Raw genomic sequence first — 57,671 nt, forward strand, 5'->3', positions numbered from 1 at the left:
AAAATCAAAAAGCCCCGCCAATGGCGGGTCTGAATTCGTTCGGAAGATTAACCTGAGGTTTCGAGCTCACTCGTCGCGATAGACTTTTTCACGGCGCTCGTGCCGTTCCTGTGCCTCGATCGACAGCGTCGCAATCGGGCGGGCATCCAGACGCTTCAGACCGATCGGCTCACCGGTCTCTTCGCAGTAGCCGTAAGTCCCGTCATCAATCCGCTGCAGTGCCGCGTCGATCTTGGAAATCAGCTTGCGCTGCCGATCACGGGCTCGCAGTTCGATGGCTCTGTCGGTTTCCGAGGAAGCCCGGTCTGCAAGATCAGGATGATTGGCGCTCTCTTCAGCCAGATGGTCGAGCGTCTCACGCGCTTCGCGCAGGATGTCGTTTTTCCAGGCGATCAGCTTTGCCCTGAAATAGGCCCGCTGATTGGCGTTCATGAACTCTTCGTCCTCCGAGAGCACATAATTGCTAAGATTGATCTTCTCACTCAACGCGATTCTCCTGAAGAACATCTCAATGGGCGGGTGTATATCCTTTCAAGGCAACCGGTTCAAGCCTTCTGACTGTTTCAAAGCCATTTTTAAATCTGTTACATTTTTCATCTAAACTTCTATTTTTTAAGCATAAATTGCTTGCATCCAGACGGCCGATACATACCCTTCCACCGCGATAGGCTGATACTGGGTTCAATGCGGCATGGTTGACGGCGAGGCACAAGAACCGGTAGGTCAATTCTCAAGCTCCATCGCATGTGGATACCTCAAGGATGACGCCCTCCATTCAGCTTCCCCAGCGCATCTATCTGCTGCGTCACGCGAAATCCGGCTGGGCCGAGCCCGGCGGTCGCGATTTCGACCGCAGCCTTTCGGATGCCGGCTTCGCCGAAGCGGAGATCCTGGCAGAAACAGCAGCCGACAGGGGCTATCGCCCAGATCTGGTGATGTGTTCGACCGCCAAGCGTTGCCGACAGACGGCAGAGGCGATCAACCGCGTCTTCTCCGGCCTCGTCGAGTTTCGCCATGTCGACGCGCTCTACAATGCACCCGCCGAGGCCTATCTCGAAATCGTCAGCTCGATTCGTGGCGTCGAGGCCCTGATGCTCGTCGGCCACAACCCGGCCATTGAGGAAGTCTTTGCACGTCTGTGCGGAAACGACGTCATGGCCCGCACCGTGCCAGAGGGCTATCCGACCTCTGGCCTCGCGGTAATCGACGCCATCAGCGAGGAAGCCTATGCGCTTCGGGACTTTCTCGTCGGCTGACCAGATCAGCCGCGACGCGTAGGTCGCCTCTTTTTTGCGCTACACGCCCCGCCTATATGTAGTGAAATGGCGTTGACGGCCGCGTGCCGCCGACAAGCCATACCCGCCACAGTCTCTGCAGGACGATGCCTTGCCCCCTTCCCTCACCAGCCTGACCGACGAAGCCGCGATCGCATTCGACAATCTCGCCGACCGCGCTGCCCACCTGGTCAATCCGACCATCCGGCTCGGCGTGACCGGACTGTCGCGGGCGGGCAAGACGGTCTTCATCTCGTCGCTGGTTCACAATCTCCTGCATGGCGGTCGCTTGCCGTTGTTCGAGCCGCTCCGTTCCGGGCGCATGATCGGTGCTGCACTTCAGGAGCAACCCGATGACGCTGTGCCGCGCTTCCAATACGAGGATCACATCCGCGCACTGGTGGAGGAGCGGGTGTGGCCGGACTCGACCCGTGCGATCTCGGAATTGCGCCTGACGATCGAATACAAGAGCGCCAGCACCTGGAACCGGATGCTGTCTTCGGGAAAGCTGTCGATCGACATCGTCGACTATCCCGGTGAATGGCTTCTCGACCTGCCCTTGCTGGGGCAGGACTACAGGACATTTTCCGAAAACACGGTCAACCTCGCCGCCTCCGGCGTTCGCGCGGAACTGGCGCAGGAATGGCTGGCGCTCGCAGCTGCGGTGGATCCCGATGGGCCGGCCGACGAAATGGTGGCAAAACGGCTGGCCGAAGCCTTCACCACCTATCTGCGGCTCTGCAAGTCGGATGAGCGCTCCCTTTCGACGCTTCCGCCGGGGCGCTTCCTGATGCCGGGCGACCTCGACGGCTCGCCGGCCCTGACCTTTGCCCCGCTCCCCGTTTTGCCGGAAGGCCGAGCGCCGAAGGGTTCGCTGCGGGCGATGATGGAACGCCGCTTTGAAGCCTACAAGTCCGTCGTGGTTAAACCCTTTTTCCGCGAACACTTTGCCCGCCTCGACCGCCAGATCGTGCTGGTCGATGCCCTCCAGGCGATCAACCGCGGCCCGGAAGCGGTCCAGGATCTCGAACGTGCGCTCGGCGACGTGCTCGCCTGCTTCCGCGCAGGATCGAACAATATGTTGACAGCCCTCGTACGCCGCCGGATCGACCGGGTGCTGGTTGCCGCCACCAAGGCGGACCATCTGCACCATGAAAGCCATGACCGTCTCGAGGTTCTGACGAGACGCCTTGTCAACCGCGCCATCAAGACGATCGGCATGAGCGGCGCCGGCATCGAGGTCATGGCGCTGGCCTCCGTGCGAGCGACCCGTGAAGCGAATGTGAAGCAGGACGGCCACGACCTCCCTGTTGTCGTGGGCACCCCCATGGCCGGCGAGCGCATCGGCGACGAACTCTTCGACGGCAAACGCAAGACGGCAGTGTTTCCCGGCGATCTGCCGCGTGATCCGGAAGCCTACTTCCGCTCGGTCGATGAAAACGACGCCTCCGCCGCCCTGCCCGATCTCAGCATCGTGCGTTTCAGGCCGCCCGAACTCGATGAGAAGCAGGGTATCACCTTGTCCGTGCCGCATATCCGCCTCGACCGGGCGCTGCAATTCCTGCTCGGAGACCGTCTCGCATGAAGAAACCGACCGTACCTCCGACCGGCCCGTCTTCGTCATCCCACTCTGCCCCCCAGAGGCGGCCGGCGTCCTTCACCGTCGAGCCCGAGGCACCACGCACCCGCACGGCCGAAAATCGTACGCCGCGCAGCTTTGCCGGCGACGTTGTCATCGTGCCTGACGACCAGGACCCCTTCATCGCCGCAACCGAGACCCTGCCCGAAGTGCCCGTCGCTGCACCGCGCCGCAAACGTTTCTCCTTCGCCAAGCTTGCGACCGGAGCCTTCGGGCTCCTCCTGTCGCTCGCCTTCGGCCTTTGGGTTGACCGCCTGATCTCGGATCTCTTCGCCCGGGCAGACTGGCTCGGCTACCTCGCGATAGGCGCACTGGCCATCGGGCTTCTGGCCTTGATTGTCGCCGTCGGACGCGAGTTGGTTGGGCTCTGGCGCCTCGATACTGTGCAAGACCTCAAGGTTGAGGCGGAAGCAGCAGCCGAGAGCGGCAAGCGCAAGCAGGCAGCCACGGTGGTGAAGAAATTGACCGCACTCGTCGCACATCGCGCCGAGACCGCACGCGGTCAGAAGACGCTCGCCGCCGTCGAGGACGACATCATCGACGCACCGCAGCTGATCGAACTTGCCGAACGAGAATTGCTGTCACCCCTCGATGTCAAGGCGCGGGCTCTCATCCTGAATTCGGCTAAGCGGGTTTCGGTCGTCACGGCCGTCAGCCCTCGCGCGGTGGTCGACCTCGCCTATGTTCTCTTCGAAGTGGTGCGCCTCGTCCGCAGCATGGCGGATCTCTATGGCGGACGCCCCGGCTCGCTGGGCATGCTGCGGCTGCTCCGCGACGTCTTTGCCCACCTCGCGGTCACCGGCTCCATCGCTATCGGCGATGGCCTCGCCCAGCAGGTGCTGGGCCATGGCCTCGCGGCGCGGCTGTCGACCCGCCTCGGTGAAGGGGTTATCAACGGCCTGATGACGGCAAGGATCGGCATCGCCGCCATGGATCTCTGCCGGCCCTTGCCGTTTCGCGCAGCCAAGCGCCCCGGCATCGGCGACTTCATCGGTGACCTGACGCCGTCGATGACAGGCAAGGATGAAACCAGGGCCGGGTGAGGCAGACGGGCCACACCCGAGAAACCAGTGTGTTTTGCCGATTGTCGAGCACCCGATTTGAGGGTATTGGCAAGAATGCATTAACCATTTTTCCGCTAGGGTCTTCGCGGGGTTTCTGGTTTCTCGTACCAAGGCAAATCGATGTTCTCTCGCTCCTCGACATTCGGCCGTTGCGCCGCGATCCTTGCCGTTGCCGCACTCGTGCCGGTCACGGTCGCTGATGCTGCTTCGCGCGACAAGCGCTTCTTCGAATCCGTCGCCGGATCCTGGAAGGGCCCGGGCGAGATCGTTGCCGGCAAATACAAGGGCACCAAGTTCACCTGCAATCTCATCGGCCTGCCGGCCGAGGGCAAGGAAACCGGGCTGAAGCTGGACGGCACCTGCCGCGTCGGCATGTTCAGCCAGCCGATGTCGGCCGTCATTTCTCAGGCCGGCGGCAGCTACAAGGGCCAGTTCCTGGACGGCGCAGACGGCAAGGGCCTCGACATCGTATCGGGCCAGGTCACCGGCAACCGCGCTGTCATGGGCATCAATCGCGCCAAGCTGAACGGTGCCATGGTCGCGCGCCTGGAAGAGGGCGATGCAATGAACATCACCATTTCAGTGAAGGTCGAAGACCGGATGATCCCGGTCATTGGCCTCAAGCTAAACCGCCAGGCAACCGCCATGGCCGAGAACGACTGATCTGCCTGTTAACCTTCGGCTAGAAGTTCAACCGCGCCACCAGGCGCGGTTTTCGTTTGCAACGGCAATACCCGTCCGATCGACATCCGCGAGCCAGTCAGCGACCACCCGATCCTTGACAGGAAGCTGCGGATCGATGTCGGCGAGCGGCATCAGCACGAAAGCGCGCTCTGTCATGCGCGGATGCGGGATCTTCAGATGCTCGGCATCGATCATGCGCCCAGCAAAGGTCAGAATGTCGATATCGATGGTCCGCGGCCCCCAGCGCTCGACGCGCACGCGTTTCATTGTCCGCTCGATCTCAAGACAGGCGGCGAGCAGTTCCTGCGGCTCGAGAAGCGTCTCGACCGCTGCACAGGCATTGTAGAAATCGGCCTGGTCCGTCTTGCCCCAGGGAGGCGTGCGATAGAGCCTCGACACGGAGGTCACGCGGCAATCGGACCGCTGGTCGAGCCGGCGCAGCGCTTCGGCCATCGCCGTGACGGGATCGCCGACATTGCCACCGAGACCCAGTGTGGCGGCCTGCCAGCGCTTAACTTCTGACTTGTTCAACGCTCACCTGCACATGGTCAAGGATGCCGGCGATCGGCGCGCTCGGCTTGCGCACCGTGATCCGGCAGCGCAGCATTTCGGGGAAACGGTCGAGCAGTCCGCGCGCAATGGCCAGCGCCAGCGCCTCGATCAACTGCCGGCGGCTGCCGGTGACGATGTCGCGGATCACCTCGAAGGCAATGCCGTAATGCACCGTCCCATCGAGCGTATCGGTCTCTGCAGCAGCAATCGCGTCCACGTCGAACTCCGCATCGACGAAGAAACGCTGTCCAAGCACCCCCTCCTCCGGGAAAACGCCGTGATGGGCGAAGAAAGCGCAATTCTTCAGGGTGATGGTGAAAACACCGCTCATGCAGTCTTATCCTTCCTCGCAGCAATCCGCCGCTCGGTTGCGAGCATAGCATCGGCCATGATCAGGGCATCCCGGTTGATCGCGACATTGTGCACCCGGAAAACGGAGGCGCCCTTCAAGCGCAGCGCAACAGTCGTCGCCGCAGTTGCCACATCCCGGTCGGCGGCTTCCCGGCCGGTCAGCGCACCGAGAAAGCGTTTGCGCGACGTCCCCGCCAACAGCGGCAGACCGAAGTCGTGCAGTTCCTCGAAGCGGGCGATGAGCTCCATGTTCTCCTCCGGGCTTTCCTTGGCAAAACCAAAACCCGGATCGAGCACGATTGTTTCCAACGCAACACCGGCATGCGCGGCAATCGCAAGCGAGTGCTCGAGAAAGTGCCGCTGATCGGCAATCGCATCGGCCAGTTTCTCGCGGCCGCGGCCGGTATGCATGATGCAAAGCCCGGAGCCATGTTCTGCCGCGACCTTCGCAATCTCGGCTTCCCGCTGCAGGCCATGCACGTCGTTGATGATATGCGCGCCGGCCTCGACGGCCGCTTTTGCGGTGGCCGCTCGATAGGTATCGATGGAAATGAGCGCGTCGGTCTGATCGCGGAGCGCTGCGATCACCGGAACGACCCGGGCGATCTCCTCTTCGACGCTGACTTCGGCCGCACCCGGGCGCGTCGATTCACCTCCGATGTCGAGGATCACGGCACCTTGATCGACACACGCCAGCGCGTGCCGCACGGCCGCATTGACGGTATTGTGCAAACCGCCGTCGGAAAAGGAATCCGGCGTCACATTGACGATGGCCATGAGTGCGCCACGCTCGGCAAGGTCGAGCGTGCGACCCTGCCCTACACGCCAAATTGTATGCTCAACTATGGCCACCCGACCTTCGAACCCCTCGACGGAAAAGCATGAAGCTGCGATAGTGCAGACCGGGTTGGCTATGCCCCAAGGGCGCGGCGAATACAACATTGCGGAAAAAAGAATGAAGCACTCCCGCCGTCTTCGGGCTGCCGTGATCATGGCGGTCCTGACCGGCATATCCCTGCCGCTTTCGGCCAGCGCGGACGTCGTCGTCCAGAAGTCCATTACCTACTTTCAGATCGGCGGCCGCACGGCAGCCGAACTCGATGCGGAACTGTCGCGCAAAGGGCCCTTCACCCAGGCGAGCGGAAGTCGCCACCCCGGCGCCACCCAGATACGCTTCGGCGGCGACCTCACCTACACACGACGCGGAACCCGTTGCGCAATCGATGATGTGCGCGTCACTGTCGAAACAAAGCTCATCCTGCCGCGCTGGAAGAACCGCAAACGCGCATCCACCGAGATGGCGCTGTTGTGGGACGCACTGTCGGCCGACATCAAGCGGCACGAGGAGCGTCATGCAGAAATCGCGCGCCAGCATGCAAAGCTGCTCGAACAGAGGCTGATGAAGCTGCGACCGGAACGCAATTGCGAGATCCTGCAGGATCGGGTCGCTGTCGTCACCGACGACGTGACTGCATCCCATGACGCGGCACAGATGCGATTCGATCGTGTTGAAGCGAAGAATTTCCAGGATCGCATGCTGCGGATCCTGCGCTACCGTCGCGAAAGCCAGGAAAATCAGTAGAAATCACCCCTGACTTCCAAGGGGAAGTGTTGCTGCAAGGCTTCGGCTTGCACGAAGCTTGCGACATGGCCTGTGAATAACCGGCTATTTCTCGGCGTGGCCCTTGATACAAATCTGAAATATAAGTGTCATCGAATACGTTGCATGAGCGTAACCGATTTCCCCGTTCTCCCGGCGCGTCCTGGTGCCACAGGTGCTTCCTCCCTCGCCTGGTTGGCGATGCGCCCCCTTGCCCCGCTTTCGTGAAAACGAAAGCGGGGCTTTTTTGGGCGGGTAGCGCTGACAGAAGTGCTCAGCCCTGGCGCTCGGGCACGTGAACGACGAGCCCCTCCAGGGCCGCCGTCACCTTGATCTGACAGGAAAGTCGCGAAGTTGGGCGCACGTCGACGGCGAAATCCAGCATGTCCTCTTCCATGGCCGACGGCTGGCCGACCTTTTCTGACCAGGAATCATCGACATAGACATGACAGGTGGCACAGGCGCAGGCACCGCCACATTCGGCATCGATCCCGGGGACCGAGTTGCGGACGGCGTTTTCCATGACCGTGGAGCCGTCGGCTGCCGCGATGTCAAAACGTGTGCCGTCAAATGCGATGATGCTGATGTTTGCCATGAGTTCCTGTCCAGACTTCGCCTTGTGAAAACCGGCGAAGTCATCTCCCAAATCGGAAAGTCAGTCAACTCACGGCGAAGCGATGGTGTGCGGCTCAGCGGGCCAGCTTCAGGATGAAGTGCTCGGCTTCGAGCACGGCAGCCGCAACGGACGCAAGCGCATCCGCATCGGCACCCCTGGTTTCGATCAGATCTGCAGCCGTCGCGACCCGCAGGGCGCCAACGGCCATCGCGGCATTGCGAAGGCGATTGGCGGCCGCCTTGACCTCGACCTTGCTGCGACCACTGGAGAGCGCCACCAGGCAACCGCGGGCCTGACGTGCGAAGATCTGCAGGATCTCGCTCTCGACGGCTTTGTCGCCCTTCGTCTGCGTCGCCAGATGCACGAGGTCGATCGGACGCTGTTGCGCAGGGGTGAGGCCATGCAGGTTGTCCGGAGCCTCGAATGCGATATTGACTGCTGCTGCCATGCCCTTGATCCTGATTTCTTGTTATTTGCTGCCGCCAGTTTGCGGCCACCACATGGGCATGCCGTTAAAAATGCCGGGGATGGCGGCAAAAAGCTTGAGGTATGGTTAATGCAAATTAAACCCCGACGCAGACTGGCTTTTCAGCCGCAACCTTGATTGAAATACTGTTAACAAGAGCTGCGGGACCAGGCACCGCGAAAGCGCATTAATTGTAACGGATGACCAAATGTGTCAGTACGATACGGTTGATTGGGCAAAGGTGCGTGAACTTTGCCTGCAAGCCAGTCGGTGCTAGAACTTCCGGCGGGAACGCCGGCTGTCAGCGGCCGCACTGTGAAAAGAAGGGATTTCGTCTGGCGTGGCGGCAGGCGGGGTTTCAGGTAAACGGTGAGGTCCGGATACGGCATGGCGATGAGCGGCATCGCCGCTTCAGTCCGTCCTCCCGAGAGTAAGCGGTAACGAGGCGTAACCCTATGGCGAACAAGAAGACCGACTCGATTGACGAGAACGCGTTCCAGGCACTCGAGGCGGCCCTGAGCATCGATTTCGACGGTGAGGAAGCCGCCGCGCCACCCAAGGCACGGTCTCAAGCACGCGCCCCGGAGGCAAATGTGTCCGATAGTATCCCGCGTTCCGCCGCGAAGAAGACGATCGAGCGGCGCTCCGCCCGCGCCGGTGAACTCAATCCCGAACCTGCCCCCAAGGCGCCAGCCTTCGCTCCAGCCAATGACGGCTCTCGGCGCACACCCTCCGCCATACTGAAGTCCCTGGACGGCGCGTCGCTGACCTCTGCACTGCGCAATGCTGCTGTCGTTTCGGCACTCTGGGTCCTCGGCGCCCTCGGCCTGACCCAACTGCTCTACGGTGGCTCGATCTGGCAGGCTGGATCGATTGCCGACATCGTCGCCATGCCGGGCGTGGTCGCCATCGTCGTCGGCACCTTCCTGCCGATCATGCTGTTCTTCGCCTTCGCCATCATGATGGCCCGCGCCCATGACCTGCGCAACGCCGCCCGCTCGATGGCGGAAGTGGCGCTTCGTCTGGCCGAACCCGAAACGATCGCCTCCGAACGCATCATGACCGTCGGTCAGGCGGTGCGCCGCGAAGTCTCGGCGATGAACGAAGGCATCGAACGCACCATTGCGCGCGCAACGGAGCTGGAAACCCTCGTTCATTCCGAGGTAACGGCGCTCGAACGCAGCTACACCGATAACGAACTGCGCGTCCGCGGCCTGGTCCACGAACTCGGCGCCGAGCGCGACGCGATCGTCAACCACGCCGAGCGCATCCGTTCCTCTATCGTCGGCGCCCATGAGCAGCTCAAGGAAGAGCTGTCGCTGGCGACCGAAGAGATTTCCGTCCGCCTGCAGACGTCGGGCGAGGCCTTCGCCTCGATGATCGACATGCGCGCGGCAACGATCATGGAAAAGTCCGATGCGGCCGTAACCGCACTCGGCTCCCTGCTCGCGCACAAGACAGAAAACATGGTCCAGACGCTGGCCGCGTCCGGCATGTCTCTGTCCAGCGAGTTCGACACCCAGCTCAAGTCGCTGACGTCAACGCTCAGCGAACGCGGTCGCGAACTTCTCGGTGAATTCGCGACCCGAGCTTCAACGCTTGACGCCAACACGGAGAAGCTGAACGCGGCCCTCAACGAGCGTGCCCGCCAGCTGAACGAAACGCTTGTCGAGCGTACCCGTGACATCGCCGAGACACTGAAGGGCAGCGAAAGCGCGATCACCTCATCGCTCGACGACGTGCTGGGACGCCTCAACAGCTCGCTCGACGAGCGTGGCCGCAGCTTCCGCCAGAGCCTTCAGGCCAGCGCCGACGATGCCATCGTCGATCTCGACCTGCGTTCGGGCCTGTTCGAGGATCGCTTCCAGACCACAATCGGCCAGATCAACGCAACATTCGACCAGCGGGTCGCCGAGTTCGCCAGCGCCTTCGACCAGCGCTCGGGCTCGCTCGATTCCAAGCTGATGGAAAGCCTCGCCCGCATCAACGAAACGGTGAACAGCGGAACGGATTCCATCACTGGCATTCTGAGTTCAAGCATCGAGCGTCTCGGCGGAACGCTGACCGATCAGTCGCTTGCGCTTGCAATGACCCTGAGCACCAGCCAGGAAATGCTTGATAGCTCCATGTCCGACCGCGCCCAGGAAATTGCGGAAGCGATGTCGGCACGCGCGGCGGCACTCACCGAAAGCCTGGAAAACGCCCAGAAGCGGATCGACCAGGTGATGGAAGAGCGCAGTGGCTCGCTCTACAACGCGCTGACCGACAACCAGTCGCGCTTCGAGCAGACGCTCTCGACCCGAGCCGAGCACATCGTCAACGCGCTTGAAACCAACCAGGACCGTTTCGCCGAAACCCTCGACACCAAGGCGCGCGGCATCGCGAGCCTGGTCGAAGGTCAGAGCGAGCAGTTGATCGATGCTCTCAACACCAAGAGCCTCGAACTCGACCTGACGCTGACCGCCCGCACCCAGGATCTCTCCGAGACACTCAACGACAGCCAGCGCCGGATCGACGAGACACTGACCCAGCGCGCCTCCGCGATCATCGAGACGGTCGCCGATGCCGACCGTCGCATCGACGCAGCCTTCAGCGAAAAGGCAGAGACTATCCGCAATGCCTATGGCGAAAACCAGGAGCGGTTGGAACTTTCGCTTGCCAGCCATACCTCCTACCTCACCTCTACGCTGGAAGACGCCACCGGCGACATCGAGCGTAGCCTTGGCCAAGCCTCGGGCCAGATCGCGGAAACCGTCACCAACGGCATCTCCGAGCTCGAAACCCGACTGGGTGCGAGCCAGCAGCAGCTGGATACCCTGCTCACGACCGCCTCGAGCACGATTTCGAATACCGTTGCCGACAATGCGAGCCAGATCGCCGAAACGCTGAAGTCCGGCGTCAACGACATCGACGGCCGCATTGCCGAGACCGGCGCCTATCTGCGCTCCAGCCTCGATGCCGCGACCGGCGCGCTGGCCACCACGCTCGGCGAGAACACCGACCGGATCGCGCAGACGATCGACCAGGGCGTTAACGCGATCGACGACCGTCTCGTCAACACGCATGACCGGATCCGCGCCACGCTCGACGACCGGACACAGGCGATCACGGCGGCGATCGGCGACGCGCGCGATGCGCTGGATTTGAGCCTCGGCGAACATGCGACCTCGATCGGCGCCTCCATTGCAGCAAGCGCTGGCATGCTCGAAATGAGCCTTGAGGATCACGAGGAAAGCCTGCGCAAGGCGATCGACGAATCAAGCCGTGCGCTGGACGAGCGCCTGCGTGGCACGGCCGGCGCCTTGACCGAGCAGATCCGCGACGCCGCAGATGATATCACCCGCTCGGCGCAGGGCTTCTCGGGCACGGTCGAACAATCCGTATCCGGCATGACCAGCCGCCTTGACGAAACCAGCACCCGCATCGAGCAGAGCCTCGGGACGCTGGAAGACCGTCTGCGCAATGGCCTCGATGGCGTCGACGCCCGCGTCAACGATGCCGGCGAAAAGTTCGCTTCACGCCTCGACGACAAGGTCGCGACGATCGAACGTGTCGGCGCAGAAGCCAGCATGCGCGTCGCCCAGGTCCTCGATGAAGGCACCACCCGCGTCGCCGAAACCTTCGACACCCGCACGCCGGTCATCGAAGAGCGTCTGGCGACCATGGACCGTGCCCTCAATATCGGCCTCGAAAACGTCAATCGCACCATCGAAGGCAAGGCAGCCGGTCTCGCAACCGCACTGCGCAGCGCCGTCACCGACGCTGCCCGCGACCTCGATGCCGAGGCTCAGCGCTCGGTCGATCGCCTCGCAACCACCACCTCGCAGTTTGCCGAGCAGATTGGCGAACGCAGCGCCGAACTCAACCGCACGGTCGAGGAGCGCTCGGAGGACCTCGCGCGGCGCATCACCGACACACAGAACCGCCTCGCCGGACAGGCCGCGACGATCGCCGAAACCTTCTCGCAGGCCGGCGATGTCATTAGCAACAAGGTGAACCAGGCAGAAGCCCTGGTCAGCGCCCAGGTTGCCAACCTTTCGGGCACTCTCGGCGAAGTGAGCACCACGCTGGAACAGCGCGCCGCCGCAATCCGAGACGCGATCTCCGGCAACACTCAGGAACTCGCTGCTGCCATGAATGCGGCAGAGCAGGCACTTGAGGCTCGCGGCAACTCCATCCGCGACGCGATCTCCGGCAACACGCAGGAATTCGCCACCACCATGAATGCGGTGGAAAAGGCACTGGAAGCCCGCGGCAATTCGATCCGCTCGGTGCTCGACGACCGGACCCGCGAGCTGAACTCCATGCTTTCGACGCGCTCGGCCGAACTGTCGCGCCTCATCGACGAGAAGGCAGCCCCCGTGGTCGCCTCCTATGCCGAGACCGGCCGTGCAGCCGCCGAGCAGATTGCCGCCGCAGCAGAACAGAGCGCAGAGCGCCTGCGCGCCGAAAACGCAGCCCTCGTCGACGCGATCAGCCAGCGCACCGACCGCGCTGTTGCAACCCTCGGCACCGCCGAGCAGAACCTGGTTGCCAGTGCCTCGCAGCTCATCGAGCGCCTCGGCGATAGCAATGTCGGCCTGTCCACGATGATCGATCAGGCGGTGCAGAGCATCGGCTCGCTCGACAGCCGCCTCGGCGCAACGGCAAACCGTTTCAGCGAAACGGCGAACCAGGCAACCGACATGCTGTCGACCTCGAACCGCCTGCTCGACGACAAGCTCGGCCGCCTCACCGCCGTCTCCGGCGAGACGCTACAGCAGGTATCGTCGATCGTCAGCCGCTTCGGCGACCACACCCAGGTGCTGGGCAAGGCCTCCGAGCTTCTGTCGGCCGCCCAGTCCAACCTCGTGGGCACGCTTGAGGAACGCCAGCAGGCTCTCCGCGATCTCTCGATCGGCCTCGTCAAGCGCTCGGAAGAGATCGAAACGACGATGCAGACCCTCGGCAAGATGGTCGAGACCGCCTTCGATCGCGCCGAGCAGCGCTCCGGCCAGATGGCCGGCAACCTGCGCCAGAGCGTGCAGGCCTCCTTCTCCGATATCGGCCAGATCCTCGGCGAGACCGAAAAGCGCGCCCAGTCGACGGCTGCCTCCATGCGTGACAGCGTCCAGGCCTCGTTCTCCGATGTCGGACAGATGCTCGGCGAGACCGAGAAAAGGGCGCAGATCACCGCCGCCAACATGCGCAATGCCCTCCTGTCAGCCGAACAGGAAGCACAGGTTTCCATCGACAAGACGCTGACCGAGGCCGAGAAGCGTTCAGGCGAACTGGCAAACCGCCTGCGCGGCGGACTGGCAGTCTCGCTCAACGACATCGACCACCTGCTTGGCGAAGCCGGCCGCAAGTCGGAAGGGGCAGCCGCTGCCCTGCGACAGGCCATGCAGGAAGCCGTCAGCGAGGCTGTTGCCCGCTTCACCGGCGCCACCGACGAGATCCGCCGCTCGGCAGTCGATATCCGCAAGGAACTCGACCTGACCCGCAACGAGCTGAAGCGTGGTGCCTTCGACCTGCCCGAGGAAGCCAAGGAAAGCGCCGCCCAGATGCGCCGCGCCGTCTCCGAGCAGATCAAAGCCCTGCAGGACATCTCGCAGCTCGTCGGCCGAACCAGCCAGACGCTGGAAATCTCCGAGCCGGTTGCACGCCGCCTGGCCGAAGCCCAGCCTGAACCGGTACGCCGCCAGCCGGCCGCCGCACCGCAGCCACAGCCGCCGGCGCGCCAGACCGAAACCCTCGGGCTTCGCGGCAGCCTCGGCGCAACCGAAGCCTACGGCCAGCAGAGCACGGCCACGACGCGCGCCGAAGGCGGTGGCTGGATCAGCGATCTGCTGCGAGGCGCCTCGCGCGAGGAGCCGCAGGAAACGGCTCCGACCCGCCCAGCCCCGGCCCCTGCACCGCAGCGCCCGGTGGCCGAAGGCCAGCCGGCCCGCCAGGGTGACACCCGCAATCCGCGTCACATGGTCGAATCGCTGAACTCGCTCTCTGTCGATATCGCCCGCGCCATCGACCACGACGCCTCGGTCGACCTATGGCGCCGCTACCAGCGCGGCGAGCGCGACATCTTCACCCGTCGCCTCTACACGCTCAAGGGCCAGCAGACCTTTGACGAGATCAAGCGCAAGTATGACCGCGAGCCGGAATTCCGCGTTGCGGTGGATCGCTACATCGCCGATTTCGAGAAACTGCTTTCGGACGTTGCCCGCACCGACCGCGACAAGTCGATCACCCAGTCCTACCTGACCTCGGACACGGGCAAGGTCTACACAATGCTCGCCCATGCGGCAGGCCGTTTCAGCTGATAGCTAACCAATAGAGGAGCCGGTCATCCGGCACTTCACAGACGGAGAAACCCCGGATCAAATTGCTTGATCCGGGGTTTTCTTTTGCTCGACGGAATGGGAATTGTCGTCGGTCAGATCGATTGCAGCGTCCACGCGACGATGTCAGCCGTGACGCGGGCGAAAGCACGGTCGAGTGCCGCAACGTAAGCTGCGTTGTCCGAGCCGGAGGACGGCACTTCGGCGCGGAAGACCCGCTGCGCCTTGACGGTGCCATTGCGATCGTTGAGCAGCTTGGCCGATATCTCGACGACCCCGCGATCTGTTCCCTCGGCTGAAATTTCGAAGGCGCGCACATCTGTGATCAGCTGGAAGTCAATCGCCAGTCCCTGCCCCGGCCGTCCAACGCCACCGAGGCGCCCGGAATTTTCGAAGGCGACCACGAGTTTCGACTGAACGACCCGCGTGAGCCGATCGCTCCACTGCGACTGTGACAGATAGCGGATTTCGGCACCGGATACGCGCACCAGGATCTGCTCGCTGTCGAGCGCCTTGAGCGCCGAAGGATCGGCCACCAGAAGCTGGCGGTTGCGGGCGCTGGAAGATGTCGCCACCTCGCTCACGGAAGCGGTCAGATCGAATGTGTCGTTGTTCGCTTTAGAGCCACAGGCCGCAAGGCCAAGGCCGAGGCCAGGCACGAGCACCGAGGCCAGAAGAAGCCGCCGGAACCGAGCCATGCCAGCCAACCCCTTCACGCCGATCCCGTCCATGCTGTTGTCCTTTTCGGTGCTGCTCGTCATCGGCGTGTCCGTCCGTCGAATTCCTTGACCGTGTCGCCGCCGAAGAGCAGGCGCTGCGGATCCTGGTCGAAATTGGTGATCGCGTCGTTCAGGCCGCGAACGGTGTTGCGGGTATCGTTCACCAGCGTCTGGATATCGCGCAGACCCGTCGCCGAGAAGCGCTGCAGGTTGGCGGCAATCGGTCCAATCTGGGCGTTGAGGTTCTCGGCCGTCATGCGGATGGCCTCGAGCGTCTTGCGGGCTTCCACGCTGAGCGAATTTGCATCACCTGAGCCAAGGAACGCATCAACCTTCCTAAGGATCCCGTCGACCTGCTGGGACGAGGTGTTCAGACGGTTCGCAAGCTGCGTGAAGTCATCGATCGCCCGGTCGATATCGTCCTTGCGGCCGGTAATGCTGTTCGACAGATCCCGGAAGCCGGCAATGGCCTGACGCGCATCGGCAGTCGCGACAGAGACGTCGTCGACCACGCGGCCAATCTTCTGGCTGTCCACTGCATCGATCAGCCTGGAGACCTTCTCAAGCGTCTGATCGGCATTGTTGCCAAAGCGCTGGAAGGTGGTGGCCGTCTCGCGGAAGCTGTCGATCGCAGGCCCGATGCTCTTAGAGGCCTGCGCGAAGCTTGCCGTCGCCTCCTCGGTATTGGTCAGGATCTGATCGATTTTGTCGGAGTTGAGTGCTCTGAACAGATCTTCGGCGGCGGACAATGTCGAGTCGAGGCGGCCGGACAGGCCCGAGACGGAATCGGAAAGGGCGCTGACGCTCTTCAGGAATTCATCGATGCCCTGGGCATTGTCTGCGAGCGATTTCGAAAAGGTTTCCGCGTTGCGCACCGTGTTGGTCAGCGGTCCCCGTGCATCCTCGATGAACCCCTGCAGCTCGGCAACAGCGCCGTCAGCGCGCTGCAAGATGCGGTCTGCCGTCGAAAGCAGATTGGTCACGCTCGACTGGTCGGCGATCAGAATGGCCGGCTCCCCGGTATCGAGTGCCCGCTTCAGGATCGCGTCACCGGAACCTGGACCTCCGCCGGAAAGCTCGACATAAGCCGCACCGGTCAGACCCTGAATTTCCAGAACAGCCTTCGTGCCCGACGTCACGGGTGCATCAGCCCGCACCTCCGTGAAGGCGACAGAGAAGTTCGGGTCCTCGTTGTCGATGTAGAGGTTGCGGACCGAACCTACGGAGATGCCGTTGAAGCGCACGGGCGAGCCGATGCTCAGACCGTTGGCCGAGCCCGGGATGCGGATCGCAAGCGGCGCCATCTCTCCGCCCCGTCCATATTCCGCCATCCAATAGACAAACCCGAAGGCGGCCCCGATGACCAGCATCGTGAAAAAACCGACGATCGCGTAATTGGCTTTGGTTTCCATGGCTCACTCTACCGGATGTCCGGCGGATTGCTCCGGCCGGGGAATGGAACGGGCACGCTTGCCCCGGAAATAGGATTGCACCCACGCATCATCGAAGGCGAGCATATCGTCCAGCGTCCCCTCGACCAGAACCTTCTTCTGCCCGAGGACCGCAATACGGTCGCAGACGGAGAACAGGCTGTCGAGATCGTGGGTCACCATATAGACGGTCAATCCAAGGGTGTCGCGCAGCTGCCCGATCAATTCATCGAATTCGGCAGCCCCGATCGGATCGAGACCGGAGGTTGGTTCGTCGAGGAAGACGAGATCCGGATCGAGCGCCAGTGCACGCGCAAGTGCCGCACGCTTGATCATGCCGCCCGAGAGTTCGGATGGGTATTTGTCCGCAGCATCGGGGTGGAGGCCGACCAGCTCGATCTTGAGATAGGCAAGCTCATCCATCAGCCATTGCGGCAGATCCAGATATTCACGCATAGGCAACTGGATGTTTTCCTTCACAGTCAGTGAGGAAAATAGGGCGCCGTGCTGGAAAAGAACCCCCAGGCGTGTGTCGAGCGTCATGCGCTGCAGGTCGTCGACCGCATCGTAATCCGCGCCGAGGATCTCGATCTTGCCGGAACGACGCGGCAGGAGGCGCAACACAGTGCGCATCAGAACGGACTTGCCCGCGCCGGATGCTCCGACGAAGCCGAGGATCTCGCCGCGGTAGATGTCGAGGTTCAGCTTGTCGAGAACGATCTTCTCGCCGAAGCCGACCGTCAGATCTTTCACCGACAGGATGACCTCGCGGTCCTGGGAGGGTCTGGTGTTCATCTGGCCCTCCTCAAAAATCGATCGCGGCGTAGAACATGGCAAACAGCCCGTCCACGAGAATAACAACGAAGATCGATTTGACCACGGATGCTGTCACATGGCGTCCGAGAGATTCGGCGCTGCCGCCCACCTTCATGCCTTCGACAGCCGCGATGATGCCGATGATCAGCGCCATGAACGGTGCCTTGATCATGCCGGTCGCAAGCGTCGAATAATCGACCGCCTCGTGAAGGCGGGTGATGAAGACATCGAATGTGATGCCGGAATAGGCCCAGACCACGACCGCTGCGCCGTAGAGCGCCGAGAAGTTGGCGACGATCGTCAGCAGGGGCAGTGCAATCGTCAGCGCAACAAGTCGCGGAAAGACCAGCACCCCGATCGGATTGAGGCCGATGACCTTCAGGGCATCGATTTCCTCACGCATCTTCATCGAACCAATTTCAGCCGTGATGGCGCTGCCGGAACGACCCGCGATCATGATCGCGGTGAGCAGCACCCCGATTTCGCGCAGCTGCAGGATGCCGACGAGATCGACGACGAAAACTTCCGCTCCGAAATAGCGCAACTGGAATGCGCCCTGCTGAGCGATGATCGCGCCGATCAGGAAGGACATGAGGACGATGATCGGCACCGCCCTCACCCCCATGTGGTCAAGCTGGTTGACCACGGAGGCCGGAGACACCCCGGAACCACGCCCAGCCTTGGTTTGCGCGCCGCGGACGGCAGATCCGAGCACGAACATCATGGCGATCAGATCGCCCCAAAGGCTGAGTGTGACTTTCCCGACAGGTTCGAAGATGCGCTCGAAACGGGTGCGGTGATCGACGGGCTTTTCCGGAGCAGTGACGTGCTCAGGAAGGGCTTCGATCAACTCGCGCATGCCGGGGGATCCGCCGACGATCTCGATCGAACCGCCGCGCTCGCGCCGTTCGGTGATGAAGCGGCGAACCAGCCATGCGCCGGCCGTGTCCATGTCGCTTACGGCACTGAGGTCGATCGTCTCTCGCTGCACGACCGGAGAATCGACCAGCGGGCCGGCGGATTTGATCATCGCGCTGAGGCTGTTGTTCTTCCAGCGACCGGCAAGCCGGATCAGCCGGGCGTTTCCGTCCGGCTGCTCATCGATCTCAATACGGGCGTCTTCTTGCTCAACCGAACTCAAGGTGGCGACAACTTCCAAATTCGCGCCGGGGGATCCGGGTTCGCAAATCACGTGACAGATGGCTGCACACTATAACCATCGCCGCCTGCGAAGAAATCCTTTGCAAACCGTTAATTGCGTTTTCCAACCGGATTGCGGGGCGTCATGACCGCTTTGCAACAGAGAGGTGGTTCAGGCCGCGCGTATCCCGTCGTCCTGGGCCGACTTGGCAATCGGTTTTGGCAGCAGGATGGGGACGAGTTTGCTCGCACGCTTGCTAGTCGCTGGCGCTTCGCTGATCTTGTGCCCCCAGGAAATCAGCTCCAGACGGCCATCCGGGTGCTCGGCGATCGCCGTGCAGCTTTCGACCCAGTCGCCGGTGTTGACGTAGTGGATTCCGTCGATGTCTTCCATGACGGCATGATGGATGTGGCCGCAGATGACACCGTCGACCTCGGCGCGACGAGCCTCGTCGGCCACCACCCGCTGGAATTCGCCGATGAAGTTCACCGCATGTTTGACCTGCAACTTGGCCCAGGCGGAGAAAGACCAGTAGGGCATGCCGAGACGACGGCGGACGGCCGCCAGCATGACATTTATGGCGATCGCTGTGTCATAGGCCCAGTCGCCGAGATAGGCGAGCAGGCGGGCGTTGCGAACCACAACGTCGAATTCGTCGCCATGCAGAACCAGATATTTCTTGCCGTCGGCCATCTCGTGCACGATGCGCTGCGCAACTTCGATGCCACCGAAATGGATGCCCGGGAAGTCGCGCATGAACTCATCGTGATTGCCGGGAATATAAACGATGCGCGTGCCTTTGCGGGCCTTGCGCAGCAGTTTCTGCACGACGTCATTGCAGGACTGCGGCCAGTACCAGCTGCGCTTCAGACGCCAGCCGTCGACGATATCACCGACCAGGATGATGGTGTCGGCCTCGTGCGTGCGCAGAAAATCCAGGAGAAAGTCGGTCTTGGCGGCTTTCGATCCGAGGTGAACGTCCGAGATGAACAGGGTCCTGAAATGGCGTGTTTCGCTGGCGTCTTCCACGGCACGGTCCTCTTCGCTGTCTGATGAGCGCTAAATCAGACTCGTGTTTCAGGAAGATGACATCGGGAGATCCGCGGCGGATCGCCGGTTCGGGCACGCATTCCGCGCAGACAGGGGATCGCGGAACTAAAGTCTACCACTCGCAGCCAATTCGTGTATGACGACAAGGAGTAAGTGAAGACAGGAATTGCCGGTGAACCGATGACTTCTCAGGACAAGAACAAGCCGCAAGTTGCAAACCCGACCGCTGATCTCGACGAACAGGCGCTTTTCTATCACCGCTATCCCCGTCCCGGGAAACTGGAGATCCAGGCCACCAAGCCGCTTGGCAACCAGCGCGACCTGGCGCTTGCCTATTCGCCCGGCGTCGCCGCCCCCTGTCTCGCCATCAAGGACGATCCGGCAGCCGCCGATGACTACACGGCACGCTCCAACCTGGTTGCCGTCATCTCCAACGGCACCGCCGTCCTCGGCCTCGGCAATATCGGACCGCTCGCCTCCAAGCCTGTCATGGAAGGCAAGGCCGTCCTCTTCAAGAAGTTCGCCGGCATCGACGTTTTCGACATCGAAATCGATGCACCCGGTGTCGACGACATGGTCTCGACCATTTCGGCTCTTGAGCCGACCTTTGGCGGTATCAACCTCGAAGACATCAAGGCACCGGAATGTTTCCAGGTCGAAGACCAGCTCCGCGCCAAGATGAACATCCCGGTCTTTCACGACGACCAGCACGGAACCGCGATCATCGTTGCGGCCGCTATCCTGAACGGTCTGGAACTGGCCGGCAAGACCATTGCGGACGTCAAGATCGTCGCCTCGGGTGCCGGTGCAGCCGCCCTTGCCTGCCTCAACCTCCTGGTGATCCTCGGTGCCAAGCGCGAGAATATCTGGGTGCACGACATCGAGGGTCTCGTCTATAAGGGCCGCAACGAGCTGATGGATCCCTGGAAGGAAGTCTACGCCCAGGAAACCGAAAAGCGCGCGCTTTCCGAAAGCATCGACGAGGCCGACGTCTTCCTCGGCCTCTCGGCAGCCGGCGTCCTGAAGCCGGAACTGCTGGCCCGCATGGCACCGAAGCCCCTGATCATGGCCCTGGCCAACCCGAAGCCCGAGATCATGCCGGAAGAGGCGCGCGCCGCCCGTCCGGACGCGATGATCTGCACCGGCCGCTCGGATTTCCCGAACCAGGTCAACAACGTCCTGTGCTTCCCCTATATCTTCCGCGGCGCGCTCGACTGTGGCGCAACCACCATCAACGAAGAAATGAAGATGGCGGCGGTGCGTGCGATTGCAGCGCTCGCCCGCGAAGAAGTCTCGGAAGTCGCGGCCAAGGCCTATACCGGGGAAACGCCGACCTTTGGTCCGGATTATCTCATCCCCTCGCCGTTTGATCCGCGTCTCATCCTGCGCATCGCACCTGCTGTCGCCAAGGCCGCGGCAGACAGCGGCGTCGCTCGCCGCCCGATTGCCGATTTCGACACCTATCTCGACCAGTTGAACCGTTTCGTCTTCCGCTCCGGCTTCGTGATGAAGCCGATCTTCGCGGCAGCGAAGACTGCGTCCAAAAAGCGTGTGATCTTCTCCGAAGGTGAAGACGAGCGCGTGCTGCGTGCCGCCCAGGTGCTGCTCGAAGACGGCATCGGCGAACCGATTCTGATCGGCCGCCCGCAGATCATCGAGACCCGCCTGAAGCGCTATGGCCTGCGCATCCGCCCGGGCACCGATTTCCAACTGGTCAACCCGGAAGACGATCCGCGCTACCGCGACTATGTCGACGACTACTTCGCCCTCGTCGGCCGCGCCGGCATCAACCCGGAAGCGGCTCGCACGATCGTGCGCACCAACACCACCGTGATTGGTGCCCTGGCTGTGAAACGCGGTGACGCCGATGCGTTGATCTGCGGCGTAGAAGGCCGTTTCGACCGCCACGTGCGCGACGTTCGCCAGATTATCGGAAAGCGCGCCGGTGTACGCGACTATTCGGGCTTGAGCCTTCTGATCTCGCAGCGCGGTGCAATCTTCTTCACCGACACCTTCGTCACCGACGATCCGAGTGCGGAAGAGATCGCCGAAATGACGATGCTGGCGGCCCAGGAGATCCGTCGCTTCGGCATTGCACCCAAGGCAGCCCTCCTGTCGCATTCGAACTTCGGTTCGCGGCCGTCCGCCAGCGCCTCGAAGATGCGCCGGGCGCTGGAAATCATCCGCGCTGGCGCCCCTGATCTGGAGGTCGACGGCGAAATGCAGGGCGGTTCGGCGCTGTCGGAAGTTCTGCGCAAGCGCGCCATGCCGGACAGCACGCTGACCGGCGAAGCAAACCTGCTCGTCTTCCCGAACCTCGATGCCGCGAATATCTCGCTCGGCATCGTCCGCATGATGATGGACGCGCTGCATGTAGGCCCGATCCTCCTCGGTGCCGCCCTGCCCGCCCACGTGCTGTCCACCTCGGTCACCTCGCGCGGCGTCGTCAACATGGCGGCGCTTGCCGTCGTCGAGGCTTCACAGCCGGCGGTCTGAAAAAGCTTTTGCGAGCGGCGATCAGGTTTGCCGCTCGCTTTCACGAAATTTGCCATCTGGACAAGCCAAAGCTGTAGCCCCGACACTGCGCCCCTTGAAATCTCGGGTATTGTTGATGGGGCTCTCAGGCACGTATTTCGATCTCTTGGAGTTGCTGGAGCGCCAGGAGACGCTTGATCCCGGAGACTTCCTGTCAAGGCTTCAGAGCGCTTACCGGACGGGCCGCATCACCTATCTCGGTGGATTGATCGCTAGCGCACGCCTGCGCCCCCACAACATTCACGACAGCCATCAACGAAATTCCCTTCACCTCGCCCGCTCACTCAACCGCAAAGCGGCTTTTGAACAGATCGCCAGCCTCTTGCCAGGGCTTCAACCTGTCGAGCTCAAGGCATGGCAGCGAAGCGTAAATCGCGACCACCGGATCGTCGGCTACCCCCTGCCGGGACGGCAAAGCTGTCTGCTGGTCGAGTTGAACGCCACTGCGGAGGGCCTGGCGGCCTGGCGCCGCGCCCATGACCGCGACATGCTGAGCCTCGGCACCTTGTTGAACGCGCGCCTCGCCAGAGCATCGACCGATGCACAGCTGGAAGCGGCCCGCGCCCGTCCTCTCACACGTCGAGAACGCGAAACACTGGCATGGATCGCAGCCGGCAAGAGCTATTGGGAAACAGCCGTCATCCTTGGCATCTCCGAACGAACCATCCGGCATTTCATGGCCAATGCGCGGCAGAAGCTCGACGTCGTCAACAATGCCCAGGCCGTCGCGGAAGCAGTCTGGCGCGGCCTGATCCCGCGGCTCGTCGAGCCAGAATCCCCATGACAAGGAGAAATCCCTTCACGATATCATAGATTGCATTTCCGAAAGCTGGCGCCACCGCCAGTTTTAGAATTTTCCTGGGAAACGCATGCTGCCTGTTCCGTTCTGCAAGAAGGAGCAAAGCATGATCAGGATCATCAACGGCACCCGTCGCAATCAGTTTCCCGCCGATATCGACGCCATGCACAGGTTGAGAAAGCGGGTCTTCCATGACCTGTTGGGTTGGGACGTCCAGGTGCGCGACGCCTGGGAAATCGACGACTATGATCGCGCCAATCCTCTCTATGTCCTCTCCTATGGCGACGAGGGAAAACTGCGCGGGTCATTGCGCCTGCTGCCGACGCTCGGCCCCAACATGCTCGACGACACCTTTCCCGTCCTCCTCGGTGATGGACCGCAGATCCGCAGCGCAGCAGTCTGGGAATCGAGCCGCTTCTGCATCGATCCGGAGATTTCTCAAGACCGGGCAAGCAACCAGGTGACGATCGCGGCGGCCGAACTGATGTGCGGGGTGGGCGAGCTGGGCCTTGCATCCGGTCTCAGCCATATCGTTACCGTCACCGATGTTTTCCTGGAACGCATGTTCAAACGTATGGGCTGCCCGGGCATTCGGATCGGTGAACCTCAGCGGATTGGTGTGGTCCAGGCGGTCGCAGTCTCCTGGGAGGTGTCGCAGGATCTGCTCGATCGAATGAAGGCGGTGGCAGCAATCGACGGCAGCGTGCTCGAAGCGCCGATGACCCTGACGGCAGCGCAGGCCGCCTGACGCGAGACGTGGCGGATGGCCGCTCGCGCCTCCGCCACGTCATCCGTCATTTTCATTTGGCCGGCACTCGGCTATCCTGATGTCACTAGGGTCGTCCTCCGCCCTGCAAACGACAACTGGGATCCGGATGTGCCGAGCAGGATAGTCAGTTCCATTGCTTTGCTGATCGCCCTCGGCAGCGCGCTGCCGAACGAGGCTGAGGCCTCGGCGCTCTGCGAGCGGCTGCGCGACAGGCTGGTTCTGGTCGAACAGGGCGGACAGTCGCCTGAAATCAACAGCTATGCCAGCGCCATAGCCCAGCAGAACCTCGAACTGCGCAAGGCGCGCCAGGATCAGCGGCGGCTGCGCTGCCTGACCTCGTCCATCGTCCAGATCCGTCCCGATGGCGGCAATGACTGCAGCGATCTGGCATCGGCAATCTCCCGCATGGAGGCCAATCGCGACATCCTGGCAGCAAGACTTTCGGATCTGCGCGAAAGCCGCGTAGAAGATGCGCGCGCCGCCCTCGTCACAGCACTTGAGGCGAATGGCTGTGGACCGGATCAAGCGGCTTATCCGGAAGAAGCAGAGCGTATCCCCTACCTCGACACGCTGGCGGAACCCTATCGTCCGGACCGGGCAGCCGAAGCCGCCTACTCAGCGCCGCCCCCGCCGATGAGCATGATGCCCAGCGGCAATGTCCGCACGCTGTGTGTGCGCACCTGCGATGGCGGTTTCTTCCCGATCTCGTCACAGACCTCGGCGATGAACTTCGGCCGCGATGCGGCGCAATGCCAGCAGATGTGTCCGGGCACGGAAACGGAGCTGTTTTTCCACGCGCCGGAGCGCAGCGAGACCGTGGACATGATCTCGGCAGTCAGCGGCCGCCCCTATCGCGATCTGCCCAATGCCTTCCTCTACCGCAACCGGCGCAGCGACGCAGAACCCGCCTGCGCCTGCAACCTGCAGCAATACTACCAGCGCATGACGCCGCGTCCGGCCGTGCCGGACTACCAGTCATCCGTCATCGAAGTTGCACCGGGAAAACGAGAGGCTGCGTCAGCGACGGTGCCCGCCACGGCGCGCGTGCTGGATGAGGCCAGCCTCAACGTACGCCGCGTCGGCCCGGCCTTTCTCCCCTCCGACAAGGGCACGATCGACCTCAGGAACCCGGCGACGTCAGGTCCACAGCCGCTGCAGGAGTGATCGGCCGTTCCGCGATCTGCCCCCAGCTCTCCTCGAAGATCAAATCGTCGAGCGGCAATCGCTTGCGCCATCCCTTCACCTCGAGCTCCGGCGTCGCATAGAGTTCGTCGACATAGCCGAGGCAAAGATAACCGATGATCTGGACACGGTCCGGGATGCCGAGAAGCGACTTCAGTTCGGCCTCGTGAAAAATGCTGACCCAGCCTAGCCCGACCCCTTCCGCACGGGCGGCGAGCCAGAGGTTCTGGATGGCGCAGACCGTGGAGAAGGCGTCCATCCTGACATCATGGGTGCGTCCGAGGACCACCGGACCTGCGCGATCGGGATCACAGGTAACGCAGATATTGAGCGGCGCCTTGCGGATGCCTTCGAGTTTGAGGGATCGATAGGCGTCGCGACGGTCGGCCGGAAACATCGCCTCGGCCTCCTCGTTCGCCCGCAGAAACGCCTGCCAGATGGCCTCGCGCTTTCGAGCAGAGCGGATCAGCAGGAAACTCCAGGGCTGCATGAAGCCGACGGAGGGTGCAGCATGCGCCGCCTCAAGCAGCCGTCGTACCAGGTCGTCCGGCAGCGGATCGGGAAGGAACTGGTCGCGGACGTCGCGACGCGTGTGAATGGCCCGGTAGACGGCCTGTTTGTCCTGATCGGCAAAGGGCGCCGTCCGGACGAGGAACTCGTTCGGTCTGTCGTGCATCGTAATCCCCACAATGCGCAACCACCCGCCGTCCACGCGGGAAAGGTCTATCTCGCCAGGCCGGTCTTCTGACTGGGCATCATCCAGGATGCGCGCCTTCCCGGATTGCTCCAGTGGCCGGGTTTCCCCTCGCGCATCATGTCCGCCTTACAGCGTTGGGCACGTGCCGGAATCTCGCCAGCTTCCCGATTCTCTCACCTAACGGTAAGCACCTGACGCCGGATCAATACCGCAAGAACCAGCCGCAGGACAGAGTGGAATGCGACAGGCTCAAGCCTCGACCGGGAAGTAGCGGACAAAGGCGAAAGCCGATCCGTCCGGCGCCCAGTTCGGGACATTGATCGAACCCTGACCGCCGAAAAACTCGATGAGTGTTTCGACATTGCCGCCATCGACGTCCATCAGTCGAAGCCGAACCTGCTTGTCGCGCGGATGACCTTCGACATCGGCATCGTAGGAGAGGAAGAGTATCTTCTTCCCATCCGGCGAAGGATGCGGGAACCAGTCACCATAACCGTCTGAGGTCAGCTGCTGCAGGTCGCTGCCATCGCTGCGCATGCGCCAGATCTGCATGGTGCCGGAACGGCTGGAGTTGAAATAGATCCACTGTCCATCAGGCGTGTAATCAGGGCCATCATTGTGCCCTTTGCCGTTCGTCAGCCGCCGCTCGGACCCGCCCTTGGTCGATATGGTATAGATATCGAAGGCGCCGTTGCGCTCGCCGCAATAGGCAAGCTCCTTACCGTCCGGCGACCAGCCGTGCCAGTAGGACGGCATTTTGTCGGTGACCTGACGCGGCTCGTCATCACCATCACCCAGCAGGTAGATGCAGGACTTGCCGAAAAGCGTATGATCGGAAAACGCGATCGAGGCGCCATCGGGCGAGATCCCATGATCGTTGTTGAGCCGCACGGCAAAACCCGTGTCGATCAGTTCCGGCTCGGGATCGTCTTCGTCGAGCGGCAACGCATAAAGAAGACCATCGCCGTTGATGACGAGAAACTCGCCATCGCGCGACCAGTTGGGCGCCTCGACGAGGTCATCCGTCTGCCAGACGACCTCGCATTCACGGGTCGTCATATCGTAGATCTCGACCGAACTGCGCATCATGGTCTCCTTGGAAAAGTCAGTCTGCGGTCGAGCGATTTTCCATCGCCTGGCGCAGTTTGGCGAAGATCGCCCGGCCCGTCTGCTCAACATGAGCACTGCGCCATTCGGTGTAGAAACCCCAGATCAGGCTGACGTTCAGCGTGAGGAACCCGATGCCGAGCATCTTGAAGCTCCCGTCCCACAGGCCGTAGCAGCCAATCGCGATCGAGGGCAGGAAATAGGCGGCGCCCGAGAGCGTCCGGTACAGCCCGCTATCCTGATTGTCATGCGCTCCGACAGCAAAGATATAGCTGCGCTCCTCCGCCGTGAAATCAGGCAAAGCAGCCAAGGCATCGATATCCTCTATCGACACGCTCAGCGATCCCGGAACCGGTTCGTGATCGGATAGCGGCGATCACGTCCGAAGTTCTTCTTGGTGATCTTCACGCCCGGCGCCGACTGGCGACGCTTGTATTCGGCGAGATAGAGCAGATGCTCGACCCGGTGAACGGTCGCAATGTCATGGCCGCGCGCGACGATCTCGTCGACACCCATCTCTTTTTCGACGAGGCATTCGAGAATGTCGTCAAGCACCGGATAGGGCGGCAGGGAATCCTGGTCGGTCTGGTTCGGGCGAAGTTCCGCAGACGGCGCCTTCGACAGGATATTCGCAGGGATCACCTCGCCGGACGGACCAAGCGCACCGGGCGGCACGTTTTCGTTGCGCCAGGCCGAGAGCGCATAGACCTGCATCTTGTAGAGGTCCTTGATCGGATTGAAGCCGCCATTCATGTCGCCGTAGAGCGTGGCATAACCCACCGACATCTCGGACTTGTTGCCGGTCGTCACCACCATTGAGCCGAACTTGTTGGAGATCGCCATCAGGATCGTGCCGCGCGTCCGGCTCTGCAGGTTCTCTTCGGTAATGCCGCTCTCGGTCCCCTCGAACATGTCGGAAAGCGACGAGAGGAAACCTTCGACCGGTTCCTGGATCGGCACGATGTCGTAGTGGCAGCCCAGCGCCTTGGCGCAGGCCTCGGCATCGGAGAAGCTCTCCTGCGAGGTATAGCGGTAAGGCAGCATGATCGTGCGCACCCGCTCCTCGCCGAGCGCATCCACGGCGATCGCCGCACAGATGGCGGAATCGATGCCACCCGAAAGCCCGAGCACGACGCTCTTGAAGCCGTTCTTGTTAACATAATCGCGAAAGCCGAGCACGCACGCGCGGTAGTCGGCCTCTTCCTTTTCCGGAATGCGCGACATCGGCCCCTGATCGCAACGCCAGCCATCCGCGGTCCGCTTCCAGGTCGTGACAGACAGCGTCTCCTCGAACTGGCTCATCTGGAAGGCGAGCGACTTGTCACCGTTGAAGGCGAAGCTTGCACCATCGAAGACCAGTTCGTCCTGACCACCGAGCTGGTTGGCGAAGATCAGCGGCAGGCCGGTCTCGATCACCTGGCGGAGCGCCACCTGATGACGGATATCCACCTTGCCACGATAATAGGGCGAGCCGTTCGGCACGAGCAGGATTTCGGCCCCCGTCTCGGCCAGCGTCTCGCAGACGCCGAGATCGTTCCAGATCTCTTCGCAGATCGGCACGCCGATCCGCACACCGCGGAAATTGACCGGTCCCGGCATCTCGCCTTCGGTAAACACCCGCTTCTCGTCGAATTCGCCATAGTTCGGAAGATCGATCTTGTCGCGGAAGGCGAGGATCTTGCCGCCATCGAGGATAACGACGGAATTGTGCCGTCCCTTCTCACCCTGACGCGGAAAGCCGACAATGACGCCCGGTCCGCCATCGGCGGTATCAGCCGCGAGCGTTTCGACAGCCTGCAGGCAGGCTTTCAGGAAGGACGGTTTCAGGACGAGATCTTCGGGCGGGTAGCCGGAAATGAAGAGCTCCGTCAGCAAGACGAGGTCAGCCCCCTGCCCGGCAGCGTCCGCACGAGCCGCACGCGCCTTGGCAAGATTGCCGACGACATCGCCGACAACAGGATTGAACTGTGCCACCGCAATGCGCAGGACGTCGGAGATCTTCTTTGTTTCGCTCATGACACCGATTTAGCGGCTCGTCGCACGGATCGCAACGTCGCTTCTTTCGAAGGCGGACTGCAGGCGAGCCCGACACTAACCAAACCGCGGAAAACACCGGGAACTTAAGCTCATATGTCGTGGTTCATGTAGCATTCATGACGCTTATGTGACACCTATGCGAACCTTTGATGACACCCTCCCATGATCTGGAGTTAGACGTGGTCCAAACGAGCCCGAAATCGCGAGTCGCAACAATTGTCAGCGCCTTTGGCGCGGTGCGCGAACGCGAATACGGCAGCTCCGCAATCGTCCAGCTCGCAATCCAGCTGATCAACACCGCACTGATCGCCGTCGCCATTGTCTTGCTGAGCGAGATCCTGGCGCGAGGCACCATGGTCGATGTGGTTGACTACATGACGGAGTCGAGCCGTCCGGGTCTGGTGGCGGTCGGTATCGTATTCCTGATACTCGCCTTTGCAGACGCAATCATTGGCAAGGCTTATCAGTCGACACTTCTCGTCGCCCCGCTGGCACTCCTGCCGGCCTTTTTCTCCGGCCAGAAACAGCTCTTCCTGTCGGATCCGCTCTTCCCCAGCGACCTTCTCTTCGGCCGCCAGATCCTGCAGCTCATGCCGGCGATGGTTGCCGCAGAACCGGTGAAAGCCGTCGCTCTCGCAATTGGCGGCCTTGTGGCCGTTGCGGCCTTCGTCGCGCTCATCTGGAAGAGCCGGAAGGTTTTCCCGCGCCTAAACCTGGCAAGCCGTGGAGTTCGGGCTGCTCTTGCCATTCCGCTGCTCGCAAGCTTCGCGTCGCTGATGGATCCGATGGCGTTTTCCGCTGTCCGGGATCGGCTGAACATCGTGCCGATGATGTGGGACCAGAAGGAAAACTATCGCCACAACGGCTTCCTGCTCGCCTTCGCCTTCAATGTACCGATGGCCAACGTCGCAGCACCCGACGGCTACAGCAAGGTCGCGATCACCGACATGCAGACCGATCTGCTGCCGGCTTCCTTCTTCTCCGGCCGTCAGGCCGATGTCATCGTGGTCATGAGCGAATCCCTCTGGGATCCGACCCGCATGAGCAGCATCCGCTATTCGGCGGACCCGATGCCGACCATCCGGGCGAGCCAATCCGGCCACGTCTTCTCGCCGGAATTCGGCGGCATGACCGCCAACGTCGAATTCGAGGCCTTGACCGGCTTTTCGAACGCTTTCCTGCCCTATGGCAGCATCCCCTATCAGCAGTATATCCGCCGCCCGGTCCCCTCGCTTGCGACCTTCTTTGAATCCAAGGGCTATGTGACGAAGGCCTTCCACCCCTTCCAGGGCTGGTTCTGGAACCGCAACAACGTCTACCAGTCGCTCGGCTTCCGCCAGTTCCATTCGGAAGAAACGATGCCGGCCATGGACAAGCGGGGCATCTTTGCGTCCGACGACGCGCTGACAAGCTACATCATCAAGGAGGCCGACAACACGGACGAGCCCTTCTTCTTCTTTGCCGTCACGCTGCAGGGCCACGGCCCTTACGAGCGAAACCGCTATGCAAAGAATACGATCGGCGTGGACGCACCCACCCTGTCCGAGCACAACGTGAGCGCACTGGAGACCTACACGCAGGGTGTGAAGGAAGCCGACCAGAGCCTCAAGGATCTGATGGACTGGGCCAAGAAGCGGCGCCGCGAAACGATCATTGTGCTGTTCGGCGACCATCTGCCGCCGCTGAACGAGGTCTATACAGAAAGCGGCTACATGGCGAATGTGGTGGCGACCCGCAAGGCGTCGGTCGAGACGATGAAGCGCGAGCATGAGACGCCGCTGGTCGTCTGGTCGTCGAAGCGTGGCGTCCAGAAGGATATCGGCTCCGTCAGCCCGTCGCAGCTGCCCTATTACATCGTGCGTATGGCAGGTTACCGCCATCCCTATTACACCGGCATGCTCGGTCGTGTGGCCGAACGTTACGCCGTCATCGACCGCCATCAGCTGATTGGCCGTAACAACAAGGCCCAGGCCGATTGGGCCCTTTCGGGCCGGATCGATCCGCTAATCCGCGACTATCGCCTGCTTCAGCATGACGTGATGTTCGGCGAAGGCTACGGTATGGATCGTTTCTTCCCGGAACAGTCGGGTAGACTTCAGCCCAGCAGCTAAGCGGGCCGTTACTTGCGATCACAATTATCCATAAAGAGAGTTTGACGGGGAACTGCTATTGCAGAGCCCCCCGATTTCGGCCATAGACTTTTTTTGTTCGACAAATCAGAGTTCTTGACAGTATTGCGAATGCTGTCGTGTCCGGATTGCGTGTGTAGCCGGACCCTTTGTTGGCACTCATAGTTTAGAGACGAGCCATTGCCATGCCGTTTTTGACGCGCGCCGAAATATTTGCACATCAGCTTTACCCGGCCATCGAAAAACAGATTGCCCAGCACCTGATTGCGATCCACATGCGCACACCGCGCATGTCGCGTCTCAAGGCATCGCATCGCAAGTGGCTGATGACGCAGTCGGTCTTTGCGCTGGCACTGCGGCGCACACCTGATGATCCGCTGTCGGGTCTGACAGCCACCCGCTTCGTCGAAACGGTCATGCGCCTTGGCGCAGCCAGCCGCAACACGGCAACTGGCTACCTTGCAGAGCTGGTCGCCTACAAGTTCTTGCGGGATGTTCCCGAAGTGCCCGACAAGCGCGTGCGCGTCCTCGAACCGACGGAACTCAGCCTGAATGGCCTGAGAAGCTGGTTCAACGGGCACCTCGCCTGCCTAGACCGCCTCGATGGCGGAAACCGGGAAATGACATCGCATGCGGAAGAGCGGATTTTCCTGATCGCCCAGCCGATCGGCGCTGAGCTTATGGTGGGCGATCCGATTTGGCGCGATCCGCCGGATACGATCGGCCATTTCCTGTGGTCGGATCTCGGCGGCATCGTACTGCACGATCTGATCTCTCGCCTGGACGACGTGAACCGCACGGCCGAGGCCCATTCCTGCGGCCCGGTCAGCCTCACGGATCTCAGCGAGACCTATCAGGTTTCGACCACCAACCTGAAACGCATGTTCAAAAAGGCCGAGACCGAGAACCTGCTGCATTGGGAACAGCCGCGACGCCGGGGTGATCTGATGCTCAGCAGCCGCTTCGTCGAGGATTATTTCGGCTGGCAGTCTGCTAAATTCGCCGCCGTCGATCTCTCCTACCACAACGCCCTGGCGGAACTCGGGATCGAGACAGGAGACGCCGACTCCGCCGCAGCCTGACGACGCTCAGTCGCGGCTCGCAGCATATTGCGGCAGTCCGTCATTGATCTCGTAGAAGTCGCCCTTGTCGGCGCAGAAGATGTGGTAGCCGCCTTCGAACTCCGTCGGGTTCGGGAAAAGGCCGGCCAGGAGCGAAATCCTGCCCTCTCCATCACCCTTCCAGTAGAGTGCCGAGCCACACTGGCGGCAGAAGGCCCGCTCCGCGTCGGCGCTTGCACGAAAGGTCCATATGCTATCGCGCCCCGTGATCTCGACGTCTGTGATCAGGGCATCGGTCGTCGCGTAGTAGAGCCCGGTCTGTCTCCGGCACTGCGAGCAGTGACAATAGCTGACCGGACCAAGTTTTCCGCGAACCGTGATCGTCACTGCGCCGCACAGGCAGCGCCCCGTCTTGTCTTGCATGATATCCACCTCCGAAACGAGAACCGGGCGAGCTTCGTGGAAGCCCGCCCGGTCGTCAAACTCGGAAAGCTGAACCTATGCTTCAGCCGTTCGCAACCATCATGCGCTTTTCATCGCGGCCACTCTTCATCCGCTCGGCGAGCAGGAAGGCCAGCTCCAGCGCCTGGTCGGCATTGAGGCGCGGGTCGCAATGGGTGTGGTAACGGTCCGCAAGATCGTTGCCGGTGACCGCGCGCGCGCCGCCGGTGCATTCGGTCACGTCCTTGCCGGTCATCTCGATATGGATGCCGCCCGGATGCGAGCCTTCCGCACGGTGGATCTGGAAGAAGCTTTCGACTTCCGACAGGATCCTCTCGAACGGGCGGGTCTTGTAGTTGTTGAGCGTGATCGTGTTGCCATGCATCGGATCGCAGGACCACACGACCTTGCGGCCTTCGCGCTCGACGGCACGGATAAGACGCGGCAGGTGCTCGGCAACCTTGTCGTGACCGAAACGGCAGATCAGCGTCAGGCGACCGGCCTCGTTCTGCGGGTTCAGGATGTCGATCAGGTTCAAGAGATCGTCCGCCTGCAGCGATGGGCCGCATTTCAAACCGATCGGGTTCTTGATGCCGCGGCAGTATTCCAGATGCGCATGGTCGGCCTGGCGGGTACGGTCGCCGATCCAGATCATGTGGCCGGATGTGGCGTACCAGTCGCCGGACGTGGAATCGACGCGGGTCAGCGCCTCTTCATAGCCGAGAAGCAGGGCTTCGTGGCTGGTGAAGAAATCGGTCTCGCGCAGGCTCGGATTGTTTTCCGAGGTGATACCGACGGCCTTCATGAAGTCCATCGTTTCAGAGATGCGATCGGCGAGCTTGCGGTAACGCTCGGCCTGCGGGCTGTCCTTGATGAAGCCGAGCATCCACTGATGGACGTTTTCGAGGTTGGCATAGCCACCCATGGCGAAAGCGCGCAGCAGGTTGAGCGTCGCGGCCGACTGACGATAGGCCATCAGCTGGCGTTCCGGGCTCGGAATGCGTGCGTCCTCGGTGAACTCGATGCCGTTGATGATGTCGCCGCGGTAGCTCGGAAGCTCGACGTCGCCAATCTTTTCCATGTCGGACGAGCGCGGCTTGGCAAACTGGCCGGCGATACGACCGACCTTGACCACCGGCAGCTGCGCACCGAAGGTCAGGACAACGGCCATCTGCAGGAAGGCGCGGAAGAAGTCGCGGATATTGTCGGCACCATGCTCGGCGAAGCTCTCGGCGCAGTCGCCGCCCTGCAGCAGGAATGCCTCGCCTTCGGCGACCTGGGCAAGCGACTTCTTCAGGCGACGGGCTTCACCCGCAAAGACCAGCGGCGGATAGGTCGAGAGCTGCTGCTCGGCAGCCTTCAATGCATCGAGGTCCGGATAAGCCGGAACCTGCTTGATGGGCTTCTGTCTCCAGCTGCTCGGGGTCCAATTCTGCGCCATGGTCTTCACCTGTCTGAAACTAACTGCGGCAACCTCCCGGCCGCATCGGATGGGGGCTTATAAACGGTTAATCTCCGCTTGCAAAGCCGTAGTTTAGGGACTTTCGAAGGGTGGGACACCGGGGGCGGACATCGTCCACATGAGGAAAAGTCGCCTCATCCGAACGAACCTAGCCCTGCGCTTGATATGACATGAACGTAAACGTAAGATCTGAGTTGACATCCGGAACGGGAGGTTCGGCATGACGAAACACGTGATGGAAAAATCCGAGATCCAGTTCGAAACCACGGATCATTTCCCCCTGCATGGCACATTGATGCGCGGCAGCGGCAATGGTCCGATGGCTCTCATCTCATCGGCCGCCGCCGTACCCCGCGGGTTTTACGCCCGCTTCGCCGAACACCTCGTAAGCCATCACGGTTTCAGAGCCGCACTGACCTACGACTATCGCGGGGTCGCCGGCTCACAGGCTCCGCGCCACTGGAAACGTCCTTTGCTGATGCGCGACTGGGCGCATTTCGACATGCCCGCCGCCCTGCATCGACTTGAACTGGAAGCACCCGATCACCCGCTCGTCGGCATCGGCCAGTCCTTCGGCGGACAGGTGCTTGCCCTTGGCGGGCGCTCGAAGCGCTTCTCCCGCTATCTGATGGTGGCGACAATGACGGGCTACTGGGGCAACACAAAGCCGCGCTTTCGTGTCTTCAGCCAGATGAACCTCGTCGGCGTTCCCCTGGCAACGCTGCTCGGCAGGGTCCCAGGCCAGATTGGCCTTGGCCAGACCCTGCCAGGCACCATCTTCCGGGAATGGGCGCGCTGGGGCAGACATCCCGAATACTTCTTCGCCGACCCGACGATGGATGCCGCCCGCCGCTTTGCGGAAGTCGAGACCCCGATCCTCGCGATCGGCCTGACGGACGACCCATGGGGCACACCGAAAGCGCAGCAGGCGCTGCTCAAATACTACAACCGTGCTCCGACGGAGATCCGCTGGATTTCGCCGGAGGAAGCTGGCGGCCGCGTCGGACACCTTGGTTTCTTCCGTTCAGCCTTCAAAGACACATTGTGGCAGCCGGCAATCGACTGGTTGAAACGTTGAGCAACTGCTGCACCGCACCATCGTTACCCACATGATTCACAGGGGCAATCCCGTCGCCGCATCAGCATTTCCTTGCAAAGCAAATCATTGATGCCAGCATGTAATGTCTGAAGAGACTGTGAGTTAAGCAGTCGTTCATGGATCCGGTCGGAGGCAAGCCTCACGCAAGCCTCGACCTCTACCTCGGCCACCCGGGGGCGTAGCGTGGTGTTCGGGAAGTTTCGGCTTCCCGCGTTGATCATGAGGATCGTGTGATGGCGTATGATTGGACTGGCATACAAACCCGAAAGAGCCGCAGACTGCGGATCATCCTGCTCTCTCTCCTGAGCCTCGCCGCCCTGTCGGCACCCGTTCTGGGCCTGGATCTCATCTCGAAACTTTGAGTGGCGAAGGCGGGCCTTTTCGAGGCCCGCAATGCCTGCCGAGCGTGAGAGCGGCGACGGATCAGACCCGTTCGCCGTTCCTGATCCGGTAGCTCGGCGTATACATGGTCACAAGTTCTTCCGCTGCCGTCGGATGAACCGCCATGGTCCGGTCGAAGTCATCCTTGGTGCAGCCGGCCTTCAGCGTGATGCCGAGAAGCTGCGCCATCTCGCCGGCGTCGTGTCCAAGAATGTGCGCGCCGACAACCTTGCGATCGGCCGCATTGACGATCAGCTTCATGATCATCTTCTCGGCGCGCCCCGACAGCGTCGCCTTCATCGGGCGGAACTGCGCTCGATAGACCTCGATCTCCTCGAACTTCTTCGCCGCGGCTTCTTCCGAGAGGCCAACCGTTCCGATTTCCGGCTGCGAGAAGACGGCGGTGGCAATCAGTTCGTGGTCAGGCGACGTCGGATTGTTCTTGTACTCCGTCTCGATGAAACACATCGCTTCGTGAATGGCGACGGGGGTCAACTGGACACGATCCGTGACGTCGCCGAGCGCAAAGACGCTCGGCACATTGGTGCGGGAATATCTGTCGACCACGATCGCACCGCGCTCGTTGGTCTCCACACCCGCAGCTTCGAGCCCAAGGCCCGTCGTGTTCGGATCGCGGCCGAGCGCCAGCATCACCTGCTCCACGACAAGCCGACCATTGTTGATCGTCTCGACTTCCAGATTGCCGGCGGCTGACTTCGACACCTTCTGGATGTGGTCATGGCAGACGATGCGAATACCCTTGGCTTCCATCGCCTCGTGCAAGCCGCGCCGCATGTCCAGGTCAAAGCGGCTGAGTATTTCCGCCCCGCGATAGATCAGCGTCGTCTCGACACCAAGCCCGTGAAAGATGTTCGCAAACTCCACCGCGATATAACCGCCGCCGGCGATCAGGATCGATCGAGGCAGCGCCTCCAGATGGAAGGCCTCATTGGAGGAAATGCAGAATTCGTGGCCAGGAAGTGCGGCATGGGGATTGGCGGCACCACCAACGGCCACGACGATACGCTCGGCGGTCACCTCCTTGCCGGACTTCACCAGGCGAACGCTATGCGGCCCGGTCAATTCGGCGCGCGTCTCCAGGATTTCGACGCCGGCGTTATCCAGCCCCTTGCGATAGAGGCCTTCGAGGCGCGCTATCTCCTTGTCCTTGGCCGCAATCAGCGATGGCCAGTCGAAACGGCTTTCTCCGACAGTCCAGCCGTAGCCAGCGGCATCTTCGAAATGTTCGTGGAATTGCGACGCATAAACGAACAGCTTCTTCGGCACGCAGCCCCGGATCACGCAGGTGCCGCCAAACCGGTACTCTTCTGCGATTGCAACCTTTTTGCCGAGGGATGCCGCGACCCGCGCACTGCGCACCCCGCCGGAGCCGCCACCGATGACGAAGAGGTCATAGTCGAATTGGCTCATGGGGGATCTCCTGCCCGGTCGGGCTCTGGCTGCAACTGCGCCTGATATAGGAGGCGAGAGCACAAAAAGAAAAGCCCGGGTTTTCGCCCGGGCTTAAAAATCAACGCTGGTCGACTTACGGCTGCGCCGCTTCAGCGGCAGGCTGTTCTGCCTGGACCTCGGCAAGCAGCGAATCATTCGCCTGCTGTTCCAGATCGCGTGCAATACCGGCAGTCCAGATATCCGCGGCCTTCAGCAGTTCGCGGGTGGCGATCGGACCATCCTTGAGAAGCTTCTTGCCCGTTTCGCTGCCGTAGAAGGCGGAGATCTCGTTCAGTTCCGCAGCGGTGAAGGCATTCGCGTAAACGACGGCTGCTTCACGCTCCAGATCGGCACGGCGCGCGGCGAGCTTGAGGGCTTCCTCTTCGACCTTCGCCGAGATGACGTCCTGCAGATTCGGATAGGCCTGGATGAGCTGGGCGGTCAGCCGGTCGACGATGTTCGGCAGGATGGCATCGAAGCGATCGGTCACGCCAAGTGCGCTGATCGCCTCGCGTGCAGCCTGCAGATGCTCTGCCGGCACATCCTGGGCCTTGGCGGAGACCGCACCCAGCATGACGCTACCGGCAATCACGGCGATCGAGGCGAAGCGGCCCATACGCGTAAAGCTGATCATGAAATTCTATGCTCCTGTTAGTTCTTCGGCTCCAGCACTCGCGCACCTGCCGGTCCGGCGATGATTGCAAGCGATGCCAGGTTTATGAAAAGGCCGTGTTCCACCACGCCGGGGATTTGATTGAGCCGGCTTGCCAATGCGTCTGCATCAGGAATGCGGCCAAAAGATGCGTCCAGAATGAGGTGACCGCCATCCGTCATGTACAGGCTTTCATCCGACCGGGTCCTGAGCTTCATCGGTCCGGACAGGCCTAATTCGGATGCCAAACGTTCGATAGCCAAGACGGTTGATGCCTGGCCGAACGGGTTGATCTCGATCGGCAGCGGGAATGCCCCAAGCGTCTCGACAAGCTTTGTTTCGTCGGCAATCACGATCATCCGTGTCGAAGCCGCAGCGACGATCTTCTCACGCAGCAGCGCACCGCCACCACCCTTGATCAGACGGAACTGCGGATCGATTTCATCAGCACCATCGATGGTCAGATCGAGCTCGGGCAATTCATCGAGCGACTTCAGGGGAACGCCAAGTTCGAGGCAGAGACGCGCCGTACGCTCGGAGGTCGGCACACCCTGCACCTTCAACCCACCGGCGACCTTCTCGGCCAGCAGGCGAACAAATTCCTCGGCCGTAGAACCGGTTCCGATCCCAAGACGCATGCCGTCTTCAACATGCTCCAGCGCCGCGGCTGCGGCCTTGATCTTCATTTCGCGGGCGTCCATGCGCCGAAAGCTCCCGTCCGTTTCGTTGGAAGCTGTTTACACGCCTCCTCGACCGAGTGAAAGCCCTGCATCGCCATGCGACATTGCCTTTTCAGAGGATTTCCCATAACCCGCGAACACATTGGAATTGTCTCGGGAGAGCCGGCTTGACCACCACGACCATCGTTTTCGACCTCGACGGTACCCTGATCGACACCGCACCCGATCTCGTTGAAAGCCTGAACCACACGATCGCGGCCCGCGATCTCGCACCCGTGAGCTACGAGGACCTGACGCATCTGGTCGGCCAGGGCGCGCGCGTGATGATCCAGCGCGCTTTTTCCCTGCGCGGCGCACCGATTGCAGAAGATGAGATCCCTGCCCTGCTCGACCGCTTCATCACCCACTATGAAGTCGGCATGCCGGGCAAGAGCCGCCCCTATCCCGGGCTGATCGAGGCACTCGAGCGAATGAAGGCTGCTGGCTATATTCTCGCTGTCTGCACCAACAAGATGGAGCGACTGGCGCTCCCGCTCCTCGAGCGTCTGGAACTAACAGCCTATTTCGCCACGATCACCGGCGGCGACACCTTCGCCTTTCGCAAACCGGATCCGGCGCATATTCTTGCGACGGTCGAGCGTGCCGGCGGTCAGCCAGGCAAGGTCCTGATGATCGGTGACAGCATCAACGACATCATGGCCGCCCGCAATGGCAACATCCCCTCGATCGCGGTGCCCTTCGGCTATTCGGACGTACCGGTGAAAGAGCTCGGCGCCTCGCGCATCATCGGCCATTTCGACGAACTGACGGTCGAACTCGTCGAACAGCTGGTTGGCTGAAGCGGCCAAAATGCAAATGGCGGACCGAGGGTCCGCCATCCGTCATGCCACAAATCCGATCGCAAACTCAGACGCGCGGCGCACGCGCGTCGGTCGTCGCCTTGAACGCCTTGGCCGTAAAGTCGTCGCGGCTATAGACGTCATCGAAGTACTCGATCACGCCATCCTTGTTCGGCCACGCCGTGAAGTATGAGACGTAGACCGGGATCTTCTCCGGCACCTGCACGGCGCGGTTCTGTCCCGATGCGATCTGCTTGCCAATCTCCTCGACGGTCGTGCCCATGACGGCTGCCGCCATGACCCGCGGCTCGGAGAGACGCACACAACCATGGCTCAGCGCGCGCATGTCCCTGTTAAAGTAGCTCTTCGACGGGGTATCATGCATGTAGATGGCGTGTTCGTTCGGGAACAGGATCTTGAGTTCGCCCAGCGCATTGTCACCACCAGGCGGCTGGCGCACATCGACCGCATGGGTGGCGTTCCAGTCGACCTGGCTTGAGGCCACTTTACGGCCACCATAGGAAACCTCATAGCCGAGACGATCGAGATAGGACGGATCGGCCCGGAGCTTCGGCAGCATCTCGTTGACGATGATCGACTTCGGCACGCCCCAATAGGGGTTGAACTCGACGGTCTGGATCTGATCCTGGAAGAAATAGGTCTGGTTCGCCTTCGAACCGACAACCACCCGCATCGACAGCTGCTCCTTGCCCTCGTTGACATAGGTCGCCTCGAAGGCCGGTGCGTTGATGAAGACGTGACGCGAACCGAGATCGGCCGGCAGCCAACGGATCGCCTCCATGGCGACCTGCAGCTTGGCGATCTTCTCGGCATTGGTGTGACCGGTCATTGCCCGGATCGTCGCAGGACCAACGACGCCGTCCGGCTTCAAGCCCTTCTCTTCCTGGAATTGCTCGACCAGAGCAACGAGTTCGGGGGTGTATTCCGGCGTCCCGGTATAGGCTGTCAGCGTCGCAGCATGCTGCGTGAGAACCGCGTCCGAAGCGACCTGCTTCAGGGCGCCGATGACCTGCGCCGTTTCGGGCTTGCTCTGGCCGGGCTTGAGAAGCGTGCCGGGCGCAATGGTGATGGTTTGCGTATCGGCCTTAGCATCCTCAGCCTTCAGTCGCGCGAGTTCATCGCGCAGTGCCACGAATTGCGGGCTCTTCGGATCGCGGTTGCGCAGATAGGCCGCGACGTCAGGGCTCATGCGCAGCATGTCGAGCACGGGCGCAACGTTCACGCCCTTGCGCTTGAAATCGTAGTAGCCGGAGATCTTGTTCGGATCGATCCGGCCGCGCGTGGTGTCCTGGACGTAGGTGAGAACCTTGGCGGACAGAGCAACCTCGAAGGCCATCAGTTCGCGCTGGCGTTTTTCGGGATCCGTCGGGTCGGCGGTCTCGGCCGGCATCGCCACAAGGTAATCGTCCGGCGACAGACCGACCGTGTCGGCGCTTGCGAGCGCCGACATCATGGCGCGACCGCGCTCGGAAATACCTTCTTCACTGGTCCAGATCAGCGGCTTGTTGGGGTTGCCGTAGTAGGCCTCAACGGTCTTGGCGACTTCATCCGTAGCGCGGACGGAGACATCGGACAGAAAACGGCGGGCGCCAAGCACTTCTGCGGAAGGTGCTTCAGTCGATCCGGCTGCCGCTTCCGTCACCGGCAGCGTGATCTTGATCGCGCGCTGCGCCTCGGGCTTGTAAGTATAGTAACGCGGGCCGGCGATTTTCGGCAGCGGCTCGGGATCGCCCATTTCGAGGCCGCCCTGGGCCTGGCTCTCCAGCGAGGCGGGAGCTGCCTGCTCCTTTGCCTGGCGTCCGGGCCCACCCCGGAGAAGATCGAGAAGCGTGGTGGCGGCAGCATCGCCCGGAAGAGTTCCGACCGCAGTCGTCGCAGCAAGAAGTGCGGTGACTGCGAATTTCCTGTTTCTCGTCATTCTCTGTTCCATCTCCCGGTCCGAGTCACAAAAGGACTCGCGGCGCGTTTGGCCATGCGCGGATCACTAGCGGATCGGCATTTCATTGAAAAGTTGGACAATGTCATGCGGGTTCACCCGTCGGCCTCAACTTTGCGTGACCCGACCGGCGATTTCCGCCATCGCCTCAGCGCAAACTAAATGGAAATATTCGTTAAATTTTGATTGACGTTAACAAATCCTGCACAGAGACGACGGACGAACCCTTTCAAGCCGCGGACAAATAGTCGTGAGACGTGCCGGAAAGGACACAGCCGCCCGACATCAGGCATGCGTGAGCGGCACCACAGATTACTTGACATAAATCGTCTACTTATGTTCATCGGCTTGCATCACATGCGTCGCTCCCTAAATGCAAAGCACCGCTCCGTTACCAGCCAGACCCACCATCTCACAGGCAGGAAAACCCATGGCCCATCGCACAGAAACCGACACTTTCGGCCCGATCGAGGTCGCCTCCGACCGCTATTGGGGCGCACAGGCTGAGCGGTCGCTCGGCAACTTCAAGATCGGCTGGGAGAAGCAGCCGCTGCCGATCGTGCGAGCGCTGGGGATCGTCAAGCAGGCGGCCGCGCGCGCCAATATGGCGCTCGGAAAGCTCGATCCTGCTCTCGGCGATGCGATCGTCACCGCGGCCCAGGAGGTGATCGACGGAAAGCTCAACGATCACTTTCCGCTTGTGGTCTGGCAGACGGGCTCCGGCACGCAATCGAACATGAATGCCAATGAGGTGATCTCGAACCGCGCCATCGAGATGCTGGGTGGCGAGATGGGCTCGAAAAAGCCTGTTCACCCCAACGATCATGTCAACATGAGCCAATCGTCGAACGACACCTATCCGACCGCCATGCATATCGCGGCGGCAGAACATGTCGTCCATCATCTGCTGCCGGCGCTCAAGCACCTTCACGCCGCGCTGGATGCCAAGGCGAAAGCCTTTGCGCACATCATCAAGATCGGCCGTACGCACACGCAGGATGCGACGCCTCTGACACTTGGTCAGGAATTTGGCGGTTATGCCGCTCAGGTCGCCTCATCGATCAAGCGCATCGAAATCACCCTGCCCGGCCTTTACGAACTCGCCCAGGGCGGCACGGCCGTTGGCACGGGCCTGAACGCCCCGATCGGCTTTGCCGAGAAGGTGGCGGACGAAATCTCCAAGATCACCGGCCTGCCCTTCATCACCGCGCCGAACAAGTTCGAAGCGCTGGCCGCCCATGACGCCATGGTCTTTGCCCATGGCGCGATCAATGCAGCCGCCGCAGCTCTCTTCAAGATAGCCAACGACATCCGCTTCCTCGGCTCGGGTCCCCGCGCCGGTCTCGGCGAACTGGCTCTCCCGGAAAACGAGCCCGGCTCGTCGATCATGCCGGGCAAGGTCAATCCGACCCAGTCGGAGGCCCTCACCCAGGTCTGCGCCCACATCTTCGGCAACCAGACGGCCATCACCTTCGCCGGCAGCCAGGGCCATTTCGAGCTCAACGTCTACAATCCGATGATGGCCTACAACTTCCTGCAGTCGGTCCAGTTGCTCGGTGACGCCGCCGTCTCCTTCACCGACAATTGCGTCGTCGGCATCGAGGCCCGCGAAGACAACATCCGCAAGGGTGTCGAGAATTCGCTGATGCTGGTGACGGCGCTCAACGGCAAGCTCGGTTACGACCTCTGCGCCAAGATCGCCAAGACAGCCCACAAGAACGGCACCACTCTGCGCGAGGAGGCCGTCGGCGGCGGCTATCTCACCAACGAGGAATTCGACCAATATGTGCGGCCGGAGCTGATGATCGGACCGCAGTGACGCCTGTCATCAGGTCCGCAAGACGCGAGGGGTACGAACCCCTCGCCTTCAGGGCTTCAATGTCTCCAGTCCGGTGCGAAGCGTATCCTTGGCTCTGAAAAGCGCCATGTCCGCTCTGTGCAGGAGGTCGGCCATTGCTTCATCACCCCGGCGTGGAGCAAGGCCAAAGGTCAGCTTGAGGCTGCCCGGAGAAAGCAGGCCGACTTCAAGTTGCTCGACGCTTCTCCGAATGGCCTCGCAGCAGGCATGGACCACGGCGGGCGCGTCATCGGCAAAAAGCAGCATGAAGGTCGTTCCCGACATGCGTGCAGCAATCTGTCGAGGCGCAAAATGTTGGCGCACCAGATCGCCGACGGCCACAAGCGAAAGATCGGCCACCTCGCGTCCATGCCTGGCACTCACGGCCTCGATCGTCTCCAGTTCGAAGACTACGACGATGATGTCGATGCCACCGTCGACTTGACCGGGAAGGTGCGGTAGCGGCACCGCGTAAGCGGCGCTGGCGTTCAAGAGACCGGTCAGCGGATCAAGTGCCGGCTGTCCGTTCACCCGCTCCGCAAGTGCCGAAATCTCCCCGACCATGCCGCAAACGGCCCGCGTGACCACCGAAATCTCGTCTTCACCGTGTTTGCTCAGCTTTTCCTCGGTAAAGGTGCCGCCGGCGCGGTATTGGCTGATTGCGCTCGCGAGGTTTCGCAGCGGTAGCGTCAGCCACCACATCGTTGCAAGGCAGGCAATCGTACCGATCAGTGTTGCCACCAGAACGACAAGGCCGACGGACAGCGCGTTCGAACTCGCGCCAGTGCCGAAGTTGAGCAGCAACGCGATCAACGGGATATGGATGCAGACGAAGCAAACCAGAAAAATCTTGACGACGATCGATCGGCGCCAGTTCGTTCCCTTCGTCACATTCAAGCCCATGATGCACCTCCGAATCCAACGCACGCAACGCGTGTCCGGGCCGGGGTTTTTCAGATACGCGGCCGCCCTGTCAACGCTTGAGCCTTCGGCTTTCGGCGCATTGAAATCTTAAGGGCTAACGCTTAAACCACCGCAAACTCCAAGCTGATGCCACGAAAGGCCCCGTGATGGCAGACGATCTGTTCCCAATTGGCGAAGACACGACCCCCTACCGCAAGATCACGTCCGACTTCGTGTCGGTCGAAAGCTTCAAGGGTCAGGAAATTCTCACGGTCGAGCCCGAGGGCTTGCGCCTGCTCGCCGAAACCGCGCTCTCGGATATCAACCACCTGCTGCGTCCCGGCCACCTGAAGCAGCTCGCCTCGATCCTCGAAGATCCCGAGGCAACCGACAATGATCGCTTCGTCGCCTTTGACCTCCTGAAGAATGCCAATATCGCAGCCGGCGGTATCCTGCCGATGTGCCAGGATACAGGAACCGCGATCGTCATGGGCAAGAAGGGCCGTCGCGTCTGGACGGACGGGCGGGATTACGCCGCACTGGCCGAGGGCGTGCGTGACGCCTATGAGCGCCGCAACCTGCGTTATTCGCAGCTCGCACCGATCAAGATGTTCGAGGAAAAGAACACCAAGACCAACCTGCCGGCCCAGATCGACCTCTATGAAGAGGGTGAGGATGCCTACAAGTTCTTATTTATGGCGAAGGGCGGCGGTTCGGCCAACAAGACCTTCCTCTATCAGGGAACGCCGTCGCTTCTGACCCATGACCGGATGATCGACTTCCTCAAGGAGAAGATCCTGACGCTGGGTACGGCAGCCTGTCCCCCCTACCATCTGGCGATCGTCATCGGCGGCCTCTCCGCCGAGATGACGCTAAAGACCGTCAAACTCGCCTCGGCGCGCTATCTCGACGACCTGCCGACCGAAGGCTCGGAGAGCGGCCACGCCTTCCGCGATCTGGAGATGGAAAAGGAAATCCACAAGCTCACCCAGTCTCTGGGCGTCGGCGCGCAGTTCGGCGGTAAGTATTTCTGTCATGACGTCCGTGTCATCCGCCTGCCCCGCCACGGCGCGTCGCTGCCGATCGGCCTCGGCGTCAGCTGTTCCGCCGACCGCCAGGCCAAGGGCAAGATCACCCGGGACGGTATCTACATCGAGCAGCTCGAGACAGATCCGTCGAAATACTTGCCCGAGATCGACGACACCGCCCTCTCTGCGTCGGTCGTCAAGATCGATCTCAACCAGCCGATGAGCGCGATCCTCGCCGAATTGACCAAGCATCCGGTCAAGACGCGCCTGTCGCTGACCGGCACGATCATCGTCGCCCGTGACCTCGCCCATTCAAAGATCCGCGACCGCCTGGAAAAGGGCGAAGGCATGCCGGACTACATGAAAAACCATCCGGTTTATTATGCCGGTCCGGCCAAGACCCCGACAGGCTACGCCTCCGGCTCCTTCGGCCCGACCACCGCCGGCCGCATGGACAGTTATGTCGACCAGTTCCAGTCTTTCGGCGGCTCCATGGTGATGCTGGCCAAGGGCAACCGTTCGCGCGCCGTGCGCGAGGCCTGCAAGACCCATGGCGGCTTCTACCTGGGATCGATCGGCGGCCCTGCCGCCCGTCTCGCCCAGGACTGCATCAAGAAGGTCGAGGTACTGGAGTATCCTGAACTTGGCATGGAAGCCGTCTGGAAGATCGAAGTCGAAGACTTTCCTGCCTTCATCGTCACCGACGACAAGGGCAACGATTTCTTCCAGGAATTCAATCTCGGCTGAAATTCGTCGAAAACAATGCTCGCACGTTGCGGAGGGAAACCTCCGCAACGGTAAATTACCGCTTGTTTTACAAGATGTTGTGAAAGTGGGCGCTAAGCGCTCATTTCGCGCCCGTCACTTCTCATGGCGAGAAGATTAAACATTTTCAAATCATTTGCCGCTAATTGAATCTTTGGACCCTTGAATGTCTCGAGTGACCACAATTGGAGTTGGCCGAATGAGCACGGCAACACCGCCAAAGACGCAGGTACCTGACGTTGCGGCACAGATAACATACGCAATGCGCTCGATGGGGGTCGCCCCGATCCCGCGCAATTATGAACTGTTCTATGAAGCCTATATCGGCTCCAATCCGTCTCTCACCCGCGAGCTGGCAGCACTCGGTAGCCGCGCCACGCAGGACGAGCTCGACGCGCTCGGAGAGCAGTATTTCGGCAACCATCAGGGCCGCGCCATCGAGAACGCCCATTCGAAGCTGATCGGCGAGCTGGATGGACTATTGCGCCTGCTGCAGCAGGAACAGACATCACTGCAAAGCTACAACCGGCTCCTCGGCGAAACCTATCACCGGATCAACTCGAAGAGCACGAACAGCACCGACATCCTGCGCAGCGCCATCAACATCCTGACGGAAGCCACAGGCTCGACCATGGCGCATGGCGAACAAACCGTCGTGCAGATGTCTGAACGGTCGAAGGAGATGGACGAAGTCCGTCGCGAACTCGACGAATACAAGCGAATTGCCAACACCGATTCCCTGACGCGCATTGCCAATCGTCGCGCCTTCGACGAAAAGCTCGCCGCCGTCTACACGAGCGATGCCAGACCGCTGGCGGCTCTCGTGCTCGCCGACATCGATAACTTCAAGAAGGTCAACGACGCCTACGGCCATCCGGTCGGCGACAAGATCCTCGCAACAGTTGCCACCGTGATCCGCAGCAATGTCCGCAAGGACTGCTTCGTCGCCCGCACAGGTGGCGAAGAGTTCGCGATCATCATCGAGGGCAACACCGCAGAGGAAATCTTCCAGACCTGCGAACGCGTCCGCATTGCGCTTGAAACGACGCCGTTCAAGAACTCCAAGACCGGCGTCAATTACGGCCCGATCACCATATCGCTCGGGTTCGCCATGGCCGCCGATGCTGAAGATGCCGGCGAACTTTACGCGAAGTCCGACATCGCCCTCTACTGCGCCAAGAATGCCGGCAGGAACCGGACGAAGCCCTATGAAGACGGGATGAAGAAGGACTTCACCAAGAGCTGGCTGATCTACAAACGGTGATCCCTTCCGGAGATCACCACATCGTCTTCGCAGCCCGCTCAGGCCATTCACGGTCATAGGTATCGCGATCGAAGTCCTGTTTTGCAGCCTTCAGCATGTCACCAGGCGTCGGCAGATCGTTCGCCGCGACCTGCCTTTCGACATTCCACAATTCCGCCCGCATCACGGCCCGCGCACACTGGAAGTATACCTCCTCGATCGTCACAACGACGACGCTTCGCGGATGGCGTCCATCCATCTCAAAGCTTTCCAGAAGTTCGGGCGCGACCGAAACCACAGCCCGGCCGTTGATCCGCATGACACTGTCCGAGCCCGGAATGAGAAACATCAGTGCAATGCGAGGGTCCCGCACGATGTTCAAAAGCGAATCCACGCGATTATTGCCGCGCCAGTCCGGAAGCGCGAGCGTCCGGTCGTCTTCTATCCGCACCACCGCGCCGCGATCGCCGCGGGGCGAGCAATCAAGGCCCTCCGGACCGACGGTCGCCAGCGCCACGAAGGGCGAGCGCTCGATCATCGTCCTGTAAGCCGAGGTCAAAGAGGCAGTCACCTTGGAGGTCGAGGCCTCTCCTGCCTCGCCATAAATCGCCTTCAAGTCCTCGACCGTCGTTATCACTGTCATGCCGAACTCCTCACTCCGACTGCCGAGCCTAGCGGCAGCCTCGGGTTAGGCAAGAGCAATGACGGCTCTATGACACCTTGCGGTCCCCGACCCTCGACATGCCCTCCGCGCCGGCGAGGAAGGAGGCAACCGCGGCGATGACCTCCGGCGCGCTGACGATCCTTCGATGTCCGTGGCCATTGGCCCAGAGATGACGCACATGCGGCGACACGCCGATATAGCGCTGCGCATGGCCGACATTGACCTCTTTGTCGTCTTCGGCATGCACCACGAGCAGCGGCCGATCGATGCGTCGTGCGACCGCGACACCATCAAGATCTTCGACCTGCGCGCCGACCAGATCCATGGCCCGATTGCGCATGGCGCCGACGCTGCCACGCCCAAGCCCCACCATGGAAGCAAAACCGTTGAACACCTCGCCCATGCTGGAAGGTGAGCCGATCAGCGCGATCCTGGGCGCATTTAGCGGCTGCAGTTCCGGAAACACGCGCCCTGCCGCCATCATGACGGCGGCACCACCGAAGGAGTGGCCAACGACGCCATCGAACCGCCCGAAATGGCGCTCGGCGGCAACGATGGCTTCGGCCGCAATCTTGAGGTCGAGCCGGCGGCCGCTGGACGCACCGTGCCCCGGCAGGTCAAGGACCACCACTTCGGCACCCGTTTCACGCAATCCGAGCGCCATTTCGGAGAGATACTCCGCACGCGAGCCCCAGCCGTGGACCACAAGAAACCTTGGGGCAGAACCGCTCCCCGACTGCGAACTGAGATGGTGGGCGGCGGCCATGCCGCGCGTCAGTGCCAGACGAACGGTCGAGGCCTGACGCAGCCGACTGCGTCCGGCGATGAAGACCTGCCGTGCCTTTTCGCCTTTCGGGCGGCGGCTCGGGGTTCGACAGAAAAGCTCGAAGGCAATCCGGCCGGCAACGGTCGGCGAGACCTTCTCCAGCTGCGCGAAAGCCAGGCGGGTGACCTTGAGAGGAAAGGATGGCATAGTCAGAATCCCATCATAATGTTCAATGCTGAACAATAAAGTACAAGAATGAACGAAAAGCAAGCCTTCCCCTGGGACCATCCTCGTTTTCGCAGTTGGATATCGGTGGCGCGCGCCTGCCAGCTGATGCAGCAGGCACTCGCACGCGCGCTCGCTCCGCTCGACATCAAGCCACCGCACCTCGATATCCTGGTCAATCTCTACCGGTTCGAGGGGATTTCCCAGCAGGAACTCGCCCGCAAGCTTCTGGTTGGTCGCTCCAATATGAGCATGCTGTTGCCGCAGATGGAAAAGCGCGGGCTTCTCGAGCGCAGGGCCGACCAACGGGACAAGCGAGTGCTGAGACTTTTCCTGACGGAAGAGGGCCGGAGCCTGAGCGAGAAGGCGATGCAGATCCAGACGGAGCTCATCGAGCGGACACTGTCTGCAACGCCGCTCGACGACTGCCAACGCCTCGCAGAGACGATGGACCTCCTGATCCAGCGCATGCTCTCGTCCGACGTTCTGGTCGATCCTGACCTCAGCGAGGATCGCGGCTGAGTTTCTTCTCTGCCAGTTCCTGTTCGTAAGCCGCGAACTTTTCGCCGCCGATCTCACCGAGTTCGCGCAGATAGTTCCAGGTGAAGATGCCGGTATCATGGCCGTCGTCAAAGGCGATGCGAACGGCATAATTGCCTGTCGGCACCATCTGCCGGATTGCGACATTGCGCTTGCCCGGCACGGTGACTTTCTGGCCTGGACCATGACCCTGGACTTCTGCCGAGGGAGACAGCACGCGCAGCATCTCGGCAGGAAGAGCGGCGACTACGCCGTCATTGAAGCTCACGGTCAGCAGGCGCCTGTCCTTGGACACCTTCAGTTCGGTCGGCCAGATCTCGGTCATGCAGTCCTCGCAGTGTTCCAGGCAGTTGGCGCAGACCTAGGTCGATCCCGCTCCGTTTGCAATCCGAATTGATGCAACGGGCCGGTGTCAACTTGACGCCTGCAAGGCTTGGCACCACATTGATCCAAACACCCGGGAGAGTTTTTTGGATCATAGCCCCGCCGATTGGCGCCATGCAGAACCGCTCGTTGACCAAGCAAGCCCGATGATCGACCCCTTTGGCCGGTCGGTTACCTACTTGCGCGTCTCCGTCACGGATCGATGTGATTTCCGCTGCACCTATTGCATGGCGGAGAACATGACCTTCCTGCCGAAGAAGGATCTCCTGACACTGGAAGAGCTCGACCGGCTCTGTTCCGCCTTCATCGCCAAGGGCGTGCGCAAGCTACGCCTGACAGGCGGCGAACCGCTGGTGCGCAAGAACATCATGCATCTCGTACGCGGCCTCTCCCGCCATCTCGGCAGCGGTCTGGACGAACTGACCCTCACCACCAACGGCTCGCAGCTCGCCCGCCATGCCGCAGAGCTTGCGGATTGCGGGGTTCGCCGCATCAACGTGTCCATTGACACGCTTGATCCTGCAAAATTCAAGGAAATCACCCGCTGGGGCGAACTCGACAAGGTGCTTGAAGGCATTCGCGCGGCCCAGGCCGCCGGCATCGGCATCAAACTCAACGCTGTCGCTTTGAAGGATTTCAATGAACACGGGATTCCGGAGCTGCTGCGCTTCGCCCATGGCGAAGGCATGGATCTGACGCTGATCGAGACCATGCCCATGGGCGAGACCGGCGAAGACCGGACAGACCAGTATCTGCCGCTCTCCCTCGTGCGTCAGAGGCTCGAAGAACAGTTTACCCTCGACGAAATTCCCTACCGCACCGGCGGCCCCGCCCGTTATGTCGAGGTGAAGGAAACCGGCGGGCGCCTCGGCTTCATCACGCCGCTCACCCACAATTTCTGCGAAAGCTGCAACCGTGTCCGGCTGACCTGCACCGGCACGCTCTACATGTGCCTCGGTCAGGATGATGCCGCAGACCTGCGTACCGCACTGCGCGCCTCCGACGACGATGCCTATCTGTCGGCCGCGATCGACGAAGCGATTTCGCGCAAGCCCAAGGGCCACGACTTCATCATCGATCGCGACCACCGCAAACCAGCGGTGGCCCGCCACATGAGCGTCACCGGCGGCTGAGTGCCGCCGGCTTGCTCTTCACAGTTACGCCGAGCGGCGATAGGCCTGTGGCGCAGCGCGCTCAGTATCGGTGCGGAAGCGCGAGATCTTGTGCATCAGGATATCGACCCGCTGACGCAGGCCTTGGATCTCGGCATTGTTTTCCTCGACCATGGCGGCATTCTGCTGGGTAATCAGCTCGACATCACGCACGGCGGACGTCACCTCGCTGATGCCGGTCGACTGCTCGCGGGTCGCAGCCGAAATGCGTTCGACGAGTGACTGTACCTCTTCGACCTGATCGATGATCGACTGCAGCGCGACACCGGTGTTCTCGACGAGTTCGACACCCGACTTGACCTGATTGCCGCTGACGGAGATCAGCGTCTTGATCTCCTTCGCCGCATTGGCGCAGCGCTGAGCAAGGTCACGCACTTCCTGCGCGACGACAGCAAAGCCACGACCAGCCTCGCCGGCCCGAGCCGCTTCGACACCCGCATTCAGTGCCAGCAGATTCGTCTGAAAGGCAATCTCGTCGATGACGCCGATGATGGTCGAGATCTTCTCAGAGGAACGGCTGATTTCAGCCATGGCCTCCACCGCCTTCTTGACCACCACGCCGGACTGGCGCGCGTGATCGCGGGCCGACTGCACGGATTGTGCGGTGCGCCCTGCCCCGTCGGCCGTCGAGCGTACGACATCGCTCAGATGCGAGAGCGCCCGTACGCTTTCCTCAAGCGCCGCGGCCTGCTGTTCGGTCCGGCGTGCAAGATCATCGGCGGAGACAGCAAGGTTCTCCGTACCGGCATTGATGTCGACGCTTGCCGCACGAACCTCTTCGAGCGTCGCACGCAGTGCTTCGACCGCCTGGTTGTATGTCGAGGCCATTGCGACGAAATCGGCCGGCAGGTCGTCACGCATGGAGACGTTGAGCTGGCCGTTGGCAAGTGCCTCAAGCACCGAGGACAGCGCTTCGAGCGCCGACCGCTGGTCGGCCTCGACGCGGGCCCGGTCCTGGGCACGCTGCGCGCTTTCCTGCTCCGAGCGCGTGCGCGCAGCTTCAGCCTCTTCTTCCAGTCGCCGGTTTTCGAGCGCCGCATCACGGAAAACGGTGACCGATCGCACCATATCGCCGATTTCGTCGCCGCGATTGCGGCCCTCGATCGGGACAGACAGGTCGCCACTCGCCAGTCGCGACATCACGCCGGTGATCCGCTTGAGCGGCGCACGCAGTGTCTCGACAAGCATCAGACCGCCGATGATCGCAAGCAGCGTCCCGACAACCATGGTGATCACGGAAATCGTCGCCGACCGTTCGCTGTCCTCGCGGCCGATTTCCTGGGCTTGGGCGACGAAATTTCGCAGCGATTCCATGGCGGCAGAAACGGCCGCATTGGCGGCCAGTCGCTCGTTCTGCCAGCTACGCCCGGCGTCGAGCCTAGCCTGGGACATCTCCGTGATTGCCGCCAGATGCGGTGCAATCTTTTGGGGGAAGTCGCGCAGTGCACTGTTCTTGGCGCCAAGTTCAGAGATCCGGCCGGCGACAGATTGAAGAGCGTCCATTTCGCGGATGACGACGATGCGGCGGTCGTCGTCGAGCGAACCCAGCATCTGCTGCACCCGCAACTCGATGGTCGCCACTCCGAGTGCTGCGGTATCGACGAGGGCCATCAGTTCCTTCTGCTCGGCAACGAGTCTGTCGAGGCTGACGAAACGGTCGGCGGCGACATCGCTGTTCTTGGCGGCCTGCAACGTGATCTTCTGCTCGATCTCAACGAGTTCGGACAGCACAAGGCCGAGTTCCCGGGCCTTGGCATCAACCGGGTTGGATTGGGCAAGGATCGTTTCGATCTTGCCGATTGCGGCACCAACCTCGCCAACAAGGACTTTGCCCTTTTCGGAGGCGATCTCGTTCGCCTTGGCCAGATCCTTCTGCATCGGAGCGAGATAGAGTTTCGCTTCGTCGAGCTGTTCTTCCGGTGTGAAGGCCATCTGCACGCCGACACGCAATTTGCCGAGACGATCAAGCAGCGACTTGAAGGCGGAGGCGTCGAACAGCAATTCCTTGGCGAAGCGCTCCTTGCCGGCAAGATCGTCGCGGACGAAATCGACCTGCTTGACGATCTGCTGGCCCTCCGCCTGCAAGGCGGCAACGGCCGCGTTCAGGCCAGAATCCAGTTCCTCGCGCGCGGTCTTGTTGTCCCACAAGGTTGAAGTCTGAGCCCGCATCTGGGCCGGCAACTGCGTCAGTGCCGACAGGTCGACGGTCTGAGCCTGCTTGGCGAGCACGCCATTCAGCACGCCGAGCCCCCTGTCCTGGCTGTCGATGGCCGAAAGAAGAGCTGCCCTGCTCTCCTCTGTCGGATCGAGGCTGAACTCCTGCAGGCCCTGCTGCAGCTTTTCCAGATCACTGATATTGCCGATCGTGGCACGCGTGACGGTCATATGCCCGTTGAGGGTGGTCGCAGTCCAATAGCCCAGGAGGCCGACACCGGCCATGAGCAGAACGAGAGGAACAACAAAAAGCAAAACTTTGGTGACGATCCTGCGACTTTGCAGGAGACGATCAATAAAACTCATGAGACCCTCGGGAAGGCCGAAATCCCGCGAGGTCATCGCGCAGGATCGAAGGAAAGGAGCCGCCTCATGCAGTTCCATCGGCGAGCTTGTCTTCGGGAGTTTGAGCAAAGGTTAACCGGATACCGCGTTTTTGGCACTGCAGCATCGTTTCAGGGCCATAACAGCTGGAATAAGGTTTCTCGCGCGTGCTCCTTGGTCTAGAACCGGCGGGTACGCACGGGAATCGAGCATGGCATTATCCGAGAACACCCGAGGCGCCCTTCTGATGGCGATCTCGATGGCGGGCTTCACCTTCAACGACGCTCTGACGAAATCGGTAACCGCTGAACTGACCGTGGCGCAGATCATGTTCGTGCGCGGCGCATTTACCGCGGTTCTGGTCTATATCGTTGCGCGCCGCATGGGTGCGCTCGACCACATCAAGAACATCCTGCAGCCCCTGATCCTGTTGCGCATCGCCTTCGAGACGGTCGCAGCCGTCGCCTTTCTCGCAGCACTCGGCCAGGTGCCGCTGGCCAATGCCTCGGCGATCCTGCAGTCTCTGCCTTTGGCCGTGACCCTTGGCGCCGCCTTGTTCTACAAGGAGCCCGTGGGCTGGCGTCGATGGACGGCGATCGGTCTCGGCTTCATCGGCGTGCTCGTCATCATCCAGCCAGGCCCTGAGGGCTTTACGCTCGCCTCGCTCTACATCGTCTTTTGCGTGATCACCGCAGCCGGCCGTGATCTCGTCACGCGCCGGATCGATCAGAGCATCTCGTCGCTCTCCGTCACCCTTTTCACCGCAGCCTCCATCTCCTTTGCCGGCCTGCTGCTCATTCCCGCCTTTGGTGGCTGGCAACCGATGTCCGGCAGCGCGCTCGGCAAGCTCGCCTTTGCCTCGATCTTCCTGTTTGCCGGCTATCAGGCGATCATCATGGCCATGCGCACCGGCGAGATCTCCTTCATCGCGCCCTTCCGCTACACCAGCCTGCTCTGGGCGGTTCTGCTCGGCATGCTCTTCTTCGGTGAAGTGCCGGATGTCTGGATGATCGTCGGCGCTACCATTGTCATCGGCTCCGGCCTCTACACATTCTATCGCGAGAGCAAGCGGAAGGCGGCCCTCGCCCGCCGCGCCGATCCGGCCTCCCCGGGCTGATCTCGTTTGCAGTGCAAGGACATTTGAGCGTGCAGCAGCAGTCTCGCTTTTTCGACAGGACCACGGCCCCGCATATCGTCAGTCTCGTGGCGATTGCCGGATTGTCGGCGCTGACGATGAACATCTTTCTGCCGGCGCTGCCTGCCATGGCCCTCGATTTGCGTGTCGACTACGACCGGGTGCAGGTCCTGGTCTCAGGCTATATTGCGATGACCGCCCTGGTGCAGCTGGTAATCGGCCCTCTGTCGGATCGCTACGGCCGGCGACCGGTGATGATCGGCGCATTGCTGATCCTGATCGTTTCCTCGCTGGTCTGCCTGCTGGCAAGCTCGATCGAGGTCCTGACATTCGCCCGGATGATCCAGACGGCTGTGGTCGCAGGTCTCGTTCTCTCCCGCGCCATTATCCGCGACATGGTCCCCATGGACGAAGCCGCCTCGATGATCGGATATGTCACCATGGGAATGACGCTGATCCCGATGGTCGGCCCGACGCTCGGCGGCGTGCTCAGCGACAATTTCGGCTGGCGCTCGAATTTCGCAGCCATCCTGATTGCAGCACTTGCCGTCCTGTTGCTCGTCTACCGCGATCTCGGCGAGACCAACCGCCAGAAGAGCGGCAGTTTTTCCGAGCAGTTCCGGGCTTGGCCACGGCTTCTCGCGTCCCCCCGCTTCTGGGGCTACACCATGGCCGGCACCTTCACGTCTGGCGCCTTCTTCGCCTTTCTCGGCGGTGCACCCTTCGTCGGCGGCACACTGATGGACCTGACGCCCAGCATGCTCGGCCTGCAATTCATGTTCATCGCATCTGGATATATCGCCGGCAACTATCTGTCCGGACGTTTCGCTCGCCGCGCAGGCATAGACATGATGATGCTGGTCGGCGGCGTGGTCGCCCTGGTCGGCGCCGCCATTCCGATCATCTTGCTTGCCCAGGGATATGTCTCCTATCTAGCCTTCTTCGCCCCGCAGGTCGTGGTCGGCTTCGGCAATGGCCTCTCCCTTCCGAGCACCAATGCCGGCATCGTCAGTGTCCGGCCGGAACTCGCAGGCTCGGCTTCCGGGCTCGGTGGCGCCATCACCATGGGCGGCGGCGCCTTCGTCTCCTGGCTTGCATCCCGCATCCTGTCGGTCGAAACCGGCGCCATGCCCTTGCTTCTCGTCATGCTCGCCTGCTGCATCCTTGCCCTCGTCGCGGTTGCTTTCCTGCGCTTCGCGCCAGGGCAAGAAGGGTGATCCCGTGATGTACGAGTTCCAACCGCCCGCCGTCATTCTCGCTGGCGGCTTGTCGCGCCGAATGGGCGCAGACAAGGCGGAACTGAAACTGCGAGCGATACCGCTAGCCCTCAGGGTGGCCGAACGGTTGCAGCCGCAGGCTTCCGCAGTCTACCTCAACGCTTCTGAAGGACATCCGCTTGCAGCGCGTCTCCCGCTGATCCCGGACACGCGTCCCGACCGGCCCGGTCCACTCGCTGGAGTGCTGGCAGGCATGAAGCGATTTACCGAATTACCTGATGCAGCCACGCATCTCCTGACCACCCCCTGCGACACGCCCTTCCTGCCCAGCGATCTGGTGATGCGCCTGGCAGAAGTCGCGAGAAGCGAAGTGATCGTGCTGGCAGCCAGCAACGGCCGCACCCATCCGATCACGGCGCTCTGGCCGGTCGCTTTGGCAGAGGATCTCGAACATTGGCTTGATGACCCGAAGCATCGCCGCGTCTTCGACTACGTCGCCCGCCACCCGGTGGAGGTTGTGGATTTCGACCCTTTCGAAGGGCCCTTTGGTCCAGTCGACCCCTTCTTCAACATCAATACGCCCGACGACCTCGCAATCGCCGAGGCCATCGTCGATCAGGGTTCAAGATGACCAAAACCCCGCGCATTTTCGGCATTGCCGGCTGGAAAAATTCCGGAAAAACCGGGCTTGCCGTGCGGCTGGTCGAGGAATTCACCCGGCGCGGCTACAAGATCTCGACCATCAAACACGCCCATCATGACTTCGACATCGACAAGGTCGGTGCCGACAGCTATCGGCACCGCGAGGCCGGCGCCCACGAGGTCGTCATCGTGTCCGGAACCCGTTATGCCATCATGCACGAGCTGCGTGGCGCTCCCGAACCGAGTTTCGAGGAAATCCTCGCCCGCATCGGCCCCTGCGACCTCGTGCTGATCGAAGGCTACAAGCGAGAGCCCGTCCCGAAGATCGAAGCGCGTCGGGAAGCATCCGCCAACCGAGAACCTTTGGCACCAACGGATCCGCACATCCGCGCGATCGCGGCTGATCACCGCGTCGAGGACACCGATCTGCCGGTCTTCGACCTCGACGACACCACGGCGATTGCCGACTTCATCGCCTCGGTCACGGGGCTGCCACCGCTGTCCTGACATACCCCCGACAGAAAAGGCCGCCGGATCGCTCCGGCGGCCTTCTTCGTTTCGTCAGTTGGTCGATCAATCGTTGCTCGACACACCGGCCGGGCGGACCAGCGTGGTCACGCGGCGGATCGCGACGCGGCGGTTCTGCTGTTCGGCCGCTTCCGTGCGGATCTTCAGGAAGCGCTCGCCGTAGCCCTGGACCGACATGTTTTCCGGCGGGATGCCGTAAACTTCGGTCAGTAGGTTCGCGACGGTTTCTGCACGCCGGTCGGAAAGGACGAGGTTCGAACGATCCGAACCGACGGCGTCCGTATGGCCTTCGATCAGGAAGACTTCGCCCGGATCCTTTTCGAGCAGCTGCTCAATCGCCTGGGCAACCTTGCGCAGTGTACGAGCCTGTTCCAGCGGCACCTCGGCAGAACCCGACGGGAAGGTAATCGTATCGAGGTCGATACGACGAACCTTGTCGCGGATACGCGCCGACGACTTCACTTCGTCGATCGAATAGACGCGCTCGACACGCTCGACCGGCGGCTGGCCGAGGAACTCATAGTAGTCCCGGTCCGGCGAACGCGTTGTGCTGACGATGTAGTCGCTGACCGGAATGGTCAGACGCATCGGCGGCAAGGACAGACCGACGTCGACATACATGGTCGGACGTTCCCTGTCGGCTTCCGGCGAATACATCAGTACATATTCCCGACCACGCGGAGAAATGCGCGAACGGATGATGATGTCACCGTAACGGTTGTAGACCGTCACCAGCTTGCTGCCGTCGGCACGCTCGATGGTCTCACGCGTGCGGCCACGCGGGAGCTGCTCGTAATAGGTCTCCTCGGCATCGTAGCGCAGACGTTCGCGGTCGTCGCCACGAACAACGATCCGGTCGCCGACATTGATGACCGTGCGGTTATCGATCTGCTCGATGACCCGGACCTCTGTGACCTGATTGACCACATTGTTCTGCACGATCGTGTTGTTGGTGACGTTATTGGTGACATTGTTGGTCACCGTGCTGTTCGACACGTTGTTGACGACGGTTGTCGGCACTTCGAAGGTCGGCGCAGCATCAAGCGTCGTGCCCTGCTCGGCAATCGTCGCCTGCATCGTCTCCTG

The 57,671-nt window shown here is 61.6% G+C and carries 50 protein-coding genes and 1 riboswitch (1 of these 51 running past the window's edge); of the genes, 23 read left to right on the top strand and 27 right to left on the bottom strand.

All coding sequences use genetic code 11. The features are described 5' to 3' along the window. Positions 1–66: 66 nt before the first annotated feature. Complete coding sequence (dksA, locus tag IP85_RS17760; protein ID WP_006726101.1) at positions 67–486, bottom strand: RNA polymerase-binding protein DksA; 420 nt, start codon at positions 484–486, stop codon at positions 67–69. A 275-nt stretch (positions 487–761) separates the two neighbouring features. On the opposite strand from dksA, the gene IP85_RS17765 reads away from it, so the two are divergent. The 4 genes from IP85_RS17765 (at position 762) to IP85_RS17780 (ending at position 4,640) form a co-directional block, all read left to right on the top strand. Continuing rightward, entirely contained in the window at positions 762–1,256 is a 495-nt protein-coding gene (locus IP85_RS17765) for a histidine phosphatase family protein (protein ID WP_054151002.1), read from the top strand. Between the two features lie 130 nt (positions 1,257–1,386). Next, entirely contained in the window at positions 1,387–2,859 is a 1,473-nt protein-coding gene (locus tag IP85_RS17770; protein WP_054151003.1) for a YcjX family protein, read from the top strand. Further along, positions 2,856–3,956 (top strand): TIGR01620 family protein, encoded by a 1,101-nt coding sequence (locus IP85_RS17775; RefSeq protein WP_054151004.1) that lies wholly within the window; start codon positions 2,856–2,858, stop codon positions 3,954–3,956. The genes IP85_RS17770 and IP85_RS17775 overlap by 4 nt, the downstream gene beginning before the upstream one ends. A gap of 141 nt (positions 3,957–4,097) precedes the next feature. Continuing rightward, positions 4,098–4,640, top strand: a complete 543-nt coding sequence (locus IP85_RS17780; protein WP_054151005.1) for a hypothetical protein — start codon at positions 4,098–4,100, stop codon at positions 4,638–4,640. 27 nt (positions 4,641–4,667) lie between these two features. On the opposite strand, the gene folK is transcribed toward IP85_RS17780, so the two are convergent. The 3 genes from folK to folP are packed head-to-tail and all read right to left on the bottom strand — an operon-like array spanning position 4,668 to position 6,416. After that, the gene (folK, locus tag IP85_RS17785; protein ID WP_054151006.1) at positions 4,668–5,192 is read right to left on the bottom strand and encodes a 2-amino-4-hydroxy-6-hydroxymethyldihydropteridine diphosphokinase; all 525 of its coding nucleotides are present in this window, start codon (positions 5,190–5,192) and stop codon (positions 4,668–4,670) included. Next, on the bottom strand, positions 5,173–5,544 hold the full coding sequence (folB, locus tag IP85_RS17790) for a dihydroneopterin aldolase (RefSeq protein WP_054151007.1): 372 nt from the start codon (positions 5,542–5,544) through the stop codon (positions 5,173–5,175). Before folB ends, folK begins: the two co-directional genes overlap by 20 nt. Continuing rightward, positions 5,541–6,416 (bottom strand): dihydropteroate synthase, encoded by an 876-nt coding sequence (gene folP, locus IP85_RS17795; RefSeq protein ID WP_054151008.1) that lies wholly within the window; start codon positions 6,414–6,416, stop codon positions 5,541–5,543. The genes folB and folP overlap by 4 nt, the downstream gene beginning before the upstream one ends. Before the next feature lie 103 nt (positions 6,417–6,519). Here folP and IP85_RS17800 point away from each other — a divergent pair, with 103 nt between their 5' ends. Beyond that, complete coding sequence (locus IP85_RS17800) at positions 6,520–7,146, top strand: DUF922 domain-containing protein (RefSeq protein WP_054151009.1); 627 nt, start codon at positions 6,520–6,522, stop codon at positions 7,144–7,146. Between the two features lie 292 nt (positions 7,147–7,438). Here the strand turns inward: IP85_RS17800 and IP85_RS17805 are convergent, their stop codons facing one another. Both IP85_RS17805 and IP85_RS17810 read right to left on the bottom strand, forming a co-directional pair. After that, on the bottom strand, positions 7,439–7,759 hold the full coding sequence (locus IP85_RS17805) for a 2Fe-2S iron-sulfur cluster-binding protein (protein ID WP_054151010.1): 321 nt from the start codon (positions 7,757–7,759) through the stop codon (positions 7,439–7,441). Positions 7,760–7,853: 94 nt separating this feature from the next. Then, positions 7,854–8,228, bottom strand: coding sequence for a hypothetical protein (locus IP85_RS17810; protein ID WP_054151011.1), 375 nt, complete (start codon positions 8,226–8,228; stop codon positions 7,854–7,856). A 473-nt stretch (positions 8,229–8,701) separates the two neighbouring features. On the opposite strand from IP85_RS17810, the gene IP85_RS17815 reads away from it, so the two are divergent. After that, positions 8,702–14,545: a hypothetical protein gene (locus IP85_RS17815; protein ID WP_054151012.1), complete on the top strand. Its 5,844-nt coding sequence runs from the start codon at positions 8,702–8,704 to the stop codon at positions 14,543–14,545. Between the two features lie 113 nt (positions 14,546–14,658). Here the strand turns inward: IP85_RS17815 and IP85_RS17820 are convergent, their stop codons facing one another. From IP85_RS17820 to IP85_RS17840, 5 genes are all read right to left on the bottom strand, one after another. Next, positions 14,659–15,261: an ABC-type transport auxiliary lipoprotein family protein gene (locus tag IP85_RS17820; protein WP_054151079.1), complete on the bottom strand. Its 603-nt coding sequence runs from the start codon at positions 15,259–15,261 to the stop codon at positions 14,659–14,661. A 59-nt stretch (positions 15,262–15,320) separates the two neighbouring features. After that, positions 15,321–16,694: an MlaD family protein gene (locus IP85_RS17825; RefSeq protein WP_054151013.1), complete on the bottom strand. Its 1,374-nt coding sequence runs from the start codon at positions 16,692–16,694 to the stop codon at positions 15,321–15,323. A gap of 3 nt (positions 16,695–16,697) precedes the next feature. After that, positions 16,698–17,507 carry an ABC transporter ATP-binding protein gene (locus IP85_RS17830; protein WP_054151014.1) on the bottom strand — a complete coding sequence of 270 codons (810 nt, stop codon included), beginning with the start codon at positions 17,505–17,507 and terminating at the stop codon, positions 16,698–16,700. A 10-nt stretch (positions 17,508–17,517) separates the two neighbouring features. After that, complete coding sequence (locus IP85_RS17835) at positions 17,518–18,687, bottom strand: ABC transporter permease (protein WP_054151015.1); 1,170 nt, start codon at positions 18,685–18,687, stop codon at positions 17,518–17,520. A gap of 153 nt (positions 18,688–18,840) precedes the next feature. Then, on the bottom strand, positions 18,841–19,698 hold the full coding sequence (locus tag IP85_RS17840; protein WP_054151016.1) for a UDP-2,3-diacylglucosamine diphosphatase: 858 nt from the start codon (positions 19,696–19,698) through the stop codon (positions 18,841–18,843). 201 nt (positions 19,699–19,899) lie between these two features. Here IP85_RS17840 and IP85_RS17845 point away from each other — a divergent pair, with 201 nt between their 5' ends. From IP85_RS17845 to IP85_RS17860, 4 genes are all read left to right on the top strand, one after another. Further along, on the top strand, positions 19,900–22,215 hold the full coding sequence (locus IP85_RS17845; RefSeq protein WP_054151017.1) for an NADP-dependent malic enzyme: 2,316 nt from the start codon (positions 19,900–19,902) through the stop codon (positions 22,213–22,215). 115 nt (positions 22,216–22,330) lie between these two features. Next, positions 22,331–23,038, top strand: a complete 708-nt coding sequence (locus IP85_RS22245) for a helix-turn-helix domain-containing protein (protein WP_156322959.1) — start codon at positions 22,331–22,333, stop codon at positions 23,036–23,038. 121 nt (positions 23,039–23,159) lie between these two features. After that, positions 23,160–23,801: an acyl-homoserine-lactone synthase gene (locus IP85_RS17855; RefSeq protein WP_054151081.1), complete on the top strand. Its 642-nt coding sequence runs from the start codon at positions 23,160–23,162 to the stop codon at positions 23,799–23,801. A gap of 15 nt (positions 23,802–23,816) precedes the next feature. Beyond that, positions 23,817–24,986 (top strand): DUF2865 domain-containing protein, encoded by a 1,170-nt coding sequence (locus tag IP85_RS17860; RefSeq protein WP_054151018.1) that lies wholly within the window; start codon positions 23,817–23,819, stop codon positions 24,984–24,986. On the opposite strand, the gene bluB is transcribed toward IP85_RS17860, so the two are convergent. The 4 genes from bluB to IP85_RS17880 form a co-directional block, all read right to left on the bottom strand. After that, positions 24,943–25,680, bottom strand: a complete 738-nt coding sequence (bluB, locus tag IP85_RS17865; protein ID WP_054151019.1) for a 5,6-dimethylbenzimidazole synthase — start codon at positions 25,678–25,680, stop codon at positions 24,943–24,945. The two genes, IP85_RS17860 and bluB, sit on opposite strands and share 44 nt — an antisense overlap. Before the next feature lie 40 nt (positions 25,681–25,720). Beyond that, positions 25,721–25,911, bottom strand: a riboswitch (cobalamin riboswitch). Between the two features lie 39 nt (positions 25,912–25,950). Continuing rightward, positions 25,951–26,787 carry a TolB family protein gene (locus IP85_RS17870; protein ID WP_054151020.1) on the bottom strand — a complete coding sequence of 279 codons (837 nt, stop codon included), beginning with the start codon at positions 26,785–26,787 and terminating at the stop codon, positions 25,951–25,953. Between the two features lie 19 nt (positions 26,788–26,806). After that, the gene (locus IP85_RS17875) at positions 26,807–27,118 is read right to left on the bottom strand and encodes a hypothetical protein (protein WP_156322961.1); all 312 of its coding nucleotides are present in this window, start codon (positions 27,116–27,118) and stop codon (positions 26,807–26,809) included. Positions 27,119–27,144: 26 nt separating this feature from the next. After that, positions 27,145–28,824, bottom strand: coding sequence for an NAD+ synthase (locus tag IP85_RS17880; protein ID WP_054151022.1), 1,680 nt, complete (start codon positions 28,822–28,824; stop codon positions 27,145–27,147). A gap of 170 nt (positions 28,825–28,994) precedes the next feature. On the opposite strand from IP85_RS17880, the gene IP85_RS17885 reads away from it, so the two are divergent. Further along, on the top strand, positions 28,995–30,956 hold the full coding sequence (locus IP85_RS17885) for an LTA synthase family protein (protein ID WP_054151023.1): 1,962 nt from the start codon (positions 28,995–28,997) through the stop codon (positions 30,954–30,956). A gap of 203 nt (positions 30,957–31,159) precedes the next feature. Then, positions 31,160–32,056: a hypothetical protein gene (locus IP85_RS17890; protein ID WP_054151024.1), complete on the top strand. Its 897-nt coding sequence runs from the start codon at positions 31,160–31,162 to the stop codon at positions 32,054–32,056. A gap of 6 nt (positions 32,057–32,062) precedes the next feature. Here the strand turns inward: IP85_RS17890 and IP85_RS17895 are convergent, their stop codons facing one another. Next, entirely contained in the window at positions 32,063–32,458 is a 396-nt protein-coding gene (locus IP85_RS17895; RefSeq protein ID WP_054151025.1) for a GFA family protein, read from the bottom strand. A gap of 82 nt (positions 32,459–32,540) precedes the next feature. After that, positions 32,541–33,917 (bottom strand): 3-deoxy-7-phosphoheptulonate synthase class II, encoded by a 1,377-nt coding sequence (locus tag IP85_RS17900; RefSeq protein WP_054151026.1) that lies wholly within the window; start codon positions 33,915–33,917, stop codon positions 32,541–32,543. 241 nt (positions 33,918–34,158) lie between these two features. Between IP85_RS17900 and IP85_RS17905 the strand changes: the two genes are divergently transcribed. Further along, the gene (locus IP85_RS17905; protein ID WP_054151027.1) at positions 34,159–35,016 is read left to right on the top strand and encodes an alpha/beta fold hydrolase; all 858 of its coding nucleotides are present in this window, start codon (positions 34,159–34,161) and stop codon (positions 35,014–35,016) included. Between the two features lie 444 nt (positions 35,017–35,460). On the opposite strand, the gene gor is transcribed toward IP85_RS17905, so the two are convergent. From gor to rpiA, 3 genes are all read right to left on the bottom strand, one after another. Then, entirely contained in the window at positions 35,461–36,849 is a 1,389-nt protein-coding gene (gor, locus tag IP85_RS17910) for a glutathione-disulfide reductase (protein ID WP_054151028.1), read from the bottom strand. Positions 36,850–36,964: 115 nt separating this feature from the next. Next, positions 36,965–37,504 (bottom strand): DUF2059 domain-containing protein, encoded by a 540-nt coding sequence (locus tag IP85_RS17915; RefSeq protein WP_054151029.1) that lies wholly within the window; start codon positions 37,502–37,504, stop codon positions 36,965–36,967. 17 nt (positions 37,505–37,521) lie between these two features. Next, the gene (rpiA, locus tag IP85_RS17920) at positions 37,522–38,223 is read right to left on the bottom strand and encodes a ribose-5-phosphate isomerase RpiA (protein WP_054151030.1); all 702 of its coding nucleotides are present in this window, start codon (positions 38,221–38,223) and stop codon (positions 37,522–37,524) included. Positions 38,224–38,369: 146 nt separating this feature from the next. Here rpiA and IP85_RS17925 point away from each other — a divergent pair, with 146 nt between their 5' ends. Further along, entirely contained in the window at positions 38,370–39,041 is a 672-nt protein-coding gene (locus IP85_RS17925) for an HAD family hydrolase (RefSeq protein ID WP_054151031.1), read from the top strand. Positions 39,042–39,108: 67 nt separating this feature from the next. Here IP85_RS17925 and IP85_RS17930 read toward each other — a convergent pair whose 3' ends face one another. Continuing rightward, positions 39,109–40,980 (bottom strand): L,D-transpeptidase family protein, encoded by a 1,872-nt coding sequence (locus IP85_RS17930; RefSeq protein ID WP_054151032.1) that lies wholly within the window; start codon positions 40,978–40,980, stop codon positions 39,109–39,111. Between the two features lie 448 nt (positions 40,981–41,428). Between IP85_RS17930 and fumC the strand changes: the two genes are divergently transcribed. Then, a complete protein-coding gene (fumC, locus tag IP85_RS17935; protein WP_054151033.1) occupies positions 41,429–42,817 on the top strand; it encodes a class II fumarate hydratase in 1,389 nt (462 codons plus the stop codon). 48 nt (positions 42,818–42,865) lie between these two features. On the opposite strand, the gene IP85_RS17940 is transcribed toward fumC, so the two are convergent. Further along, positions 42,866–43,738 carry a GGDEF domain-containing protein gene (locus tag IP85_RS17940; protein WP_054151034.1) on the bottom strand — a complete coding sequence of 291 codons (873 nt, stop codon included), beginning with the start codon at positions 43,736–43,738 and terminating at the stop codon, positions 42,866–42,868. 167 nt (positions 43,739–43,905) lie between these two features. On the opposite strand from IP85_RS17940, the gene IP85_RS17945 reads away from it, so the two are divergent. Both IP85_RS17945 and IP85_RS17950 read left to right on the top strand, forming a co-directional pair. Beyond that, positions 43,906–45,513, top strand: coding sequence for a fumarate hydratase (locus IP85_RS17945; RefSeq protein WP_054151035.1), 1,608 nt, complete (start codon positions 43,906–43,908; stop codon positions 45,511–45,513). Between the two features lie 217 nt (positions 45,514–45,730). Next, a complete protein-coding gene (locus tag IP85_RS17950; protein WP_054151036.1) occupies positions 45,731–46,795 on the top strand; it encodes a GGDEF domain-containing protein in 1,065 nt (354 codons plus the stop codon). A gap of 13 nt (positions 46,796–46,808) precedes the next feature. Here IP85_RS17950 and IP85_RS17955 read toward each other — a convergent pair whose 3' ends face one another. Together IP85_RS17955 and IP85_RS17960 are read right to left on the bottom strand one after the other, a co-directional pair. Next, on the bottom strand, positions 46,809–47,417 hold the full coding sequence (locus tag IP85_RS17955; protein WP_054151037.1) for a pyridoxamine 5'-phosphate oxidase family protein: 609 nt from the start codon (positions 47,415–47,417) through the stop codon (positions 46,809–46,811). Positions 47,418–47,484: 67 nt separating this feature from the next. Next, on the bottom strand, positions 47,485–48,411 hold the full coding sequence (locus IP85_RS17960) for an alpha/beta hydrolase (protein ID WP_054151038.1): 927 nt from the start codon (positions 48,409–48,411) through the stop codon (positions 47,485–47,487). 48 nt (positions 48,412–48,459) lie between these two features. On the opposite strand from IP85_RS17960, the gene IP85_RS17965 reads away from it, so the two are divergent. Then, positions 48,460–48,951: a MarR family transcriptional regulator gene (locus IP85_RS17965; RefSeq protein ID WP_054151039.1), complete on the top strand. Its 492-nt coding sequence runs from the start codon at positions 48,460–48,462 to the stop codon at positions 48,949–48,951. On the opposite strand, the gene IP85_RS17970 is transcribed toward IP85_RS17965, so the two are convergent. After that, positions 48,932–49,294, bottom strand: coding sequence for a DUF971 domain-containing protein (locus IP85_RS17970; protein ID WP_054151040.1), 363 nt, complete (start codon positions 49,292–49,294; stop codon positions 48,932–48,934). The two genes, IP85_RS17965 and IP85_RS17970, sit on opposite strands and share 20 nt — an antisense overlap. A 205-nt stretch (positions 49,295–49,499) precedes the next feature. On the opposite strand from IP85_RS17970, the gene moaA reads away from it, so the two are divergent. Beyond that, positions 49,500–50,486 (top strand): GTP 3',8-cyclase MoaA, encoded by a 987-nt coding sequence (gene moaA, locus IP85_RS17975; protein ID WP_245280903.1) that lies wholly within the window; start codon positions 49,500–49,502, stop codon positions 50,484–50,486. Positions 50,487–50,510: 24 nt separating this feature from the next. Here the strand turns inward: moaA and IP85_RS17980 are convergent, their stop codons facing one another. After that, entirely contained in the window at positions 50,511–53,045 is a 2,535-nt protein-coding gene (locus IP85_RS17980; protein WP_054151082.1) for a HAMP domain-containing methyl-accepting chemotaxis protein, read from the bottom strand. A gap of 229 nt (positions 53,046–53,274) precedes the next feature. Here IP85_RS17980 and IP85_RS17985 point away from each other — a divergent pair, with 229 nt between their 5' ends. From IP85_RS17985 to mobB, 4 genes are read left to right on the top strand one after another with little or no spacing between them, the layout of a single operon-like run. Beyond that, entirely contained in the window at positions 53,275–54,180 is a 906-nt protein-coding gene (locus IP85_RS17985; protein WP_054151042.1) for a DMT family transporter, read from the top strand. A 29-nt stretch (positions 54,181–54,209) separates the two neighbouring features. Continuing rightward, positions 54,210–55,415: a multidrug effflux MFS transporter gene (locus tag IP85_RS17990; RefSeq protein ID WP_054151083.1), complete on the top strand. Its 1,206-nt coding sequence runs from the start codon at positions 54,210–54,212 to the stop codon at positions 55,413–55,415. Positions 55,416–55,422: 7 nt separating this feature from the next. Continuing rightward, entirely contained in the window at positions 55,423–56,046 is a 624-nt protein-coding gene (mobA, locus tag IP85_RS17995) for a molybdenum cofactor guanylyltransferase MobA (RefSeq protein WP_054151043.1), read from the top strand. Further along, positions 56,043–56,564, top strand: a complete 522-nt coding sequence (gene mobB / locus IP85_RS18000) for a molybdopterin-guanine dinucleotide biosynthesis protein B (protein ID WP_054151044.1) — start codon at positions 56,043–56,045, stop codon at positions 56,562–56,564. Before mobA ends, mobB begins: the two co-directional genes overlap by 4 nt. 66 nt (positions 56,565–56,630) lie before the next feature. Here the strand turns inward: mobB and IP85_RS18005 are convergent, their stop codons facing one another. Next, positions 56,631–57,671 carry the final stretch of an OmpA family protein gene (locus IP85_RS18005; RefSeq protein WP_054151045.1) on the bottom strand. The gene runs 1,299 nt beyond the window's last position, so the window shows 1,041 of its 2,340 coding nt (coding positions 1,300–2,340); its start codon lies beyond the right edge, outside the window — the gene reads right to left on this strand; the stop codon is at positions 56,631–56,633.

The sequence above is a fragment of the Rhizobium sp. AAP116 genome (assembly GCF_001295785.1).
Classification (GTDB): Bacteria; Pseudomonadota; Alphaproteobacteria; order Rhizobiales; family Rhizobiaceae; genus Allorhizobium.

Bases quoted from the DNA above. Each gene is read 5' to 3' on its own strand.
- IP85_RS17765 (WP_054151002.1), top strand. From the start codon at position 762: ATGACGCCCTCCATTCAGCTTCCCCAGCGCATCTATCTGCTGCGTCAC.
- IP85_RS17775 (WP_054151004.1), top strand. From the start codon at position 2,856: ATGAAGAAACCGACCGTACCTCCGACCGGCCCGTCTTCGTCATCCCAC.
- IP85_RS17780 (WP_054151005.1), top strand. From the start codon at position 4,098: ATGTTCTCTCGCTCCTCGACATTCGGCCGTTGCGCCGCGATCCTTGCC.
- folB (WP_054151007.1), bottom strand. From the start codon at position 5,544: ATGAGCGGTGTTTTCACCATCACCCTGAAGAATTGCGCTTTCTTCGCC.
- IP85_RS17800 (WP_054151009.1), top strand. From the start codon at position 6,520: ATGAAGCACTCCCGCCGTCTTCGGGCTGCCGTGATCATGGCGGTCCTG.
- IP85_RS17805 (WP_054151010.1), bottom strand. From the start codon at position 7,759: ATGGCAAACATCAGCATCATCGCATTTGACGGCACACGTTTTGACATC.
- IP85_RS17810 (WP_054151011.1), bottom strand. From the start codon at position 8,228: ATGGCAGCAGCAGTCAATATCGCATTCGAGGCTCCGGACAACCTGCAT.
- IP85_RS17815 (WP_054151012.1), top strand. From the start codon at position 8,702: ATGGCGAACAAGAAGACCGACTCGATTGACGAGAACGCGTTCCAGGCA.
- IP85_RS17820 (WP_054151079.1), bottom strand. From the start codon at position 15,261: ATGGCTCGGTTCCGGCGGCTTCTTCTGGCCTCGGTGCTCGTGCCTGGC.
- IP85_RS17825 (WP_054151013.1), bottom strand. From the start codon at position 16,694: ATGGAAACCAAAGCCAATTACGCGATCGTCGGTTTTTTCACGATGCTG.
- IP85_RS17830 (WP_054151014.1), bottom strand. From the start codon at position 17,507: ATGAACACCAGACCCTCCCAGGACCGCGAGGTCATCCTGTCGGTGAAA.
- IP85_RS17845 (WP_054151017.1), top strand. From the start codon at position 19,900: ATGACTTCTCAGGACAAGAACAAGCCGCAAGTTGCAAACCCGACCGCT.
- IP85_RS22245 (WP_156322959.1), top strand. From the start codon at position 22,331: ATGGGGCTCTCAGGCACGTATTTCGATCTCTTGGAGTTGCTGGAGCGC.
- IP85_RS17855 (WP_054151081.1), top strand. From the start codon at position 23,160: ATGATCAGGATCATCAACGGCACCCGTCGCAATCAGTTTCCCGCCGAT.
- IP85_RS17860 (WP_054151018.1), top strand. From the start codon at position 23,817: ATGGCCGCTCGCGCCTCCGCCACGTCATCCGTCATTTTCATTTGGCCG.
- bluB (WP_054151019.1), bottom strand. From the start codon at position 25,680: ATGCACGACAGACCGAACGAGTTCCTCGTCCGGACGGCGCCCTTTGCC.
- IP85_RS17870 (WP_054151020.1), bottom strand. From the start codon at position 26,787: ATGCGCAGTTCGGTCGAGATCTACGATATGACGACCCGTGAATGCGAG.
- IP85_RS17880 (WP_054151022.1), bottom strand. From the start codon at position 28,824: ATGAGCGAAACAAAGAAGATCTCCGACGTCCTGCGCATTGCGGTGGCA.
- IP85_RS17885 (WP_054151023.1), top strand. From the start codon at position 28,995: ATGACACCCTCCCATGATCTGGAGTTAGACGTGGTCCAAACGAGCCCG.
- IP85_RS17890 (WP_054151024.1), top strand. From the start codon at position 31,160: ATGCCGTTTTTGACGCGCGCCGAAATATTTGCACATCAGCTTTACCCG.
- IP85_RS17895 (WP_054151025.1), bottom strand. From the start codon at position 32,458: ATGCAAGACAAGACGGGGCGCTGCCTGTGCGGCGCAGTGACGATCACG.
- IP85_RS17900 (WP_054151026.1), bottom strand. From the start codon at position 33,917: ATGGCGCAGAATTGGACCCCGAGCAGCTGGAGACAGAAGCCCATCAAG.
- IP85_RS17905 (WP_054151027.1), top strand. From the start codon at position 34,159: ATGACGAAACACGTGATGGAAAAATCCGAGATCCAGTTCGAAACCACG.
- gor (WP_054151028.1), bottom strand. From the start codon at position 36,849: ATGAGCCAATTCGACTATGACCTCTTCGTCATCGGTGGCGGCTCCGGC.
- IP85_RS17915 (WP_054151029.1), bottom strand. From the start codon at position 37,504: ATGATCAGCTTTACGCGTATGGGCCGCTTCGCCTCGATCGCCGTGATT.
- rpiA (WP_054151030.1), bottom strand. From the start codon at position 38,223: ATGGACGCCCGCGAAATGAAGATCAAGGCCGCAGCCGCGGCGCTGGAG.
- IP85_RS17930 (WP_054151032.1), bottom strand. From the start codon at position 40,980: ATGACGAGAAACAGGAAATTCGCAGTCACCGCACTTCTTGCTGCGACG.
- fumC (WP_054151033.1), top strand. From the start codon at position 41,429: ATGGCCCATCGCACAGAAACCGACACTTTCGGCCCGATCGAGGTCGCC.
- IP85_RS17940 (WP_054151034.1), bottom strand. From the start codon at position 43,738: ATGGGCTTGAATGTGACGAAGGGAACGAACTGGCGCCGATCGATCGTC.
- IP85_RS17945 (WP_054151035.1), top strand. From the start codon at position 43,906: ATGGCAGACGATCTGTTCCCAATTGGCGAAGACACGACCCCCTACCGC.
- IP85_RS17950 (WP_054151036.1), top strand. From the start codon at position 45,731: ATGAGCACGGCAACACCGCCAAAGACGCAGGTACCTGACGTTGCGGCA.
- IP85_RS17955 (WP_054151037.1), bottom strand. From the start codon at position 47,417: ATGACAGTGATAACGACGGTCGAGGACTTGAAGGCGATTTATGGCGAG.
- IP85_RS17960 (WP_054151038.1), bottom strand. From the start codon at position 48,411: ATGCCATCCTTTCCTCTCAAGGTCACCCGCCTGGCTTTCGCGCAGCTG.
- IP85_RS17965 (WP_054151039.1), top strand. From the start codon at position 48,460: ATGAACGAAAAGCAAGCCTTCCCCTGGGACCATCCTCGTTTTCGCAGT.
- IP85_RS17970 (WP_054151040.1), bottom strand. From the start codon at position 49,294: ATGACCGAGATCTGGCCGACCGAACTGAAGGTGTCCAAGGACAGGCGC.
- moaA (WP_245280903.1), top strand. From the start codon at position 49,500: ATGATCGACCCCTTTGGCCGGTCGGTTACCTACTTGCGCGTCTCCGTC.
- IP85_RS17980 (WP_054151082.1), bottom strand. From the start codon at position 53,045: ATGAGTTTTATTGATCGTCTCCTGCAAAGTCGCAGGATCGTCACCAAA.
- IP85_RS17985 (WP_054151042.1), top strand. From the start codon at position 53,275: ATGGCATTATCCGAGAACACCCGAGGCGCCCTTCTGATGGCGATCTCG.
- mobA (WP_054151043.1), top strand. From the start codon at position 55,423: ATGTACGAGTTCCAACCGCCCGCCGTCATTCTCGCTGGCGGCTTGTCG.
- mobB (WP_054151044.1), top strand. From the start codon at position 56,043: ATGACCAAAACCCCGCGCATTTTCGGCATTGCCGGCTGGAAAAATTCC.